The following is a 57,671-nucleotide window of genomic DNA, read 5'->3' as shown; positions in this document are numbered from 1 at the left end:
TGAGCTGCCACCCGATCATCAAGCTAAGCGCGGCACACCGCTGATGGCTGGCCTTATCCTTTTTATCGGTGTAATCACCTCCATCTCCTATCATCCATCGCCAATGACCATTTTTCTGGCTTCGACGTTTCTGCTATTCGGTTCCGTTGGTTTAATGGATGATTTGAAGAAGGCTGTTTTTCAGGATCCATCTGGGATATCCGGCAAGGCGAAGCTTGTATTCCAATTCTGTTTTACCGGCTTGCTGCTGTACGTGCTCATTCAGCACTTTAACGTCAGTACAACCGTTGCGCTTGGGGGCGGTCTAGCGCTTGATCTTCCTCTTCTTGTGTATGTGCCAATTATGGTGCTGTTCGTGGTAGGTTCGGCAAATGCAATTAACTTTACGGACGGTCTGGACGGATTGCTTATAAATGTGTCGATCCCGACTTATTTCTTCTTCTTCCTCATATCCGATCATATGGAAGTGAAGATGTTCTCGCTCATCATGATTGCCTGCCTGCTTGGATTGTTCATTTATAATATTTATCCAGCCCGAGCATTTATGGGGGATACGGGTTCACTTGCAATTGGGGGCTCGCTTTCCTTCCTCGCGGTTTTAGAAAAGGTGGAAATTTTGATTCCCGTGCTGTTCGTCGTTTACTTTGCCGAACAGCTGTCGGTGATCCTACAGGTATGGTACTATCGCAAAACAAAGCTGAGAATGTTCCGCATGGCTCCAATCCATTATCATTATTCATTGAAGTATGGCTGGAGCGAGAATAAAATCGTAGTCATCTTTGGATTCATCTCGTGGCTCGGTGTCGGGATATGCTGGATCGCCTGGAAGTTCCTTTTATCTTAAACAACCAATGCACACGCAAGCCCTGCCGCCTTGAAAGGAGCAGGGCTTCTATTCATTTGCAAGACTTTCCATTCTTTATGCGAGTCTTTTTATTCATTTCGTTAGGACTTCATAAACTTATCTGTGAACTCCCATACTTTATTCCAATACACCGCTCCAGCAAGGTGAGCGCCTCCGTGTCCTGCATCCTTGATGACCAACAGATCTTTCTCGACCTTTGCCGCATCATACAACTCTTGAACCATTTCATAAGGGACAAACGTGTCGGAATCACCGTGAATGAATAGAATAGGAGTCTTGCTCTTAGCTACCTGCTTCAAAGCAGAGGCGTCCTTTAAGTCATAGCCGGCTCTTATATTAGACACCACATTGGAAGCCGTCATGATTGGGAAGGCAGGCAAATGAAACAGCCGCTTTAATTGGTAAGTGAACTCATCATAGGCTGACGTATATCCACAGTCCTCTACAATCACCTTGACATTCGCAGGAAGTTCTTCTCCCGAGGTCATCATAACCGTCGCTCCTCCCATAGATACCCCATACAGAGCAACTTGAGACTCGGGATCAGCTTCAACGATTTGGCGAATCCAACCCATCATGTCTAATCGATCATGCCAGCCCATCCCAATATAGGAGCCTTCACTCTTTCCATGTCCTCGCAAGTCGACGAGCAGTACATGATAGCCTTTATCATAAAATCTCTTAACCGCATACGACATCTGCTTGCCGGAGCTCGTATAGCCATGAACGACAATGGCCCACTTATTCGTGGGGTGCTCTTGCCGATACTCATAGCCCTGCAGCTTCAAACCATCAAAAGAAGCTAACGTGACCTCGTCGTGATGCTTCGTTTCGATCCATTCTTTTGCCATCTCATTTTCTTGCGTCTCCTGTTCATCTACTTGCATCGTCGGAACCGCCCGATTAAGATCCGGATTGTTGTCAAGGAACGGACGCTCCGTCTCCGGATTAAGCGCGATGTTGTAGAAGTGATTCCCTATGAATCCTAATGCAACGATAATTATAATGAATATGGTTGCGATCGTAATAAGTAAAATCTTCATCTTACCCATTCTCATCCTCCCTTTCTCTTTATTTTAAAGGGGACTGTAACGCATGTCTAAGCCCTGCCTTTTTGCTGCTTCATTACAAAAACAAGCGCACTTCCTCTGCTGCATGCAGATTCCGTGCGCTTGGACGATGCTGCTTTGTTACAGACTACATTACTTCACGAACCCGAGCAGCATCTCACGAATGATCTTGCTCGCCGTAATCGGCGTCTGCTCGGTTGGATCGTAAATTGGCGCCACTTCCACCAAGTCACATCCGATAACATTGGCATCCGAACGAGCAATCGAATGAACCGCTTCAAGCAATTCCTTCGACGTAATGCCGCCCGCTTCTGCCGTTCCTGTTCCCGGTGCGCAGCTTGGATCAAGCACGTCAATATCAATCGTGACATAGACCGGACGACCAGCCAGCTCAGGCAGAACCTTCTTCAGAGGCTCCGCTACATCGAACGGGAAGAAATTGATGTTCTCGCGAGCGTACGTCCACTCTTCACGCGAACCAGAGCGGATACCGAACTGGTACACTTTCTTGCCGCCGATCATTTCAGCAGCCTTGCGGATTGGTGTGGAATGAGACAAAGGCTCACCCTCATACTGCTCCCGCAAGTCAGCGTGCGCATCAATATGAATTATCGCGAGATCAGGGTATTTCTTGTACACCTCTTGCAGGACTGGCCATGTCACTAGGTGCTCCCCGCCAAGGCCGATTGGGAACTTCCCATCGCTTAGCAGCTTGCCTACGAATTCCCCGATGATGTCCAGGCTCTTCGCCGCATTGCCAAATGGCAGCAGCAGGTCGCCTGCATCGAAGTAATTCAATTCCTCAATGCTTCTATCAAGATATGGGCTGTATTCTTCCAAGCCTACCGATGCTTCACGGATACGGCCTGGGCCGAAGCGTGAACCTGGGCGGAAGGATACCGTGTAATCCATTGGCATGCCATAAATGACGGCCTTTGCTCCTTCGTAATCATCAGAGCTGCAAATGAATACATTGCCCGAATATTTTTGATCCAATTTCATCGTCTAAGCTCCTCCTTCTTCGTGCACTGTCTTATTTGCACAAATCCTCTACAAATTTAGGCAGACAGAAGGCTGCTTTGTGCAGACGAGGAGAGTAATACTTCGTCTCCATTTCCGGAATCCGCGCTTCGTCCACTTGCAGCGGATCGTGCTGCTTGCTGCCCATTGTGAACGTCCAGAGACCGCTTGGATAGGTCGGAATGTTCGCGCCGTATACGCGTACAATCGGGAAAATTTCCTTCACGTCACGGTTTACTTGCTGGATTAAGTCAGCCTTGAACCAAGGGTTGTCCGTCTGTGCAACGAACAAGCCATCTTCCTTCAATGCATCATAGATGCCTTGATAGAAGCCGCGCTCGAACAACGGCGCCGCAGGGCCTACCGGCTCTGTGGAGTCAACCATAATGACGTCATATTCATTCTTGCTGTTCAAAATATGCATGTATCCATCATTCACGATAACTTCTACACGCGGGTTGTCCAGCTCGCCTGCAATTTCAGGCAAATACTGCTTGGAGTATTCGATGACTTTGCCGTCGATTTCAACGAGAACTGCCTTCTCTACTCCAGGGTGCTTCATGATTTCGCGGATAACTCCGCCGTCGCCGCCGCCGACGACAAGTACTTTTTTCGGATTCGGATGAGTTACAAGGGCCGGGTGTGCCACCATCTCATGGTATACGAACTCGTCTTTGATCGTCGTCATAACCATGCCATCCAGTACGAGCATCCGTCCAAATTCTTCGGTATCCAGCATCGCTAAATGCTGAAACGGCGTTTGCTCCTCCACGAATGTCTCGCGGATTTTTGCCGTAATGCCAAAGGTAGGCGTTTGCTTCTCTGTAAACCACAATTCCATAACATCAACCTTCTTTCATAATCATGGTATCGTTGGCTTAGTTCCCGAAATGCTCGTAATGGTTCCTATGTGTAACATTCGTAACACTTCATCTCCATTTTGCACCAAACACAAAGTATTATATCGGTTCCCCCCCAAAATGCAATCATTTTCCGAAGTCAAGTTGAATATTTGCACAATTTTCAGAACTATCAAAGCTCTGAAAGCCGCTTCACCACTGGATTTTTGAAATTGTGACAAATGCTCTTGAATATTCTGCTTTTCATAGTTTCCAACCCTTTTTCAGTGCACAAAATGTGAAAAATTACTAATCAAAAGGAATAACCTTCCTCCGCTTTTTCCATACTGAATGGTAACCACTAAATAGCCCGTTGACGGTCGAACAGGAGGCGCTGCCATGCAGCGGTTAAGCGGTAAGAAGACAGAGGACAAACGGAGGCTCAGGATTTGCCGTTGGCTCAAAATAACAGGTTGTTCGGTTGCGCTCCTTTTAGGTGCTTGCGGCATCCTGCTTGGATATCTGTATGTAACGGATCTGCCAGCGTCCGATATGCAACAGCCCTCTATCATCTACGACGGTCATGGAGCGGAACTAACGTCATTGGCAAGCGGTCAGAAGCAGCAGCACTCGGTCAGACTGTCCGATATCGCTCCAGACGTCATTCATGCAACCATTGCAACAGAAGATCGGCAATTCTACCATCATGTCGGCATCGACTTCAAAGGAATCGCACGCGCAATGCTCGTCAATATTGAATCGATGTCTAAAAAACAGGGAGCCAGCACCTTGACGCAGCAGCTTGCCCGCAATCTGTATCTCAACCACGAGCGGACATGGGCTCGCAAGGTGAAGGAAGCGCAATATGCGCTTCAACTGGAGATGAAATACAGCAAAGACGATATTTTAGAGCAATATCTGAATCAAGTATATTACGGACACGGCGCATACGGTATCGAGGCCGCAGCACAGCTTTACTTTGGCAAGAAGGCCCGTGACCTAACGCTGGCAGAGAGTGCAATTTTAGCTGGCATTCCACGCGGACCAAGCTATTATTCACCCTATTTCAATATGAAAAATGCTAAGGACAGACAAAAAGTTGTACTCCAGGGTATGGTGGAGACCGGATATATTACACAGAAGCAGGCGCAGAACGCCTACAATGAAACGGTAGCCATTCGGCCTAAGGAGGAGCGAAGCGAACTGCTTGTAGCTCCTTATTTCCGTGATTATGTCCGACAGGAGCTCGATTTGCTCGGCATTCCCGACCAGCAAGTAGAGGCCGGAGGCTTGCGCGTATACACGACGCTTGATAAGCGGACACAGGCAGCAGCCGAACAAGCGATATCGAAATTTATTCCCGTGGAAGGAGATTTACAAGCAGCTCTTGTCTCTATTGATCCCCGTAACGGCTATATGAAGGCGATGGTCGGCGGAAAAAATTATCGCATGAATCAATATAATCGCGTGTTCGCAAATACTCGCCAGCCCGGCTCGTCCTTCAAGCCATTTGTCTACTTGGCAGCGCTCGAGAAGCGAGCCATCACAGCAGTGACTCACTTCGTCAGCCAGCCGTCTACATTTACGTATGACAATGGCAGACAACAATATAAGCCAAGCAACTATGGCGGCAAGTATTACGGTAATATTGATTTACGCCATGCTATGGCGGTATCTGACAATATCTATGCGGTAAGCACAATGATGAAGATCGGGCCTGAAGAGGTTATATCCCTTGCGCGTCGTCTCGGCATTGACAGCAGCATGAAGCCTCTCCCTTCTCTAGCGCTAGGCACATTCCCTGTTAGCCCGATCGAGATGGCATCCGCATACGGTGTATTCAGCAATGAGGGCAAACGCGCAATTCCCCGTTCCGTATTGAAGGTTATCGACAGCAGTGGCAATGTCTTATACGAAGCGCCGCCTGTTCAAGCGGAGCAGGTAGTTAAGCCAGCAGATGCTTACGTGCTTACCAGCCTGATGGAAAGTGTATTCGAATCCGGCGGCACCGGCAGCCGCGTAGCTCCTAGCATGAAGCGCCCTGTTGCCGGTAAAACGGGAACGACAGATACGGATGCCTGGATCGTCGGGTACACGCCAGAACTCTCAACAGCAGTCTGGGTCGGATATGACAAGGGCAGAATGATTTCAGTGACAGAGTCCCATAAGGCTGCTCCGATATTCGCTGAATATACGGAACAGGCATTGTCCAATGTACCACCTAAAATATTTACGGTTCCAGACAATGTCGTCAGCGTCTATATTGATACCGATACAGGTAAACTAGCAGGCGATAACTGCCCTAATAAGCGTCTGGAGACCTTCGTCAGCGGAACAGAGCCCACTGAATGGTGTGAACTCCATGTTCAATCACCGGCAGAGCCGCGAAAAAACGAAGAGAAGCGGCCGACAAAAGAATTGGAAAAACGCTCGTGGTGGCAGCACTTGAAGCGCTGGTGGAGTGAGTAATGCCATCCATCTATAACACAGCCCCTAGCTGCATTGCAGTCTAGGGGCTGTGTATTCGCTATTGTTGTTTTGGCCTTACTGCTCCTCTACGGCCATCCAGCCACGATACAGCTCATCTAATTGCTCGCGCAGCACATGCTGTCTTCCAAGCAGTTGTGTCCAATCAACATCCTTATCTCCTTCTGTAGACAATGCAGCCATCTCCTCTTCCAGTTGACAAAGCTGTTCTTCTACAGTTTCTATTTCCTGCTCCCATTGTCGTACGGGCTGATCTTTCCGTTTTCCTTGTGCCTGATTGCGGTATCCTCCTGCATTCATCTTGTCGCCGCCAGACTTTGATTGACGCGCTTGCGGACTCTGCTCCGACACATTCGTAGCTGCATGCGGAGCCACTGGCATCGATTCTAGATGTCTGGCTCGACTCACCCAGGACTGCAGCTTCTCCTTGCACTCATCGTAGTTACCGATATGAACAGAGAGCTGTGTCTGTTCCAGCACCCACAGCTTACGCGCAACTCGATTAATGAAATACCGATCATGCGAAATAACCAGCAGCGTTCCAGGGAAAGACTCCAGTGCCTCCTCCAACGCTTCTCTTGAGTCGATATCCAGATGATTGGTCGGTTCATCAAGCAACAGCAAATTCGGCTTCTGATACATAAGCAAGGCAAGCCGGAGCCTGCTCCACTCTCCGCCCGACAGATTCGCAATTCGCTTGAATACATCAGCACCGTAGAATAGGAATCTGGCAAGCTCCCCTCTGGCCGCTCCTTCTTCCATCGCGACTGTCTCGCAAAAATATCGGAGCACCGTTTTATCCTCAGCAGGCGGTGCTTCTTCCTGTGCCAGATAGCCTACATCCACACGCGAACCGACGCGAATATCCCCCTCATCTGGAGCAATGTGGCCAAGCAGCATTTTCATTAATGTACTTTTCCCTGCCCCATTGCCACCAAGCAAGGCAGTACGTTCACCGTATAACAACAGCCCGTTCACTTGGTTCAACAACTTTCGCCCGCCGTACACCTTAGTGATTCCATCAAGCGTGAGCACCTGCTTGCCAGAGCGATCCTCCTGCTTCAGCTTTAATTCCATGGTTCGCCGTTCCAGCACAGGACGCTTCAGCTTCTCCATCCGGTCGAGCGCCTTCTGCATGGAAGCGGCACGGCGATGGAAGCCCGGATTCGGCGGGTTCGAGCGATTTCCCCATTCGATCAGTTGCTTAATCGTCTCCTGCATCTTCTTAATCTTCTTCTGCTGTTCCTGATAGCTGGCAAATTGCTGCAGCAGCCTTTCTTCCTTCTCCTTCTGATAACCGGAATAGTTCGTATGATAGATGAATGCCTCTCCGTCCTCAATCTCCACCATTTTACCGGCCACACGATCAAGAAAATACCGATCATGCGAGACGATCATCACGGCTCCTGAATAAGCAAGCAGGAAAGATTCCAGCCATTCGATGGCTGCCATATCCAGATGATTGGTAGGTTCATCAAGCAGCAAAATGTCCGGTTGCTTCAACAGCAGTGCAGCGAGCCCTACCTTCGTCTTCTCTCCCCCGGAAAGTGAGGAGAAAGGACGATTGTATTGCTCTTCTGTGATTCCAAGTCCGGCACTGACCCGCCGAATGGAAGCCTCCATTTCATAGCCGCCTGCCCGCTCGAATCGCTCCATCAGTTGGCCATATTGCTGCAGCAATTGAGACATCTGCCCCTCGTCTTCGGCTGTTGAAGGATCTGACATTGCCGCTTCCATTCGCTTCATCTCCTGCTCCCACTTGCGCACTTCTGCATATCCTTCTGCCAGTACATCATATACCGCAGCAGACTCCGGCGCAGAAGGAACCTGATCAAGCAGCCCTACAGCCGCGCCTTTGCGTATAAAAATATCCCCTTGATCCGGCATGGAAGCGCCGTTCAACATTTGTAAAATTGTTGTTTTCCCAGAGCCATTGCGGCCAATCAGGCCAACCTTTTCTCCTTCTTTTACTTCAAATGAAACATCCGAGAGCACCAAATTGGCTCCATAATATTTTTTCACATGCCAAAGGCTTAGTATCACGTTCATTATCCTCCTCGGGGCGTGTGCACGACACTTGCCTCCCGATCCAGAACATAAAAAAGGCTGCAGGGAAAATCCCTACAGCCTTTGCATAAACCTAATCCGATCAGGTTAAGGCAGGAGAGTCTTCACGCCGTATTATCGTATTCGTATAGGTAAAAATGGACATACGTATCCCGTTGAGGGCTGCATCATGGATAATGCCAAATATAGCCACTGGCAATTGGCCAATACGAATACTCGACGTACTAAAGTTCATCTCCTACCTCACCTCCTGTTCCTGTTCTTCTTCAAAGAACACTATATTGGTATATTATACCTCAATTCATGAGCTCCGTAAAGGGACCTCTGAATCCCCTTTCATCGTTCCTTCGTATGTCATTATAGTCATCTCTGTATACAGCAATTATTCATAAATTCATTTAATTGTAATCTTTATCCATCGAAGAACCTTCTCGTTTCTTGTAGAATAGGACTCGCATTGGATTATCATATCGGAGGGAACCAAGCATCATGAATTTGCGGGAACTGGAATATTTCAAGGCGGTTAGTGAGCAGCACAGCTTTACCAAAGCGGCTGAACAGCTCTATGTGTCCCAGCCTTGCGTAACAGCGGCCGTTAATCGGCTGGAAGAGTTCTTGGGCGTACAATTGCTCGAACGCAACAAGAAGGAGAAGGCCGTGCGCGTCACAGCGGAAGGAGCTTTATTTCTAGCCCGGGTAGATAACATTTTGTCTGAAATTGATGAGGCTATCATGGAAGTTCGCAATTATAACAGCTCCAGTATTCATTTCGGTCTGCCGCCGATTATTGGGGCCTATTTATTCCCGTCCATGTTCGCTTACATAAGAAAGCGATATCCGCACGTGCAATTCAAAGTAACGGAATACGGCTCCCGTGTAACAACAGAACTGCTTCGAGAGGGCAAGCTGGATCTCGGCATCATCGGGCAACAGAATAAAGAACCAATTGCTGGTCTTCACTCCGTGCTGCTCTATGAGGATCATTTGACTGTATGTGTACCGGATGATCACCCTTTAGCGAAGCGTAAATCGATATCCATTGCAGAGCTTAAGGAAGAGCACTTTATCGTGCTGACAAATGCTTATGTACACCATGAACAGCTCATGAAGGCCTGCACCCATTATGGATTCAAGCCGCAAATTGTATTTGAGTCGGATGAAATCCAAACCGTGAAGTCGATGGTAGCCTCCGGTGCCGGCATTTCCTTGATCGTCTCGATGGCGGTGCAGAATATGCCTGGCCTTGTAACCGTCCCATTGGAAGAGCCAATGCCCTTTTATATTCAACTGTGCTGGAAAGAAGACCACCATCTGTCGAAGGACTGCCTCAGTATGATTGAATGTATGCGTGAGATGCCACTTCAGGGCGTGTAGAGATGCATAATAGATCCAGAGAACGATTATAAAATCACAAAAAAGTTATTCACCAAATTGATCATAAATAAAATTTATTAGCTTATATGCGGAACGTATTTCCCTTTTCTCTGTTAACGTAGCACAATGTAGCATGAGGCTTATCTGCAATTCCATTGGCGGAAGGGTAAGCCTCCTCGGAGAGAATAACAGGGAGCTGATTGTAGTATGCCAGTAGCACTGGACATCAAAGAGGAATCGTTACAACTTCATAAGAAGCTGCAAGGCAAAATTGAAGTAACAAGCAAAATTGAGGTCAATTCCCCAGAGGATTTGAGCCTTGTATATACACCAGGCGTAGCTGAATCATGCCGACTTATTGCAAATGATAAGAATGCGGCCAATGAATATACGTTACGCGGCAACATGATCGCCGTCGTTACAGACGGTTCCGCCGTTCTTGGACTAGGCGATATCGGCCCATATGCGGCTATGCCGGTCATGGAAGGCAAATGCATGCTGTTCAAGCAGTTCGGCAATGTCGATGCGTTCCCGATTTGTCTCTCCACGCAAAATGTAGACGAAATTGTCAATATCGTCAAAAACATGGAGCCGACTTTCTCCGGTATTAACCTGGAGGATATTTCTGCACCACGCTGCTTCGAAATTGAGCGGCGCCTGAAGGAAGAGACGAATATCCCGATCTTCCACGATGATCAGCACGGCACTGCCATTGTACTGCTTGCTGCTTTGATGAATGCGCTGAAAGTCGTACACAAACAAATGTCGAACATTCGCGCCGTGATTAACGGTGCTGGTTCTGCTGGTATTGCTATCGCGAAGCTGCTGCTGAAGGCAGGTGTTCAGCATGTGTCCCTTGTGGATTTAAAGGGCGTAGTTTGTGAGGGAGAGGAATGGATGAATCCTGCGCAAGCAGACATGGCGATGGTAACGAATCGCGAACATATTCGCGGTACACTGACCGAAGCCGTACGCGGGGCAGACGTATTTATCGGTGTATCCGCACCCAAGGTGCTTACACAGGAACATGTTCGTTCAATGAACGAGAAGCCGATTATTTTTGCCATGGCGAATCCAACTCCGGAAATCTTCCCGGACGAAGCGCTCGCGGCTGGAGCAGCGGTAGTTTGTACGGGTCGTTCCGACTTCCCGAACCAAGTGAACAACCTGCTTGCATTCCCTGGCATCTTCCGTGGTGCGCTCGACGTTCGCGCTACCGACATTACAGATGACATGAAGCTGGCGGCAGCCCGCGGCATTGCAGCAATTGTAACGGATGCCGAGCTCAGCCCAACCTACATCATTCCGAATCCGCTCGATAAGCGAGTTGTACCTAGCGTTGCTTCTGCGATTGCACAGGTTGCTATCGAGACAGGAGCCGCGCGGGTGGACAAGATGCCAATATACCGTGTCTAAGCGTATTAATACCTTTCCTTAGTTGGAGCAACGGGTATCACCTTAGATGATTAAGTAAAGCTAAATAGAGCATGTAGCCCTATCTTTATCGATAGATAACTCACTATATACAGTTATATAAAAGAAGGCCGCTGTACTGATCCTGAGATCGGCATAGCGGCCTTCTTTTATAAGCCATTATTACTAAGATAACTGTTCCTTCACTTCTTCTGGCGTACGTTCCCACCATTCTGCATTGTGTGTCATAAGCAACTCACGCAGCGCAGCCTTATCCTCTGCATTCAGCTCATCGACGAGCACACGGCGCTTCATCGCGTAATCCATGCGATTAACATGATCAGCGAGCATCTTCCAGCCGCGCTTAGCCTCCGCATCAATCAGCATTTCACAAGCCGCCAAGCCGCCATAGAACGCACCTTCTGGTGAACGGTCAACAGCAACCCATACGATCCAGCATTGCCGTCCGTTCGGAACATCTTCCTTATTAGTAGAGAACTTAATGCCACGCTCCACCTTACTCTTCGCATGCATCGCTCCCAAATCAATGTACGCCTTCCCTTCATCGATGATGACAGGCGAGACATTGTTCAGATCGATACTGCCCGAACCAAATCCTTTATGCTTACCACTGCTCATGACATTCAAAGCCAGCGGCTTCTTAACTTTCTTATCTGAAGATTCCATTCCACTGTACACTCCTTCCTTGCCCACGAACTCAAAATCATTTTCATTTTAGCTAATAATCTGCAAAAAGCCAACATATACATGCTGTAGATGCTTGTCAACGGGAGGTTAAAAACGTATGACCCGAAGCAATGTATATCGCCGGCTCTTATTCACTGCCTTGCTCTTAGCCGCCTGCAGCTTCCTCCTCGTTTGGTTCTGGCCGTCTGGATCCGTCCCATCACTTGGACCCGAGGTGAATAAACAGGCGGTTCAGGAACCAATCACGCAGCAAGCTGTGGAGACTCCCAGTGTGGAGGTGCTAAGTGAACGTATTGCCGAATATCATATTGAAGTTAAGCTGGACGAGTCCACTCACACGCTGATCGGCAAGCAAACAGTCACTTGGACCAATCCCGGGAAAGCAACTGTAAATGAATTATACTTCCATTTTTATCCGAACGCATTCCGTTCGCCGGACACGACCTTCATGAAGGAGTCTGGAGGAAGATTGCGTGAAGACAGGTTGCCAGCCGACGGATATGGCGGTATGACGTTAAAATCGTTATCCACGGTTGACGGCATGTCCTTAATGAACCGCACACAATTCGTACAACCGGATGACGGCAATTCGAAGGACGAAACACTCATGAAGCTGCGACTTACGAAGCCCGTACGCAGTCAGGAAAAAGTTACGCTTCGCATGGAGTTCGAAGTCAAGCTTCCAAAAGTATTTGCACGTATGGGTCATGCCGATGATTTTGTGATGGCCGGCCAATGGTTCCCGAAGATTGCTGCATTTGAAAAAGCAGGTGTTCGCGGGCGATCCTCCGATGGATGGAATCTTCACCAATATCATGGCAATTCAGAATTCTACTCGAATTACGGCATTTACAGTGTGCGTATTCAAGTGCCTGACAATTACATCGTTGCTGCAACTGGATTTCCAACAAAGACGCCCGTTATTGCGGACGGGAAAAAATCGTATCAATTCTATGCAGATGACGTCCATGACTTTGCGTGGTCAGCCTCTCCGAAATTTGTTTATTTTGAAGAACCATTCTCCTCCAGCCAAGTTCCAGGAGTTCGAATCAAGCTGTATTTGGATCCGAAGCATAAGGATTTGAAGGAACGATATTTCTACGCTGCCAAGACCGCATTATCGAAGTTCAGCGAATGGTACGGCAAATATCCTTATTCCACCTTGTCCATTGTCGTTCCACCTAAGGCAGGTAATGGAGCCGGCGGTATGGAGTATCCAACCTTGATAACAGCGTTTGGGGCAGAAGATGAGAGTCCAGGCTATGACTTGGAGCGAACCGTCATTCATGAAATTGGGCATCAATATTTCTATGGAATTCTTGCGTCTAATGAATTTGAAGAAGCTTGGCTTGATGAAGGTTTTACTTCCTATGCGGAAGATAAGCTGATGGAACAGGAATTCGGCGTACATCCTAATAATGCGGTACAAGCGAGCTATATTACAGATCCGGCTCCACTCAAGCTGGAAGCTTGGCGATACAACAACCAAGATCATTACGCGGAAAATGTGTACATGCGTGCCAAGCTGGTTCTTCTCGCTATTGAGAAGCAGGTTGGAGAAAAGATGATGAACCGCATCATGAAAACCTATACGCAGAAATATCGTTTCAAGCATCCAACAACAGCCGATTTCCAGCGCGTCGTTGAACAGGTAACGAATCGCAAGTGGATTGATTTCTTCCAACAATATGTGTACAACGGTCAAATGGCAGACTTCGCTGTAGAAAATATTGAATCTCGTACGATTGAAGCAAATGGCTCTATCAAATATGAAGCGACTGTTCACATTCGCAAGCTGGGAGCCAATTATCCTTCTATTCCAATCGTGTTTGGATTTACCGATGGAACTACAACACGCAAGTCATGGAATGGAGAAGGAGATCGAATTCAGTATACGATAACCCATAAAACACCGCTTAGCTGGGTAATGGTCGATCCACTGTACACTATTGTCGTCGAAAACAAGCATATCAACAATTACATGCGTGCTCATGTCGACGAACCTATTCGTACGCGGGTTAACTTGTCCGTTATCAAGGTAATCGAAGCAATTACGAACATTCTGGGGTGGTGATCGCGTGAAAACCTATGTTCGATCAGGCTGGAATTGGTGCAAAGATCATATTTACATTTGGATTATTCTATTTTTGTACCAACTGTTATGGGGGTTCTTCCTCTACCGTTTCGTCGATGGAATCGTGACGCCTATCCTGCGCCGCTACCCAGATCCTGCACCTACTGAAATGAGCAAGCAGCTCTTTCTAACAGAAAGCCAATTCCATCTAATGAAGACAAATGACTATATGCCATACTTTTGGGCCCTTATCGGCTTCATCGCCATCCATTTGCTGCTTACGCCCTTTATTCATGCGGGCGTATTCCATGCTATGTCACGTCCCAAGCAGCAGGGGCTGGCCTTCTTTCAAGGTATCAAGCTTGTATGGAAGCCCATGCTTGTCCTATATTTGTTAGAAGTTCTCCTCATCACGATCCCTGCCATATGGTTCGTTCCCTATACTGCGAATGCACTGTCAACATCGAATTCTCTTACTTCCTTGCTTATGGCCATAGCCCCCTTTGCAATCGCTTGGCTTATTGGCGGCTGGCTCGTTCACCAACTTTTCCTGTTCCTGAACTTTGGTGCCGCATCAGATACACCATTAATTCGCTCTGTGACGGCTGGTACGCGGCGCCTGCTGCCCATCCTCGGGCTATCTCTAATATTTATCGGAACTACAATTGGAATAGGCATTATGTCTACATCCGCTGCCGCAATGTTCACAGGCATTACCGCACTCATTATTCAACAGGCGCTGCCTGCAATTATGACTATGCTGAAAATGTGGGGATTATCTGCTCGTCATGCGGTATGGCAGGAAGCTGAACAGCAAATGAAATAAACAAAATAAATGAAGCAATAGATCAAGAAGTAATGAATAGATAGGAATGAAAATAAGGACATCATGAAGTGATAACATTACAAAAGTTACAAGGCGTTACGATGAAATGATGCACAGCAGCATAAGAAAAATAAAAAACTTGTCTATCAGCGAAAAATAACGCTGATTTGACAAGTTTTTTTCGTGTCAAGGACAAAAAATATTTGTCAAAGGAAAAATCGTCTGTTACAATAAATCTAGATTTATTACAACTTTGTCATGAAAGCGGCACTAACTCTTGCAAAATTGTTACTATCGCACGCAGCAATACATATCCCAAAACCAGATTGCCGAATTTCCGGATAGTCCGGAAAGCGGGGGAACCAGTTTTTACGGGTGAATTGATCTTGAAACACAGGGATCATAGGGGTCCTTCAACCGAACCCTCCAGCTAACCTCGCAGGCACGGAAGGAGCTTTCCCTTTGAAGAAGAAGCTAGTTACAGCGGTACTCGGGCTGAGCGTTTTGTTTACATCGCTCGGAGCGGGAAGCACATTCGCAGCATCCAAAATGGACAACACGATTGACGGTTTGCTAGGCATTTCGTACAAGTATGGTGGAACATCAACGAGTGGCTTTGATTGCTCTGGATTTACCAAGTACGTGTTCAAAAAGTTCGAAATTGATCTCCCTCGCACATCTTCGTCGCAATTCGACTCTGGCGACAAAGTAAGCAAAGACGAGCTTCGTCCAGGAGACCTAGTTTTCTTTGACACAAGCGGCGGCAACGGTGTATCTCATGTCGGTATTTACGTAGGCGATAACAAATTCGCACACGCTTCGACTAGCAAGGGTACGCGCATCGACAGCCTAAGCATGGACTACTACGAGAAGCGCTATGTAGGTGCTCGTCGAGTTTTGAGCGAGAATGACTTTTCGTCTATTGCTACAGACGATAAATAGCTTACTAGTTTCCTGCACTCTTAATATTATTGAACGACTGCATAACCCGATGAGAAGCGCTACGCGCCTTTTCGTCGGGTTGTTTCATTTAATCCCCTCGCATCCGTAACATTTCGGCTCCTTTATCCTATGCAGCTCTGCATGCCAATGATTCATGCTTCTATATATATTTACGAAATCATTACCTTTTGGTTTCTGCACAATTTCCTAGCCTATATAACACAGGGACATACGCTGCCGCGCATGTCCCAATATTTAAAATCTGGATATTCAGCATACTTGTATCGGCGCTGCACACTTATTTGGCTGACCCGTTTAATTCTTGGAATTTCGCCTTTATCTCTTCTGGTGTGAGCCCATCTGCGTCTGCTGCTGCCTTATGCTTTTCTTCCTCATGCTGAAGCTGCGTTTGACGATCCTCGACAGGCTTCCCGTTATCGTGATGTTTCTCGTGGAACAGTCGTCCTTTTATGCCCAATTTCTCACGCAGTTCCTGACGAATTTGCTTGCTGCTTTTCCCTTCTGTCGAAATGCCATGCTTCTTGGCGAGCAATTGAACCTTTTTCTCATGAAGCTGTTTCATTTCTGTACGGAGCTCTTTCATCTGAGCTTGTATCTGCTCTAACTGCTTGTCTGTCTCCGAATCCTGCTGCTTCGCATTGGACTGTCCTACCTTCGTTGCGGCTACACTTACGGCAGTCTGGCCTTTGGCCTTATCTGACACAGCATTTTCCCCATTGCTGCTTTGCGCTGCTGCAGGCGATGCCATCAACAGAAGCATCAGACATGTCCATGCTGCTACGGTTGAATTGCGTTTCATTGGTTCCACCTCCTTATGTAAGGGATGGCTATAGTATGTTCGTTAATCCTGAAATGAAACTGAAAATGAGCTAAATATTCGTTTATGGTGGGTCACACCTGAATAAGACAAGACTTGCAGGAAACGTCTCACGTCCACGCCGCCCTGTATCTTGTACATCCAGTTGTTTATTTAGTCCAGCCAGCCTTTTTCCCGCGCAATTCGAATGGCCTCAATTCGCGTGCCCGCTCCGACTTTACTGAGCGCATCTGACATATAATTGCGTACCGTTCCGTAGGACAAGAACAACTTTGCACTAATATCCTGCATGGACTGCCCTTCTTCTGCAAGTTTCAGCACTTCCTTCTCCCTTGGAGACAAAGGGCAAGGATCCTCCCAAGCCGCTAGTGTCAATTCGGGACTCATCACCCGCTTGCCCGCGTATACTTTGCGAATGGCATCCGACAATTCATCACTTGGGCTGTCCTTAAGTAAATACCCCCCTACACTGGATGCCATTGCACGCTGGAGATAGCCCGAGCGAGCAAATGTTGTCAGCATAATGATTCGGCATGCCCATCCTTTTTTCTTGACCGCATCCGCAACATCCAGCCCCGTCATGAGCGGCATTTCAATATCCAATACAGCAATATCGGGATGCAGCTCCTCTATTAATTCCAGCGCAACTTTTCCATTCTCCGCTTGACCAACCACTTCGATATCACCTTCAAGGGACAATAAGGTGGCTAATGCACTGCGCAGCATCTGCTGATCTTCTCCAAGTATTACTCGGATCATTGCCCTTCTCTCTCCTTCCCATCACGAATAACGCGAGGTATAACTAACGATAATGCCGTCCCTTTGTGAGGGGCGGAATCTACCACAAGTGTTCCATCTACAAGCTGCAGACGCTGCCTGAGACCTGCCATGCCCGTCCCACTTGATTGCTTAAGCTGATGCTCATTAATACCTACACCGTTATCTGCAATATTCAATCGTACTAAGGACTCCTCAACTTCAAGCAATACAGTACAGCACTTGGCTTGGCTGTGCCTCACAACATTCGTTAACGTTTCCCGAAAGCACATGGCTAGAATCGTTTCCTGCAGAGCCGACAGCGGCAATCGGGATACCATAGTTGAGACTGTAGCAGGTTGGGCGATACCCTCTCCACGTTCCTGAAAGCTCAGTTCTATTCCTGCAGCTGCGCAAAGTTGTCTGCCATGTTCGTATTCCTCTGCAAGCTTAACGATCTTCATCTCAGTTACGAGCTGACGCATCTGCTTCAACGCCGCACGCGAGGTTTCCCGAATTTCCCTCGCTTCTGCAATTGCCCGCTCCGGATTACGTGTAATCAGCTTTTCTGTCACTTCACTCTTCAGCGTAATTAAAGACAACGTATGTCCAAGTGTATCATGCAATTCCCGCGCAATGCGCTGTCTCTCTTCCTGCTGTGCCATTCGCTCAAGCTGTGACGTAGCAGCCTGCAATCGTTCCGCCATCTGCTTGTACTGCCCTGCTGCCTGCATGATGAACGGCATGAATAGGATACCGAACAAAGGCGGCAACAACAGCGTATGCAGGGAAGACCATACGGTTATGGTATCCAAGCGTTGAAATAACCCTATTATAATGCCTACTGTCATGACAGCAGCTATACCCAAAATAACTGTTGTTTTTTGCTTGCTTATCATCTGCGCGATCATGAACACCATATAAGCATACATAGGGTGATAGAATAGGATAAACATGAGAATAATCACAACCTGAACAGTCAACCATAGCAATACCTGCTTCTCATAATGGTACTGCAGCCAAAATGCGATCACGAGAAACAGAAGCAGCGTGAACCCCAGCCAAAACTTGGCAGAGGTTTCACGCAGCAGGAAAAAAATAGGCACACATAAGTTGGCAAGGGAGATATAAGGCTCTACCCCCTCTTTTTCGGGAAATAATCTCTTCTTACCTACGTTCACTTACATCGCTTCCCGTCTGTTGAAGATATAACTCGATATTACCATGAAGATAATGCCGCAGCCCAGTAGAATAGCCCAATCCAGCAGTGCAGGACTACTGCCAGCAAGCATATTCCATGCACCATGTGCATAACGGTAGGATGGCAGCCATTCCCCAATTGCCTGCATCCAGCCCGGCAATGTCTTCAGCGGCATCCACAAGCCCCCCATGATGGCAAAACCCATGAGCAAAATATTAGCAACCGCAATGGATGCGTCAGCGCTCTTCATCGTTCCAAGAAGCGAGCCGATCGCGAGGAATGGAATGCTTCCAAGCCACAGCCACAATCCGCATGTCATCCATTGTACAGCAGTAAGCTCAATATGATAGGCAAAGTAGGCAGCAGGGAAAATAATCAGAATGACCAGCATATGCACCAGCATATGCGATACGATCTTAGCTCCGATCCATACCGATGGAGAGAGCGGTGTTAGGCGAAGCAAACGCGTCCATCCGTCACGACGCTCGTATGCTAAGCGAATGCCGAACTGGCTCATTGCCGTGCCGATCAGGCTGAATGCAGTCATCGACATTAACGAAAAGGCCCCATATGTCGTTGATTCAATAGACTTCGATGCACCATTTAAACTAGCAAACAAGAAATAAAAAGCGATTGGCATGCCAAGCGAGAATAGTAAGAAGAATGGACTGCGCATAATTCGCAGACTCTCTGCTTTGATTTGAGCTTGCAACATTAATAATTCCTCCTGATAAATGATTCGATTTTTCGATATGTGAGGGGAAACTCTCTTCCCTAATCCGTTTATTTGTAGACCGTAGGCAGTTATATAATTTCACGTGCAGCTTCATGCGATTTTGTAATTGTACGGAAGGCATCTTCAAGCTTAGCCGATTGGATATCAATATCACGTACGCCCCAGCCGGATTGCATCAACGCGGATAATACCTCATCTGTATTCCGAACGTGGATACGAATCTTACCCGATGCACGTTCTACCTTCACGACACCCGGAAGCTGCATGAGCGCCTCGTCCTGCTGTTCGACTTGTAAGCTGAAGGACACTGTCCGCAGTGTCGTTTGCGCCTTGAGCTGTTGTGAGGTTCCGCTGGCCGCTACCGCCCCTCCTGCAATGATGGCGATATGGTCAGATACTGCATCAGCTTCTTCCAAGTCATGTGTCGTAAGCACAACGGTACGTCCGTCGTTCGACAGAGCGCGAACCGTATCCCAGAAGCGATCGCGTGCTTCTACGTCCATGCCGACCGTCGGTTCGTCGAGCAGGACAAGCTCGGGATTGCCGGCCAGGCTTTGTGCGAAGGCCAATCTTCGACGCTGTCCGCCGGATAGCGAGGATGCGCGCCGCTTGGCTTCTGCATGCAGACCCGATAGGTCGAGCAGTCTGGATAGCGGAAGCGGGTTGCGATAGTAACTCCGGAACAAATTTAATACCTCCGCAACATTCAAGCCGTCCGCCGCCTTTACATCCTGCATGAGGGCACCTACCCGCTGCCGAAGTTCTTTCGTCCCCGCAGGTTGGCCAAGCACCTTGATCTCCCCTGATGTCGGCTTTTGCAATCCAAGGATCATGGAAATCGTCGTTGTCTTGCCCGCACCGTTCGGGCCAAGCAGTGCACTAATCTGTCCACGCTCAAAGCGGAGATCGATATTGTTTACAGCGCGAAAGCCGCCAAATTGCTTTACAAGGTTGGTACATTCGATTGCGTATGTCATCTATGATCATCCTTTACTTTTCTTTTTTGCTGTATTGTAAGCGCTGATTGTTCACCTGCCGTATTGCTTATGTAAGTATTGTACGGCAGTCGTAGTTGAACCAATTAGTGTACGATGTCATCAACTGCATATGACAAATGTCAGAAATTAAGTGGCAGTATTCGGAATGCTGACCGCTTCTTTATATAAAGGGCACTTTTTAAAATCAACGACTTTCCCAAGCCTTAATTTTGGCAGCCCCGTCACAAAACAGCATGTCTGTCCGTTGTATAAGCAGAAAAGGAGAGATAGCATGAAAAAGAAGTGGAAGCGTGGAATTGCACTGATCATTGTCATGTCTTTACTAAGCGGTTGTTACGGAGAACAAAAACAAAATGAGATATTGGAAAGTGGAAAAATCAAAGTCATGTACTATGATGAACCGTCGTTCTATAACGATTACGGGAATCTCTTCAAGATGAAGTATCCAAAAATCGAATTTGATGTCATCAACATGAATAACGTGCACGTAAATCGCGAGCAAAACGGCGCTTGGGACTACCATGTAGAATTAAAGAAATTAATTGAGGCACATAAGCCTGATGTGCTGCTGCTAAACGAGAATTTGTTCGAAGATTATGCGCGTCAGGGGCTGCTGTACGACATCGAAACTATGATTGCAAAGGACAAGTTCGATATCGACGCAATTTCTCCCGGACTTATCGAGATGATTAGGGGGAAAGGAGACGGCAAGCTATACGGATTAGCCCCGTATTTTTACGCAGATGTCCTGTATTTTAACCGAGATTTGTTCAAGCAGCATCAGATTGATGTGCCGACGAACAAGATGACCTGGAAGCAATTGTTTGAGTTATCGAGAAGATTCACCAATACGAGCACTGGCGAAAAGACAGTAGTTGGATTATATCAGGACTACGGTGTGGAGCACATGTTACAGCAGGTCGTGTCTTCCTCCGAGTTACGATTACTCGATGCAAAGACAGACAAGCTGCTTATCAACTCGGACGGTTGGAGAGAAGCAATAAAACTTGTAACAGACGCCATACGCGATAAATATATCTATCTGCAGGCTTCAAATCGAACTAGCGAAGAGATGATCGAAGGCTTTTTTAGAGGTCAAGCTGCGATGACACTCAATGGACCTTGGCTTGCGAAAGAATTGAAAGCACGCGCTCTCTTCGACAAAGCATCGAAATCGTTCGAATGGGATATCGTTACTATGCCTGTTGCTTCTTCCTCCCCAGATGAATCGGCAAATGTGCATGTCCCGGAAATTTTTGCGATAGCCGGAGACTCGTCAAATAAGCAGGCGGCATGGGAGTTCGTCAAGTTCGTAAATAGCGCGGACATGGCTATGTCCGCATCGCGGACGGTAAACGGAAAATTGCCGGCACGCCCTGGCTTGCTCCAAGATATTGAAGGCAAAAGCCCGGAACCTTTTTATTTGCTTACGCCCAAAAAAGCACCTTCTTTCGAGGAATCTCTAGGCAGTACAGCTGCGTATAAAGAGTTCAATCAATTATTCCAACCTGTCTTGTCAGAGGAATTGCAAGCGATTATCGATGATAGGCAGACCGTTGAGGAAGCGATGGCCGTGTTGGAAGTGAAGGGACAAGAAGCACTGCAAAAAACAAAAAACAAAATATCTGAAAAATAATGCACTGAAACAGTGCTCTTATTACCCAAAAGTGAAGCTATACAATAACAAGGCATTGTTAATCCGGGCTGTATGAAAGGAGGATCCATACGGCTATGCCATCCAGCTTAGATTATCAAACTGTTGAGACTTTAGAACATGCCATTGCTCAAGTCAAGCGCGGAGATAAAGAAGCATACACCCATATCATCCATCGATTTCAGAAACAAATTTATCTATACTGCTACTATTTGTTGGGCAGCAAGGAAGAAGCCGAGGACGCTGTTCAGGACATATTTATTAAAGGCTTTCAACGTATCCACCTTTTCGAGCCTCAGGTATCTTTTTCAGCCTGGATCTATAAGATTGCCTACAATCATTGCTTGGATATTTTGAACCGCAGAAGTAGACGCCGAAAAATACTCTCCCTGTTGAAACACGATCAAATCAATGATCAAGAGATTAAGTATGAAGATCTAGTTTATCAATTGCTGGACAAGCTTTCTACAGAAGAGCGGCATATTTTGTTATTAAGGGCCGTAGAAGAATATAGCTTCGATGAAATTAGCGAGATTATGGATTTAAAGCCATCGACGATTCGAAAGAAATATGAACGTTTGCGGAAAAAACTGCTTCGATATCAAGCCAGTCCATCCACAGAGGAAGGAGGACTTCATAAGCATGTCATCAAGCCATCGTAACGGTGTAGATAGTGAACAGTTAGAGGCATGGATTCGCCAAACGCCGACAAATCCCGATTTTACGGGCCAAATTATGAATCGATTGGATACCGAGCCACTATTTGTTGAAGCTTCACGTAAAACACGTCGCAGTCCAGCAGTCCGTTCCATTGTCACATCGATTGCTGCAGCAGTCGCTGCATTCGTCTTATTAATAGGGGTCTCCTTCCTGTCTCCCACGGTAGCCGAGTCCATGAGACATGTGCCGGGCGTGAGCAGTCTTTTTCGCCTTGCGGGAGATCTAGGTCTGCAGGCAGCTGACGAAAAAGGACTTGTCACCTCATCTGGGCAGAGTGTGACCCATCATGGTCTGACACTTTCGATTCCGGTAGCAACCTATGACGGAGTACGAGTGGCAGTTGGCATTGAACGATCGGGCTTATTAGGGTTGCAGGAGAGCAGTAGCCGCAAACCCTTAACGGAATCTTTAAGTAATATTCAACTCCTTATTAATGGAAAAAGGATTGACGAATATACATACAACCAGCACTCGGTTGGCATCATTACTTCCCCAGGGGAAAATGAAAATTCGGCGATCCTTATGTTCTCCGATATGCGAAATCAAGAAGGAAAATCCTTGCCCGACAAGTTCGATTTAACGGTAAAGCTTACCGTGTCAGGCATAAAAGAGCCTTATCAAATGACGATTCCCGTTTCCATGCAAACAAAGGATTCAGTCGTCATGAAGCCGTACATTTCGAAAGCTGGCAGTCCATTCACCATCACATACAATAAAGTGGAATTAACGCCGATTACGACGAGTCTCGCCGCAAGGCTAGAAATATCGAATGGCAATTCGATTACGGTTAATGATTTGCCGATTGGATTTGAAATCTACGATGATAAAGGGCGCACAGTCAATTTGCTAAACGGTTCAGGATTACATGAGGACAACGGGAAAACGATCTTGTTCAATTTACTTTACCAGCCATACGACCCTATTCCGACGTCCATTACGATCAAGCCTTATCTAAATCTCATCAATGAGCAGGATAAATCCCAATTCAATTTTGGAGCAGATGGAAAGCCACTCATCAAATATATCCCCGAGCTCGAAGTTACATTTCCCGTTACACCTTCGAAATAGAAAAGAAGAGAGCCCCACGGCTCTCTTCTTCCATCCCTATTCCACCCATTTATTCGGATTTTACGCTCTCATTCCAATAGTGGCTGTCTGGATAGATGCGCTTGCCGAAAATGGCAGAGCCCACACGCACCAGCGTTGATCCTTCCTCAATTGCCGTTTCGAAATCTCCAGACATCCCCATCGACATAACTTCCATGCTGACGTTTGGCAGTGCAAGTTCTTGCGCTTCACGACGAATATTCTGGAGCAACTTGAAGCATTTGCGTACTTTTTCTTGATCGTCGGTGAACAGCCCGATTGTCATTAGCCCCTTAATGCGGAGCGTGTCCAGCTTGGCTACCTCCTGAATTAAAGCAAGTGCATCCTCTGGGGCAGCGCCGAATTTGCTTTCCTCATACGATGTATTCACCTGGATAAGGACATCCATCGTACGGCCTTCCTTTTGCAGCCGCTCATGGAGTGCCGTAGCCAGCTTCATGCGGTCGACGGATTGAATGCATGTTGCAAATTTAAGTACATCCTTCACCTTGTTTGTTTGCAAATGGCCGATAAAGTGGAAGTCTAGCGACGGATTAGCCGAAGTAAGCGGCTCCCGCTTCTGCAGTCCTTCCTGAACTTTATTTTCCCCAATTAAGTTCTCCCCTGCGTCCAATGCCATCTGAATTCGTTCAACCGGAACTGTCTTCGTAACGAGCATCAGCTTTACTTCCTCAGGGTTGCGCCCACTGCGCTTACAAGCCTGCTCGATACGTTCGCGGATCACTCGTATGTTATGTTCAATATCGCTTAGTTGCATCGTTATCACCACATTATTTTAGGATTTATGTCCATTCTAGCACACATAATCGGGTAAGGCTGTCCCCTTCTGCACAATATAAGGCTGAATCCAGCGCCTCCGATTCCAGTTATTAGTTTCATCCTCTTATGTTGATTTTATTTTCATTATATATTAATATCGTAATATAACGATATAACGATTTATTTACTGCAACACCTTCTTGCAGATAATGAGCCATTCTATCTATTCACTTTCCTAGAAACGCTAAAGGAGACATGATATGAATAATGACTATGAACGTTTTAATGATACTGCCGAGCTGCTAAAGGCTCTGGCACATCCTGTTCGCCTCTGTATCGTGAAGGGGCTACTGGATAAAGGGAGCTGCAATGTATCCTTCATGCAGGACTGCCTTGGCTTGCCGCAATCCACGGTATCCCAACACCTGCAGAAGCTGCGCAGCATGGGGATTGTAACCGCACATCGCAACGGCCTAGAAGTGAACTATCAGGTAGAGAACGAGAAGGTAAAACAGCTCGTTAAAGCATTTTTCGGGGAGGAGACATCATGAGCAAAAAGGTACTGATCGTTGGAGGAGTAGCTGGAGGGGCTTCTGCCGCAGCACGTCTGCGCAGACTGGATGAGGATGCCCACATCGTCATGTTTGAAAGGGATGCTTATGTATCGTTCGCTAACTGCGGGCTTCCCTACTATATCGGAGATACCATTCAAGATCGCAACAAGCTGTTCGTGCAGACACCAGAAGCTATGTACCGCCGATTCAATATCGATGTGCGCGTGCACAGCGAAGTCATCGGCATTGATACGCAAGCGAAAAAGGTACGGGTACGCAGCAAAGAGAAAGGGGAATACGAGGAATCGTATGATTCCCTGATTCTGTCCCCCGGTGCGAAGCCGGTACGTCCACCGCTTCCAGGTATTGAGAGTAAACGAATTTATACGCTTCGTAATATTCCTGATACGGATCGCGTGAAGACGCGCGTGATGGAAGATGGCACCCGCTCTGCTGTCGTCATTGGCGGTGGATTCATCGGGGTGGAGATGGCCGAGAATTTGCGCGAAATTGGGCTGGATGTCACGTTAGTGGAGGCTGGACCAGCCATTCTTGCTCCATTTGACGCAGAAATGGCAGGAATTCTATCTAAGGAGATGGAGCAGCACGGTACATCTCTCATTGTAAATGACCGTGTGCAATCGTTCCGTGATACGAACGGCGGAATAGAAACACAGCTGGCCAGCGGCAAAGTGCTCGCAAGCGATATGGTCATTCTCGCAATCGGGGTAGCACCGGACACGGGCTTTATTCGAGATAGCGGCATTGAGCTGGGGCCACGTGGTCACATTATCGTAAATGATCACTTGCAAACCAATGTAGAAGATGTTTATGCCGTAGGAGACGCAGTTGAGGTTGTCGATTTCGTAAATGGGACAAAAACAGCGATCCCGCTTGCAGGGCCAGCCAACAAGCAAGGGCGCATCGCAGCAGACAATGTAAGCGGACTTGGCACTTCCTATAAAGGTTCGCAAGGCACATCCATCCTGAAGGTATTCGGATTAACCGGTGCTGCAACAGGGAATAACGAAAAAACATTGCAACGATTAGAGTTGCCATACAAGGTTACTTATGTACATCCGAATTCCCATGCCGGGTACTATCCGGGTGCCAAGCCAATGACAATCAAGCTTATTTTTAATGAGGAAGGCATCGTGCTCGGAAGCCAAATTGTCGGCTATGACGGCGTAGACAAACGGATGGACGTCATTGCTACGGTTATACGCTTAGGCGGTACCGTTACTGATCTTACGGAGCTCGAATTGTCCTATGCACCACCGTATTCTTCCGCTAAAGATCCCGTGAACATGGCCGGGTACACAGCTGAGAATATACGGACAGGCGCTGTAGACGTGTTTACGCCTGCCGATCTGGAACAGCGCAATCCACATACTACAATGCTTGTTGACGTACGTACGGATATGGAGCATCAGAATGGTCATATTCCTGACTCGCTGTCTATTCCCGTGGATGAGCTGAGAAGCCGTCTGCACGAGCTCGATCGGGAGAAAGAAATCTGGGTCTACTGCCAAGTTGGTCTGCGCGGTTATACAGCGTCACGTATCCTAAGTCAGCATGGCTTCAAAGTGAAGAACTTAACGGGTGGATATAAGACATATCAGCATACACAATATACCCCCGGTCAGATTACGCCGCCTGCCAGGCCTGACCAAGACACGGCGGTGAGTCCAGTAAAAGAAAGCAATGAACAGAAAGATGCACAGTACTCCTTCGATCGCACCCTGGACGCATGTGGTTTATGCTGCCCAGGTCCACTCATGCAAGTGAAGCAGCAGATGGATGTGATGCAGGAAGGTCAAGTGTTGAAAGTAAATGCATCCGATCCCGGCTTCTATGAGGATATCCAAGCTTGGGCAGGTATGAGCAAGCAGGAGCTGCTGCATGTTCAGAAACACACGGATGGGACGATTGAAGCCCATATTCGCAAGCTGCCGCCTACATCCTCTGCAAAGGAGCCGCAACTGGCAGACACACGCAGTGTGTCCTCAGATCGCAGTACCATGATCGTGTTCAGCGGCGATCTCGATAAGGCCATCGCCTCCTTCATTATTGCGAACGGGGCAGCCGCTTCAGGAAAGAAAGTGACATTGTTCTTCACGTTTTGGGGTCTGAATATTTTGCGCAAGCCGGACAAGATTCCCGTTAACAAAAGCTTTATCGGTAGAATGTTCGGTGCTATGATGCCGCGAGGGAGCCAGAAGCTGGGCTTGTCGAAGATGAACATGATGGGCATCGGACCGAAAATGATTCGCTCGGTGATGAACAATAACAATGTATCCTCGCTAGAAGAGTTGATTGAATCTGCAATCCAGCAGGGTGTCGAAATCGTTGCCTGTCAGATGTCGATGGATGTCATGGGCATCGCCCATGAGGAGCTAATCGATGGCGTTATCATCGGCGGTGTAGGCTACTATCTAGGCAAGGCTGATCAATCGGGCATTAATTTATTTATTTAATATATCATTCCTTTCTTGTTCTATAGAGCAATCAAAGGACAATTCGAACTACAAGGCTGCAGATCAATGATCTGCAGCCTATTTACTTATTTTACAGTCATCTCATTTCTCCATTTTTACCTGCCACCTTATACCTATCGCAGCTTACTCATCTTTAACTACCAACCTCTTGCCACAACAAATACCTTGAATATTTTTCCTGTTTGCACCATAATAAGCCGTGACATCTATGAATACCACCTTCGTGCAACCTTATCCTACAAGTTAAAGGAGTGATGATGTTTGATTACGAACAAACTAATCAAAGCGCATGTGAGAGGTATGGATTTCTAGTATCGATTCTATGAATCCTCTCATATGTGTATGGGAGGCCAACCAATATGGTATATTCACAGCAAATGGCTCATGGCAGAGAGCTTGCTAACGAGGAGTTCCGCCAAGCGGCGGAACTTATTCACTCATTCCCGCAGCATTTATCGGTGAAAGGCGTACTTTCAGGCGTTGTAGCTGGCCGTGTATTCCTTGCCCATGACGGTAAACTGGCGTTATTAACGAGTCCGCAGGGGATGATTTTTCTGGGAGGAAATCCTACAGCCTCGTGCGAGGGAGCTCATCCGTTTTTGTGGGAAATCAATCAATTGCTTGCTAAAGAACTGCTGCCAAGCCTTGCTTCTGACGGAGAGCTTGACTATGTATTGTTTTATCCTAGCGATGACGATGTATGGCAAGCAGCACTGGAGTTGGTTATGAAGGATATCCTGCCTATGCGAAGCGGCCGCATGACATTCACGTGTGATCCACGCAGCTTGGATCACATTATGGATGATCGCGTAATGCCGCTTACCCTCAGTCTACTCAAGCAGGAGAATCTGACAGGGGCCGAAGAGCTCATCGATGAAATCTTAGAGGTCTGGCCCTCACTGGAAGCTTTCGAGGGAAACGGCTTTGGATGCGTGGCTGTCCAGCACACGGGCGACGGGCCGGCCATAATAAGCTGGTGCCTGACCGATTGGGTCGTCGGGAACGAATGCGAGTTGGGTATCGAAACAGATGAAGGATACCGCAATCAAGGCTGGGCGCGCAAGACGGTATCCGGAGCGCTCTTGCTGGCCAAGCAGCGCGGCATTACCCGCGTCGGATGGCAATGCTGGTCGAGCAATATCGGGTCGCAGCGCACAGCTTTATCCGTCGGATTTAAGCAGCTTGCGGATTTCCCGGTTCTGTTCGGTTGGAACCTCCCGCTGAACAATCTCCTCGTTAACGGCAACCATTACATGCACGGCGATGAACGATATGGCGTAGGCAAGGATTATGCCCGTTCTGCATGGAGCTATTCGCAAGCGTTGGATCAAGGCTGGGACTGGGGCGGCGATGCGGCATTGTATTGGAATGCAGCCTGCATGTTCTATCTGACCGGTGAACAGGAACGAGCAGTCCATTTTTACAAACTAGCCATTGAAAAAGGATGGGCTGATATCCCTCAGCCTCATGATCACGTGTATGTATATAGAGAGGCAGACAGCGAAGTAATTGCCCGTACTCTTGCGGAAGCTTGCCGATAGGCTGCCCCTAGATATACGCAATTGCTTTCCAAACACAAAAAGCCATGGAGCTCTGCCTTTAACAGGCGGACACTCTATGGCTTCCCTATTTATAAGGAATCGTTCATACAAATTGATCAACTCACTTTTGCAGGGCATCGTATTCACTACGAACTAAGCCAAAAATGAGCTCATCGTAGTATTGCCCCTTCGTAAAGACCATATCTCTCAGTCTTCCTTCCTGCCGGAACCCTAGACGCTCATGCATTGAAATTGATGCTTCATTATATGCATATACATGCGCAGTCACCTTGTGATAACGCAGTTCTTCGAAATAGTAGCGCAGCAATACCTGAATCGCATCCGAAGCATAACCCTTGCGCCAATGCTCTCGGAATATCGACACGCCATATTTGAATGTGCCATTTCGCTTATCCACGCCATGCGCGTTCATTCCGCCCACCATTTCACCCGCAAGCGTTTCAATGGCAAACCGAAACTGATCGCCTTCCGGCGCTGCAGCCGCCCGCTGTTCCGTCCATAATCGAGCACCTTCTTCGGATCTGGGAAAATGAACCTCATCGCATAATCGAGCAATATCCGTATCATAATCATTGGCGTGGAAATTCTCCCAATCGCTGGCGACAATGGATCGCAATCTGACCCTTTTCCCTTCCCAAATATGATATACCATACTCGCTCCTCCTCATTAGATGGTGTCCACTCATTTCCTCATACGAGGGCGGAGATCTTGAGCATAAATCAACCCTATTACTGTTAGCGATTACATGGTTCTCATTCCCTTCCTAGTCATGGATTATATCATGAACCTTATATTTGGTAAATTAATGAAATGTAGTGTCTTTAATGCGTGCTGATTCAATCAGTCTTATCCCTTCTCCAATGAAAACTCCGGATTGTCTCCGATACTCTGTTCCAACTTCTCAAATGGTCGTCCCTTTAAGTAATGGTTAAAAAAATCGAGCGAATACTCGTTAATGAGACGATGTGCAGGACGCAGATTAACCCCTACTGTATTTTCGAGTAAAGGCGATATCAAATACATGTCACAGAAGGCTAAATGATCCATGTTTTTTATTTTCATCCAGTAGTTTCCTCCCTCTGCAACATGCTTATAACGTTCAAATATGTCACCAAAGTACTTGTTTAAAGCTTTTCTCGTTGTACCTTCAGCAGCGGCTATTTGGTTTGCACCGGCAAGCGTTCTATCCGCACTCATCATCAACAACGGCTTCTTCACCCCGCCTTCCGGAATCCGAAGCTGACCAAATAAGCCCCCGTCCAAATTAATTGCTGCCTTAATTCTAGCGTCAGACATCAGCATTTGAACACTGGTTGCTCCACCATAGGAATGACCGAACATACCGACATTTTTCATATCCATTCTTCCTGTAAAGCGATGGTCTGGATCACCATTCGCCAGCTTCTCCACTTGATTGAGCACAAATTTGGCGTCATCCACCCATACCTTATTCAATTCATCCAAGTGCTCAACTGACGGATCCTGGGGAATAAAATTCGCAACGCGGCCGTCATCGAACACCGATGCAATGCTATTATACGTGTGATCGATGCCCACAACGATATATCCATAACTGACCAATTGTTCAATCTGAAAAGTATTATGGCTTTTATGCCCACCCATGCCGTGAGAAAACAGAAGTACTGGATATGTCGCTTCTTTATCGGATATTTCCGCATTTTCGATCGCGTGCGTTTTAACGTATTTCATACTTGTGAATAACATTTGATGCATATCAAAGTTTTGACTGTACGCATTTTCGAAAACATCCGAAGCGGGTACATAGGGAGCCGTTTTCCCCTTTGCAGTCGAACTAGCCGGATACCAAATTTGTACCATCAGTTCGCGCTTATCGCCTGATTTGGGTTTAATCGTTTCCTCTCGCTGGTCATCCTTCCAATCATATGTCACTGTCCCAATCTTGTACGGGCCTGTAGGCTTCTCAAAGGTAAACACCGGGTACCAAAGGGGAAGAGACACTGCGAAATAAGAATATAGCACTGCCAGTGTTATCATAACAATTTGCCTAATTACGGACCTCTTTCCTACAACCCCCTTAGACTTGAGCAGATACCTTGCTGCAAGGATACAGATCGGAAGAAACGTTATCACGTAGACCGGAATCATCTGCCACCGCATTCCTTCGACGAACCCATGTATGAGCACCAATAACGCAGATATGTCGAAACCAATGAACAGCATCCGATTCGTTTTGTTCCTTGCAAATATCAGCCAGCCAAGCAATAGAATATTCATCACGACTGACAACAATTCAAGCGATCTCATAAGAATTGAACCTCCTCATTTATAATTTACAGCGGGTTAATTTTCACATTACAGTCCACTGTATAGGGACATTCAAAACTTACTAATTTATTCGTTATCCGCAACAATATGAACCATACTCAGCCACTTATCGAGACATTAATTTAAAATAATGGTAAATCTTATTCATTTTTCTACCATGCTTGCCTTTCGAACTTTCCATACTTCCAAATTCAAAAAACTTCACATCTTTAATGCCTACATACTGAAACAAAGCCCTTTTCATCAACACTTTATGTACATTGCGATACCAGAAAAACGGATACAGGGCCGGGCCTTTCATGGTGGATATACAGACAACAGATTTCCCTTTCAGCAGACCTTCCGGCAGCAATCCACCATGATCTCGGTATGCAAAATCGGAAGCAAATAATTGATCAAAGTATCCGAGCAGCATTGCGGGGGGACGCAGCCACCAAATCGGATACACGAATACCAATTTATCGGCTTTGCGAATTTGCTCCCGATACTTCTCTAGGCTTGGATCGAGATGCATATCTCTCCTCCGCTTTGTTTTGTGAAACACCAGTACCGGATCGAAGCTCTCCTCATATAAATCGAGAACTTGAATCTCCTCAATGTTCTCGTTCTCCTTGCATCCTTGTATGACCTGTTGTAAAAAGGCGTAGTTCAGACTGTTATGATTCGGATGTGTGTATACGATTAATACATTCATCTTCCCACCACCAATTTAGTTTAATTATCATTTGATAACAAAACAGTAACACTCGCCAATTTAGTTGTCAAATGATAATTGTGTATTGACAATTAATTTGCTATTGTGTTCAGGTAAGAGGTGAATGTTGTGGACAAGAAAGAACTTTTTCATCAGTTCGTGAGCTTTACAACCTCCGTGCACGAAGTGACGCATGAATTAACGAGGGACATTAAGCCAGACGATATTACGCCCGTTCAATATCGTATTTTAGAGTATATTGCGGTTAGCCAACCCCTTACCCTGAGCCAAATTAGTGACTGCATGCATATGTCTATGCCGAACACAAGTCGTGAGCTCAAGAAATTAACGGAGAAGCATCTATGTGAAAAATTCGAAGCTGCAGATGACAGACGCAAGCAGTTGATTCGGCTTTCGGAGACTGGACAAAAGATGATGGACGAGGCCTTTTGGCGGATTGGCGAGCGTTTTTTTAAGCGAATTGATGATTTTTCTGAAGAAGACATGAAAGACATACAACGGGCATTAGATATTCTTCAGTCTAAAGTGTTTTATAGAGAGCAGGAATAAGTGCAGCCCACTTCATGGATTGCAAAAAGACGAGAGAACACGCTAAACAAAGCGTAAACCCTCGTCTTTTCACATATCAATCACGTAGAACCTCGTCCTTATACATATTTACCTGTTCGATCATATGCCCAATATTGCCCTCTCCTGCATACAAGGCCATATCGAAGAAATTATGGGTTAATTCCGACCAATACAGCTCATTCTCATCGCCATGAATCATTACGTCATGCTTCAACTTGCCTACATAGACTTCCACATAACAATTTTGATAATGATACGTAAAGTCCATCAAATGATGCAGAGTGATATCCTTCTGAGAAATACTTGTTTCTTCTGCCAGCTCCCGATAAGCACTTTCCATTCCCGTTTCGCCAGCCTCTATTTTTCCACCTACTAGGTTGCTTAATCCTTTATACGGCTCTTTTGCTCGTTTGCACATTAGCAACTTGTCGAGTTCTTTATTGTAAACCATGATGACATTATAGCCCTGCATCTCTTCATCTCCTGACTCACAATTAACAAAAAATGGGTCTCGAAAAGTATCGAGACCCTATTCAACATCATATCAACCCGGCCATTATAAGTCTATATTTTTTTGGGTTTTCGTGTAAAATTCTCCTGTGTAAGGTTGTACCCCATCATTCAGGAGGAAGCATATGATTTCAGAACGCGTATCTGCCTATTGCACCAAAATACCTTTATTAGCTGAAGTAACCGAATGGGCTCTTTTACGAGAGTGGGCGCTCTCGGAGGTATACCGTATTACTTTACGTTCAGGGGAAACTCGCATATTGAAATGGGGCGGCAAGGAAATGGCTCAAGAAGCAGCCAATTACCGTCGTCTCGTCAATCCTTTGCATATAGTAGCCCCGCGCATTTTTGATTTTTATGAGTCAGAACGCAGTGCAGTTATGATTATGGAAGACGCGGGGAAGTACAATTTGGAGCAGCAGCCCTGCCCTGAGCTATTTTTGGAAGCCGCAAGACAACTAGCAAGAATTCGAGATACAGCCACGATGAATATAGAAAAAAATATGCCAATTAGCCACATTCATCAATACACAGAAACGGCTGTCGATTTCCTTACGCATGCGAAAGATCTTCTTCGCTCACCTCGTCTAGCTGACCACTCTGCCCTTAGCAAGCTGCATGACATATTCCCACAACAGTTGGAGAGACTGTATCACACCCAGCCTCTTACACTCGTTCACCATGATTATCATGCGAAAAACCTGCTCATTCAGGGAACACAGATTATGCCGATTGACTGGTCGATTTCGTATCTTAGCCCCCATCTAGGCGACTTGCATTGCCTCATTGATGAAGCACGCGAATATAGTCATGTACCTAGAGAAGAGATGCTGTCCGCCTTTCATAGCGCGATGGAGCAGGATTGCTCTATGGAGCAGCTTAAATGGCAAGTGAACATCGGCGGGTTATGCTGGCTTGTTAAAACGCTGAAATGGCTCGTATATGGCGGAACGGATACGATTCCCGGTTCAGACGAGTGGGTGCCAGATTTGATGGATGAGGTAGAACTCCTCGTGAACAAAATTGTGTAGCTTCATGCGCGCTTAGACTAAAATATAGCCTGAAACCTATATCTCAGGCTATGTTGTATTTTATAATATGGAATCACAAGTTATGAAAGGGAAGGGGGATTTATCATGAAAATCGGCATGATCGGTATTGGCGATATAGCACGTAAAGCATATTTGCCTATACTAGGCACCCGATCGGATATTGAACTATCTATTGCCAGCCGCAATCAAGAAGTGGTGGATGAGGTCGGGCGACAATACCGGATCCGCAACCAGTTCTCTACCGTACAGGAATTAATTTCATCTAACATCGATGCTGCTTTCGTGCATACTTCCACAGATTCGCATGCCGATATTTTACGTCAACTTATCGCTGCAGGAATTCATGTATTTGTAGATAAGCCCATCGCCTATTCGTTACATGAATCAGAGGAAATGGTTTCTTTGGCTCAACAGCACAAAGTGAAGCTTATGGTCGGATTTAACCGCCGGTTTATGCCGATGTACAAAAATGCAAAAGAAACAATTCCGACAATCGAAACAGCCTTCATGCAAAAAAATCGGATTGGCCCCGTTTCACCAGTACGACAGACGGTTTTTGATGATTTCATTCACGTCGTAGACACGCTGCTGTACTATGTAGGCAAACCAGAGACGATCATGGTTAACGGCAAGGTCGAGGATGGGTTATTGCATTACTTAGTACTTAATTTGATGAGCCAAAAGACGACCGGACTCGGAATGATGAACCGACAGACGGGAATCACGGAAGAACGACTGGAAATCATGGGATGTCAGCAGAAGATCGTCGTCCAGAATTGCGTTCACACCACAACATATGTAAATCATTCAGAACAGCACTCCACTTTTGGCGATTGGATCTCGACTCTCTATCGCCGCGGTTTTGTTGACATGATAGACCATTTCATCGAATGTATTCAGAGCGGAAACGATTTCCTATCCAGCGGAGAGAAGTCACTGCAAACTCATCGCATCTGTGAAGACATAACTCAGCAATTGGAGCGATTATGAATCGGATACTGCCGCTACGCTATCCAACAAGGCCTAATCGTTCCGGCAATCCTATTTACCGAACATCTGTCCAATATAATAATTTGGCCGTTTCCCCCACACCTGAATAAGGTTCGAGACGGTCTTATACATAAGACCTGATTGTCATGTCTATCGTAGCGAGCTGCCTTCGGCAGCGCGGCACAATACGTTTAGCGGTGGAGCTGTCTGCTCTGCTCCACCACTGCTTCGTATGCCGGTTACTCCTATTCTTCCTGTGATTGACTCACTTCGCCGTCGCCATATGCCCAAGAGATAAAGAAATAGCGCAATGATGCTTACTCTTCCCCCGTCGTAATCGGATTATCATCATAGGAACTCCAATCGCTCCAACTGCCGGCATACAGCTTCGCACCCTTTACTCCCGTCTGCCACAAAGATAATAAGTTCGGGCAGGCTGTCACACCCGATCCACAATAGACGATTACTTCCTCCGCTCCCTGCACGACCGGCCTCCACTGCTCGCGTTGTGTCTTTACAGGCAGCCAGTGTCCCGCTTCGTCAAGACGATTCCGCCAGAATTGGTTCACTGCGCCCGGGATATGACCTGCTTTTGCATCAATAGGCTCAAGGCGTCCAGCATATCGGTCGGGCTCGCGAGAATCAATCATGACCACACTTGGCCGTCCCAGTCGCTCTCGAATATCGTCCACATGCAGCACCATCTCCGGACGAACCTGCGGTTTATAGCTGAGCGGTGCTGACTCCGGAACTTCTGTCGACACAGGATGTCCCGCTTCCACCCACGCACTGTAACCACCATCCATCACATAGACATAGCCTTCATGGCCGATATATTGCAGCAGCCACCACAGGCGGCTAGCCATGGCTCCACCTTGGTCATCATAGACAATCACGGTCGTGGAACGATCAATGCCGCTCGCTCCAAGCTTCTGCGCCAATTCCCCAATTTCCGGTAATGGGTGACGCCCGCCATGTACCTCACGCGGTGATGACAAGTCCCGATCCAAATCAAAATAAAACGCCCCCGGTAGATGCCCTTCCTCATACGCTGTCTGTCCGCGTTCCGGCTCAGTTAACCAAAAACGGCAGTCCGCTACTGCCGCCTGCCCTTCTTCAAGCAGCTTCACAGCTTCCTCCACTGTTATAATCACCGTATACTCCTGCATGTTCCTACCTCCCGAATCAAAATATCTTTTGCCTATGCAACAAAAACCATTGTCACTCAGATAATAAGACAACCATTTGCCAAACTCCTCTCCCCATGTCACAATGGGAGAAAATCCACGCGATAAGTCTTGTATCGCCCGAAGGAGGAGAACAGACTAATGAGTTCGCCTCATGATCCATCAGCATCTGCTAACCATAATCATTCGATGTCTGGCCATCACCATCCTGCACATCCAGAACCATTATTTCGTATTCACCCGATGACTGAGGAGGATGCACAGGATATTTGCACATGGAAATACGAGCCGCCTTATCAATTGTATGGATTCCTCCCGTGGAAACAGATGAAGGCGCTTGGCGTTGAAATGGGCGACCCCGATATTCGCCGCAAGCAATATGTATCCGTTAAGGATCGGAACGAAGAGCTCATCGGCTTTGCGCAATATTTTCCGCTTGTTGGAGTTACTCGCATAGGATTAGGCATGCGGCCCGATCTGCTTGGAAAGGGAATGGGTGCTGCGTTCGTGCAAGCTATTGTGGGCGATGCATCGCAACGTCATCCAGAGGATGAAATCGACCTCGAGGTGCTCACCTGGAACAACCGTGCAATTCGTGCCTATCAAAAGGCCGGATTTTTCATTACAGATACTTACGAACGTCCTACACCAGAAGGAATGGGAGAATTCCACTGCATGGTGTATCAGCCCGAAGCTGCTCCGGTATAGTAAACCACCAATATGATGCTGGTTTGCAAAACAAATTCTTTCATTCAGGAACAACAAGAGCTGCCCGGTACGGGCAGCTCTTCGGTATTTTGTAAAGTTTTAGATGAGGGAAATCGTAGCTACTGTATCGCTCTCTACCACAATCTCGATGGTGTGGAACTGCGGATCATACTGTACGCTGCCGCTTCCGATAAACAGCAGCCGATCCTCCCCTAGACCGTAGAACACATCATCTGCGAGTGCCTCCAGCACTTCCTTGCGTTCAGCTTGTCCGAGCTCAGCCCAGTCTTCCTCAGTCATTTCGAAAAAGGTATACCCGTCCGGAATCAGTCCTATTGCGTTCGTCAATTCTTCCAAAATATCTTGATATGGTCTCCCGAATGAAACGCCCATCTACGCTGCTCCTCTCGAATCAACTATGTCTTCCGTATTGTAGCATAGAATGCCTTCTCACTCGAACAGCTATTGCATTAAGAGCGCCTATCTTTACTATCTGCCGCGCTTTTGTTTCTTGTCAGTCAGTTCACTTTTCAGCTTTCACATTTCCTTCGTAAAAACTGATTCATGCTAATTCTCCTGTTCCTCCTACAACAACAATCACAACACAACAGAACAAAGAGCAGACTCATCGTTCTGCTCCTGGCAACATGCTATAGATTTTTATATGAAGAACCACCCCTCTAATATAAGAGCAATCTTAAAGTAAGTATCTTCAACCCTGCTAAGAGAGATTTCTGCTTTTCCAATCTTGAACGGAAGCTCTTGCAAGCTGAGTTAGTGCGATATCCTCCATCGGAGGATTATGCAGCCCGAATCGCACATCACGATACATTCGCTGCAGCGGATGATCCATACGAAGACTGTACGCGCCAACAATACGCATCGCCTTATCGACAATTGACTGCGCCGCCTGCACGACGAATACCTTCGCCGCTGCAAGATCAACAGCCCGCAGTGCTTCTCTCTCAGCGCCTCCCACTTCCCAGGACTTTGCCACACCATAGAGGAATCTTCGTGCCGCTGTCCATTCCAGTTCAATCTCACCTAGGTGCCGCTCCACGTTCGGCGTACTTGCTATGGGCTCCGACAACGATGGGGGCGTATATGCGGTAGCAAAGGAAATCGCTTCATCGCGGGCCGCTGTGGCGATGCCTAAATAACACGCTGGGATATGAAGAAGATACGGATTTGGCAGTGAGCGATCACGTTGATTATGCCTATATAGGAGTGCGTCCTCTGTCACTTTCACCTGCTCTAGCACCAGGTCATGACTTGCTGTTCCGCGCATCCCAGCCATATTCCAAGTCCATTCAATCGACACCCCGGCAGCATCATGCGGTATCAACAGCTCAATCACGTCCTCACTATCCTCAAGCGCAGCTGTTACAATGAACCACTCCAACAGCGGAGCAAAAGTTGTGAACGTCTTGCGGCCACTTACCACATATCCCCCGCTTTCGATAGGTTTGGCTGTAGTTCGTGTCTTGCCGCCACGAGAAGGACTTCCGCCCCCGACCTCCATAACTGCGCGATTTAACAGTCCGCCTTCATGCACGATGCGGCGACATACCTCGGCAAAGCTTCCTTCTGGCCAAGTACGGCGCTCCGCCAACTCGTGGATGATGCTCATATGCCACCCCATCCCAAGTGCCACAGACGGATTGGCTTGAGCCAGCAGTTCTTGCGCCTTCAACCATGCAGTAAGCGGCATTGCCAGGCCTCCGTATTCCTCTGGAACGTTCCATGACGGATAGCCAATTTTCTTCAACTTCTCTACATGATGCGAAGGCAGACCATGCTTCCTATCCAGATCTGCTGCATCCTCCCGCATCTGCCTAGCAATTTGCTCTACCTGCGCTAAGCCCCGCTTTACTTTACATTCTGGAGCTGCCGTCTGCGTATGTGATTTCTTCCTTTCTGCCGGCAGTTCATCAATATGCCCAGTGTCCAGCCTCTCCAGTGAATGCTCAACCCCTTGTATCACGTCCATCCCCCCTCTTTATCCTATTTCATATCCGGCACATGTTATTTCAGTAATTATGCAAATTAAAGACTCCGATCTCTCATTAAACTGCATCATCTGCAAATATATGCTCCAGCACCCGCCGCTCCATTGCTCCAAACTCTTGATCGGTTACCTGACGCGGTCTGGAACATGGATTGGCAACATCCAGTGCAATTCGACCCTGATCAATGAGCACGATGCGATCCGCTAATCGCACAGCCTCATTCACATCATGCGTGACGAGCAGTATTGTAAACCGCTGATCTCCCCATAAGGACGCAATCAATTGCTGCATCTCCAGCTTCGTCAGTGCATCCAGCGCACTAAGCGGCTCATCCAGCAGCAACAGCTTTGGCTTGCGTACCAACGCTCTTGCCAGCGCAACTCGCTGCTTCTGCCCGCCCGAAAGGGTATTCGGCCAATCATGCTGGCGGCTATCGAGTCCAACCTGATGAAGCGCTTGTTCTGCTCTTGGCCTCCAATCTCCCTGCAAACCAATTCCTACATTATCAACGACCGTTTTCCATGGAATCAGTCTACTGTCCTGGAACATGACCGTGGTTCCTCCCCGAATTCCGTCAACTGGTACACCTCCTACAAGCAGCTTGCCCTCCGTTGCTTGCTCCAACCCCGCCAAGAGACGAAGCAGCGTACTTTTACCGCAGCCGCTACGTCCCACGACGGCGACGAACTGCCCCTCTGGTATCGTCAGATCAATGTGATCCAAGACTTGATGCTCACCAAAATATTTACTTACGCCACTGATCTTCACTTCCGCTCCTTCGATATTGGCTTGATCAGCCGCCTCCTTTGATTGAAGCGGCCATCGTGTCTGCGTTAGTGGACGCATGGCCTGATATCCTCCCATAGTTCGACTGCCTCCTTCTCTCCTTCAAGGGTGAAATGGATGTTGCTATCCACACAATCTGCAACAATAAAAGCTGAACCTGCCTATCGTCTAAGCCTACAGCAAGCCGAATATTTGGTAGTCCTCTTCTTAATGTCCTACCCGATGCTCAGTACTCCAGCGCAGTGCCTTGCGCTCCAGCAGCTTCGCGAACACATCGGCTCCTTTACCGAACGCCGCATATAACAAAATGCTTAATATAATAATGTCAGTCTGCATAAACTCACGTGCATTGAGCGCCAAATAACCGACTCCAGCATCAGTGGCAATTGTCTCCGCAACGATTAGAGTCAGCCACATGACACCGAGCGCATATCGCAAGCCAACAAATATGGAGGGCAGTGCCCCCGGCAATATAATGTGCCGAAATAATGACCCGGATCGCAGACCATACACCTTTGCCATCTCCACAACACCTGGATCAACGCTGCGGATGCCATGATACGTATTTACATAAATCGGGAACATGACGCCAAGGGAGACAAGGAAAATTTTGGCCCCTTCATCAATGCCCAGCCAAATGATGACGAGTGGGACAAGAGCTAAATGAGGAATATTGCGCAGCATTTGAATCGATGTATCGAACAGCCGATAAAACCCCAAGTATCGGCCGCTAAGCACGCCCAATAAGAAACCAATCCCGCCACCAATAACGAAGCCGATGAGGGCGCGCTGAAGACTGACACCAATATGATAGCCGAGCGTTCCGTTTATGGTCAGTTCCCACAATGTGTGCAGTACCTTGGTCGGTGTTGGCAACAGTTGTGCAGACACTACTTCAGACGAGGAAGCCCACTGCCAAATCGCTAAAAAAACAATCGGCAGCAGCCAAGGCGCACTAACTGCTGCAATCCTGTTCCCCCAGCCATCCTTACGTCGCGAATCAGCAGCATAAGCATGAACCGTATTTTTATGTTTTGCATTTGCCGAATCCCTTTTCCCCGGTGATCCCAGCGATTTAGGACCTATAAGAGATGAAGATGGTGCCGCGCCTGACTTCTCCACTGATCCGCTGCCTGCATAGATGGATCGCGAGTCTTCTTCTTGTCGATTCGCCAACTTCGTGGACGATACAGCATCTGTCGTACGCATTGCGATTCCCCCTTTATCACTTGCTCCTCACAGGCCCTTGTACGGCCCAAGGCGCATCCAACGGCATCCGATCAGCTACCTTGATAGGGTTCGGTATTAAACCAATCCGATAATACGTATCCGCTAGCTGCTGCTGCGCGTTGATAATTTCCGAATTGAACAATTCGACCCCATAGGTGCGACGCTTCACTGCAAGCTCGATAGCTGCCTTTTCGATTCCCTGTGTTTCGGACAGCAGCTTAATCACATCATCCTTATGGGTGTTGGCCCATTCATCCGACACTTGAATTTCCTCTAAAATAGTCCGTATCTGCTCTGGGTGTTCCTTGGCAAACTGCTCATTGGCATAATAGAACGTACGATTCGGCGAGTATCCTTGACCATCCGTTAACGTCATTGGCTTCAAATCTGTCTGTACAGCTGCAAAGAACGGATCCCAGGAGCCTAGCGCATCCACCTGTCTCGTTTCAAACACCGCTCGCCCTTCCGACGCATCCTTGACGTAAACGAACTGAACATCTTCAAGCTTCAGACCTGCTTTCTCTATCGCCAGCACTGCCAGGTAATGATGATTACCGCCTTTGCCTACCGCGAGCTTCTTCCCCTTCAAGTCGGCAATTGATTGCACTCCTGATTCCAGATAAGTGACGATTCCCATTCCCTCCGGATTCGGATGATCATTGCCCACATATACAAATGGCTTATTGCCTGCTTGTGCGAATACACCTGATCCATCCGCTGCATGCCCGAAGTCGATGCTGCCACTGCTCAGTGCTTCAAGCAAGAAGTTCCCCCCGGCAAATACCTTCCACTCCACCTCATATCCCGCTTCCTTCAGGCGTTTATCCAAATTGCCATTCACCTTCAGAATGTTCAAAGTGTTGCCCTTTTGATAGCCGATGCGAATCACTTTGCGAGACCCGTTCTTGCCTGCACCGGAGGTGTCGGCTACCGCCCCATTTTGGGCGCCCGTTCCGGCTCCAACCGATGCGCAACCCGCCAATAACGCCATCAAGCAGAACCATGAGATGAGAATTATTACAACACGCACACGCAGTTGTCTGTTCGTAAGATGTTCAGATGGCGCCTTAACAGTAACCAAATTATCCAATGCATATAGTTGGTCTTTAGACATTGAAAGCCCCCATTTCACAATGAAATTCTTTCACCCCGTTGTCATTTCTCCTTGAACAACATCTCCCGCCTAAAACTTTGTGCAAAAATCTCGTTATCATTTGAGCCCAGCCTTTTTCCTTCAGAGCTGTTCATCGCAATGAAACCACACTCCCCACTTAATCACCATATATTCCGATTAACTTACTAAGTATTTAGATGACATTTTATTCTCCTTGCCTCTTTCTTGTCAATCCTATTTTTTCCTCTAACTTTTGAGCCAGGGAACAAAATGTTCATTAAATAAATAGAGCTGTTTTGCCGATAAAAAGAATATTGCATCTTTTTTTTACGTATTTCGGCTAACGCTGTCGAATACGCTCGCAGGAAGCACCATTATACTCATGGATGAGGTGTGTATGGAATTATGGAAAAATCTACGATCATTGGTCTCGTGCTCGGCCTTGCTGCCGTCACGCTAGGGATGTACTTTAAGGGGGCGCCTATCTCGAACCTCGCCAACCCAGCAGCCATTATGATTATCTTTGTTGGTACTGCGGGTTCCCTGTTCATTGCCTTCCCGATGAAGGAACTGAAAAAATTTCCTAAGCTTATCGGGCTGCTCTTCAAAAAGCAAGATTTGGTTGACCGTGTTCAATTGATCCAACTCTTCATGGAATGGGCGTCAATTACGCGCCGTGAAGGCTTGCTTGCTTTGGAAACACGTATAGACGAAATTGAAGACGAATTCCTCCGCAACGGAATGCGGATGATTATTGACGGCAATGATCAAGACTTCGTGCGTGACGTGCTCATGGAAGACATTCATGCAACCGAAGAAAGACACCATTCTGGAGCGCTCATTTTCTCGCAAGCGGGCATGTACGCCCCTACGCTTGGGGTATTGGGTGCCGTAATCGGTCTGATTGCCGCCCTATCGCAAATGTCGGAAATGGAGCACCTGGCTAAAGCGATTGCCGCAGCGTTCGTTGCTACATTGATGGGGATATTCTCCGGTTATGTGCTATGGCATCCGATCGCCAATAAGCTGAAGCGCCTGTCGCACAGCGAAATTGAAATTCGACTCATGATGGTCGAGGGACTGTTGTCCATTCAATCCGGCGTATCTACCATTGCAATTAACCAAAAGCTCTCTGTCTTCTTGACTCCACAAGAGCGTGCTCTTATGAGTGTTAAGGAGGGGGCAAGCGTTGAGTAAGAAATTACGAACACCCCCGAAGGAAGAACATACAGATGAGACATGGCTCATTCCGTATGCCGATATTTTGACACTGCTGCTCGCTCTTTTCATCGTGCTCTATGCCATGTCGGCGGTTGATGCGAAAAAATTCGAGCAAATGAGCCAAGCCTTCAGTTCAGCGTTGGATTCCGGCGGTGGAGGGGCTGGTATTTTAAATGAATCAGCTATTATTCGCTCAGACGGATCGAAATCCAGCATGGTTGAAGCGAATCCTAAAAACTTCACCAAATCGCGCAATCACGAGCGAGAACAATATATGTTGCATGCCAAGCAAGAACAGCAGCAGCTTGAGCAGCTTCAGAATAAGATGAATCAGTATATCTCCAACAATGGGTTAACTGATCAGTTGAATACGAAACTTAATCACTCTGAGTTGAAAATTACAATTAAAGATAGCGCGCTCTTCGATTCCGGTAAGGCCAACTTGAAGGGTGATTCGAAGCAGCTTGCAGCTACAATCGGCGACATGTTGAAGCAGTATCAAGGCTTCTCTGTCGTCATTAGCGGGCACACAGACAATCGCCCTATCCGCAACAGCAGATTTGAGTCGAACTGGGATCTGAGCTCTGCACGGGCGCTTAGCTTCATGAAGGTCGTCTTGGAACGCTCCGGACTTGATCCGAAGCTATTCCAAGCGGTTGGGATGGGCGAGTATCATCCTGTAGCTGACAACAGCAGCACTGAAGGTCAAGCGAAGAATCGCCGAGTAGAGGTATCCGTTCTTCGCAAATACACGGATAAGAATAAAGCGGCGAATGAATTAACTGAGCAAAACTGAGTCGTTACCGTACAGATAATACAACGAACAAATAGGGGTGCCCTGATAGAGTCGTAATATCGTCTCTATCAAGGCACCCCTTCGTTTTAAACTATCCTTATGACGAGATTGCGGTTAACGTAGGCTGCGGCACGGTAAGATCACCACTGCCCTCCTCTTCTGCGCCAATTGCAGGCAACGAAATCGTTACCTCAGTTCCAATGTTCTGCTCACTAGTGATTTCAATCAATCCTCGATGGTTATGAATAATTCGCTGACTTACCATGAGGCCAAGACCTGTTCCGTATTCCTTGCTTGTGAAGAATGGATCTCCAAGTTGGGACAAATGCTCTTCCGGTATACCGATACCATGATCTAGAATTTTCACCACAACTAGACCCTTATGTCGTGATTGTACAGCAATTTCGACCATGCCACCTTCCGGCATTGCCTCCATCGCATTTTTCATCACATTGATAAATACCTGCTTCAGTTGGTTCTCTTCACAATTCACTAACGGTACAAATTCATCGAACTGGGTGGCGAAGTGCACGTTATTCAAGTTTGCCTGACTGTCCAGTAAAGCGACAACATCTGTTACAATGCGGCGTACATCTTTCGGCTGGAATTGAATAGCCTGAGGCTTGGCCAGTACAAGGAATTCACTAACAATCAAGTTGATGCGCTCCAGCTCCGCCAGCATCATGTCCATATGATTATCATTCAATGATCTCGTACGCTGCTGCAGCTGCAGGAAGCCTTTCAGCGTCGTTAAAGGATTTCGAATCTCATGCGCAACACCTGCTGCCAACTGTCCAACCGTCGTGAGCTTCTCGGAACGGCGCAATAATTCCTCCATTCGCTTACGGCTGGTTATATCCCGAGTAATGCTGGCCCAAGCGATACAGTCTCCACCCTCATTGTACATTGGCGAAGTGGTGACACTAACATCCAGAACACGCCCGTCCTTCGTCAGACGCGTCGTCTCCCAGTTGCTTACATATTCGCCATGACGCTTAGCCTCATGAATTTTCCGTTCTTCTTCCAGCTTATCCTCCGGAATATTGCACAAGGGCTTGCCCAACACCTCTTCCGAGGTCCAGCCGAACATATCGACGAACGCTTGATTTACACGCTCAATTCGTCCCTTCAAATCCGTCACATGAATGGCATCATTCGATTGGTTAATGAACGATTCCAAATGCTCTTTCATGGCACGGTTCTCCAAATAGGACATCCGCAGTCGTTCTGTAGAAGCATCCAAATTGCGTGCCATCGTATTGATTCGCTGCGCCAGTATGCCAAGCTCATCATTGCGATCAATATTCAATTGCGTATTGAAATGACCTACCGAAATCATATTGATCTTGTTCAATATCGATTGCAGAGGGCGTATGAGGATGCCAGACAGCATATAACTGCCAATAAGAACAATCTCCAATAACACAATGCCTACGGCGACATTGCGCATTAACTGGTCATGCAGCGCTTCTACGAGCGTTCTAGCATCCATTGAAATATTCAATACATAGGCTGTTGTACCGATGATCGGTATGAATCCCTTAATAATCGTTCTGCTGCCGAATTCACTTTCGTAAAATAGTGGTTTTTTTCGCTCCAAGGCATTCCGAATGTATTCTTCATCACGTGCATGTTTCAATGTATATTCGCCATACAGGACACGGCTTTTTGTGTCATCTACAATTTGCACGCCATCGCTGCGAACTTTGGATACAGGCTCATTATTAAAGTGGTCGGCATTCAGAGCTGCGATCTCCACAATATTGGACTGAGCATTTAACGTCTGCTCGATTAAGATATTGGGCTTCGTTAGTTCAAAGAAGGTCTCCACTTTATCATCACGAATAAACGGATTAATAATATAATCCCGCTTACCGTCGTAATAATACCCCCACTTATCGATATGCTCCGGATTGGAAGAAGACACATCGAAGGGGCCTGCCCAAAAATCTTTACGCTTCTGCCCTTGGGTAATCCATACTTGCTGATCCTCGAGCAATTGAGTAAAAGCGGTATACCAGTATCCCCACTGTCTAGTCGACATTCCGATTTCCTTCGGATCAGAGGATCGAGCAATTGTAATATCATCACCGTTCGCCGTCTGATGCAAAAGGGAAATGTGGGATATTCCGATATCTTTGCTTATTTGCTGCAGCTGCTCGTTCGTAATACTATCAATTCGGGATGGGAGCTTATCCGCAGCATACATAGATGCAATATGCAGCTTCTCCGCCAATTGCTCCTCAAATGAAGCAGCTGCCATGCGGGATTGCTGAACGGATACGTTGATCTGCTGAGCAATTGCATTCATTCGCTGCTGAATTTCCTCAACAAGCTTATCCTTGGTAATGTTGTAGGTGAGGATCATATGAAGCAAAAGGACGACAAACACGATACAAGCTATGGAAATTGATAATTTCGCTTTGATGGAAAGTCTCATGCTTCACCTCTATCAGGCCTATCCATCAGAATCTAGGTCAATGGAGATAATGTCGGATATCCTGACAAATGTTGGATTTCGTTGGAGTATCTCTTCGAATCATATCGTAATATAGGGCGATTTGTCCATGGTTTTGGCGATTATTGTAGGAAGAAGGTATAATAATATCGACAAGTTCCGACCCTGCCGATATGAATAACACATAGTTATCAACAACTTATACACATAATGTGAACAGTTATGGATAAGATGTGTATAATCCTGTGCACAATTATTAGTTATCCACAGGATTATGCACACACTGTTAACAACGAATATTTGTTCGATGAATAACGGCTATACTTTTACACATCTTTGCGTCTAATGCAATTATACTTGGCAGCAATAGAGGCAGGGATAAGAGAAAGGAAGTTAAAGTTGGAAATACAATCGATTGAACCTGAACAAGAAACTCAGCACGAATACTGGATGCGCATGGCTATTGAAGAAGCCCACAAGGCCGAAGCGATTGGAGAGGTGCCTATTGGCGCCGTTGTCGTACATCAGAACGAAATTATTGGTCGCGGCTACAATTTACGAGAGACTTCGCTGGATTCAACGGCCCATGCCGAGATGATTGCCATTAGGGAAGCGAGTGAGCACCTGCAGGCATGGCGATTACTTGATTGCACTTTATACGTTACCTTGGAGCCTTGCCCAATGTGTGCCGGGGCTATCGTTCAATCACGCGTACCTACCGTTGTATATGGGACGACGGATCCCAAGGCAGGTTGTGCGGGCACGCTTATGAACCTTCTTCAGGAGCCCCGCTTCAACCATCGTGCAGAAGTTATTGAAGGCGTACTGCGGGAAGAATGCGCGGCAATGCTAACGCAATTTTTTCGTCGTTTGCGCGGCAAAGCTTAATCTATATGCAACAAGAAAGAAGCCGCAGGCTCAACCTAGTTGAACCATGCGGCTTCTTCCTTTGTTAATATACCGCCGCTCTCTAAGAGAACGACGACCTTCCTTTGACTTTATCTTAATAGCCACCGAACATTTGCTGCAATTGTTCCATCGTCAGAACATCGGATGGTACTGGTTTAAATTCAACCTTCTCGTTGATCTTGCTCAATTCACTTGTCAAACGAGCGGCAATCTTCGATTTCACACCATCGTCGCCAGTTACATCCAAGTTTGCTACAACAACTTGGTATGCAGGGTATTGATCCTTGTTAACTGCTGTAGTCACGCTCAGCTCGTTAATCTTCAACGACTTCTTCATTTCTTCGATGCCCTTTTTCAGTTCACTGTCATCTGTTTTCATTTCTTGCTTCATTTTCTCAACTTGGTCTTTTTCCACTTTAAGCAGCTTGCTGTACTCTTCCTTGCCTAATACATCAGCGATTGCAGGCAACGCATCCTTAACGAATGTTGTAACGAATTGCTCCAAGTTCTCATTTGTAACATTGAACTTCACAATTTGCTTCGCATCTACACTTTCAGGAAGACCAGCGTCTTTTTTCTCAACTATGGAGAAATATGTTTTCTCATCGAACTTGCCAAGAAGTGCTTTGAACAAATCGTTGCTCAGGTTTTGCATTGCCTTCAAATCCTTTGCGGATGGCATTTCTTGACCTGAATCTTCAGCAAGTTTCTTCAAGTCCAGTTCAACTGTCTTCCCAACCAATTCATCAGGAATTTGACCAGCCAACATCGGAATATTCGGAATCTTTACCCACATTTTATTTTCATCCATGGAGAATGGAAGAGAGAACTTCATTTCCATGTCGCCTTTAAGGCTAATTTCAACATTCGCTTCCATCTTGATTGGCTCTTGTTGTACAACGCCATTTACGCTAAGCTCAGCATTTTTCAGCATATTGAGAACCATTTTTGCATTTGGATCAAGTGCTGCCGAACCATTATCCACTTGAAGATCTTCTAACTTAATCGATGTATTAAATGCATAAGATTTCATATCGAGGGACTTACCTAAAGAACCCTCGATTAATTCCTTCGGACTAGACTTCGCTCCACACCCCGTAATAATTAAAGCTAGAGCAAATATTAGTGCTAATGCGCTCTTCAAACCTCTTTTCAACTTGTTCAACCCCTATTCCTCATAATAAGTATGTCTAAAAATACCCAGTATATATTAACCTATACGTATGGCATTGAAAATAGTTCCTTTGAAATATATTTCATGACTCTATTTTTAAACATGTGAACTTCGTCCTATCGTATCTTTCTTAATGGATGTCTTTCTTCTTGAATCTTCCACCCTTGACGTCATGAATGTTGCCGATTGCAAGAAACGCTTGCTCGTCAAGCTCTTCTACGATCCCTTTGAGCTTCGCTTCCTCCAATCGAGTAATGACGGTGAAAATCACTTTTTTCTCATCCCCGGAGAACCCACCTTCACCCTTCATATAGGTTACTCCTCGGCCAAGACGGCTAAGCAGCGCATCTCCAATTTCCTTGTGATTGTCACTTATAATCCATACTGCCTTCGAATCGTTCAATCCCTCAACCGTAATATCAATCATTTTGAACGCAATGTAATACGCGATAAGGGAATACATTGCACGATCCCAGCCAAATACGAAGCCAGCACTCGTGAGTATGAACAGGTTGAAAAACATAATAATTTCGCCTACGGAGAAAGGGGATCGCTTATTGAGTAAAATCGCTACTATTTCTGTGCCATCCAACGATCCGCCGTATCGAATGACTAGCCCAACGCCGATCCCAAGAATAATCCCGCCAAATACAGCAGCTAGGAACGTATTTTCCGTAAAGGCGCTCACATCATGCAGCAGCATCGTACTGAGCGACATGACAAGGACGCCGAGCAATGTGGAAAGGGCAAATGTTTTGCCAATTTGCTTGTAGCCGACAATTAGGAAGGGCAAGTTAAGAAGAAATAGAAAAACGCCTAGTGGTATCGAGGTTACATAAGACAAAATAATCGAAATACCGGTTACACCGCCGTCCGTTATTTGATTCGGGACGAGGAATAATTCAAGTCCGACCCCCATCAGGACAGATCCAACGACAATAAAGATAATTCGCTTGAGAAGCTTAATCAGGCCAATCTTCGTGTGCTGATACTGTCGTACATTAGCAACCGCTGCACCGTCCATGGCATTCAGTTGGGCGAATGCTTCAAAATGATCCGGTTCTTGCGAAGCCGATGCTTGATTCTCCTTAGAACTACTGTTGTCAGTATTGGTGTTCGTCGTCAGATGCTCCATCGCTTTCACCTCTCTATACAAGCCTAAAATACACTACACTCTTTATTATATCGGAATTCCTTTCTATGTTGGACCCTACTGGGAAATATTAATAAGGAAAGCACTAGTGAATGACAACAATAACTCTTTATAATGGCACAAAAAAACACAGATCTCCCTTGCGCATAACAAGGAAAATCCGTGTTGATTGTTTCCACTTTGACTTATCCCTCAGGATTGTTGTGACTCACATGATTCGCATTCTTCGTCTTCTTAGACCCTGACAATGGCTCTTGCATCGCATTCCGTTCATTGCTTGCTTGATGCCGGCTGGATTGTTCCTTGTCAGGTACAGGCACTGCTCTTGGCTTGCTCATTGCGTACGCTCCTCTGTCATTATAAATGTTCCAAATCCGTTGGCTTATCATGATTCAATGCATCCTGATGACGCCGATCGTTATGATCCTGCTGCAATTGCTGGGCATGATGACTAGTAACAGGTGCCTGCTCCAAGTCCTTGATGACATTGCTCAAATTTTTGTCCAGACCATCCTTCGCTTTCGTCATCTTCATTCCTCCTAGTGTACTTGGCCGTGATTGGTTACATCATGCAGTGCTTGCGCACACTCATGTATGTGACGCATATAATTTTGTACGAGCTCCTGCACAACCTCTGTCCGCTCATCGATATGAACCCCGCTCTTCTCAACATCAATTAGATTGAGCTTGACCTCGCGCGTGTCCACATAAGCGCAATGGAAATCGAATGAGTACATTTGACGGCCGGCTGTATCGATATGAATAACGAGTGCCTGTGGATTCGCACCGTCAGGCAATACTTTGGCTTGATCGCCAGGGTTCAGCCTTGTAGGCAGCGTCTGCTGCCAAGCACTCACAAGTGTCGACTGATCAACTTGCAGCTTTTCTTCCTGATTCATAAGAGCAACACCTCCACTGTTCAATTACAGTTTGCGGTCAGCGGAGCCATTTTATACAGCAAAAAACCCACATCTCTAAGGATGTGGGTTCTACATTTGAATGTTATGGCGGAGAGGGTGGGATTCGAACCCACGTGAGCTTGCACCCTAACGGTTTTCAAGACCGCCCCGTTATGACCACTTCGGTACCTCTCCATATTTGACTGCCCGAATCGAGTCGGACAGTCTTTATTTTATCATATGCATTGTTACATTGCAATAGTGTTCTTTCAATTATTTGCGAATGGCTTCCATTCCACCCATATATGGACGGAGTACTTCTGGAATGACAATCGAACCGTCTTCCTGCTGGTAATTTTCCATAATCGCAGCGACTGTACGGCCAATTGCAAGGCCGGAACCATTTAATGTATGAACGAACTCAGGCTTAGACTTCGTATCGCGACGGAAGCGAATATTCGCACGGCGCGCCTGGAAATCTTCAAAGTTCGAGCAAGAAGATATTTCACGGTACGAAACACTGCTTGGCAACCATACTTCCAAGTCATACGTCTTCGCAGAGCTGAACCCCAGATCTCCCGTGCACAACGCCATAACGCGATATGGCAGGCCGAGGAGCTGCAAAATCTTCTCTGCATTGTTCGTAAGGGACTCCAGTTCTGTATAAGAATCCTCAGGCTTGACCAGCTTCACAAGTTCAACCTTATTGAATTGATGCTGACGAATCAAACCACGTGTATCGCGTCCAGCTGCACCTGCCTCAGAGCGGAAGCAAGAGCTGTACGCCGTATAGTAACGAGGCACTTGATCATCTGTTAAGATTTCGTCCCGGTGGAGGTTCGTTACAGGAACCTCTGCTGTCGGGATCAGATAATACTCTGTCCCTTCAATCTTGAATAAATCCTCTTCGAACTTCGGCAGCTGACCTGTACCGATCAGGCTGTCGCGGTTTACGATGAGCGGAGGGAGCACTTCTTCATATCCATGCTGTGTCGTGTGCACGTCGAGCATGAAGCTGATGAGTGCACGCTCTAAGCGTGCTCCAGCACCTTTGTAGAACACGAAGCGAGAGCCTGTGACCTTAGCGGCCGATTCGAAGTCCAGAATGCCAAGATCCTGAGCCAAATCCCAATGAGCTTTCGTTTCAAAGGAAAATGAAGTAGGCTCGCTCCAACGGCGAACTTCAACATTGTCATCTTCCGATTTCCCTACTGGCGTACTTTCATGCGGTACATTTGGAATGGACAGCGTGATCTGTTCCATTTGCATTTCAATTTGACGAATCTCTTCATCGAGCTCTTTAATCCGATCGCCTACTTCACGCATTTGCGCAATCAGTTCGTCGGCTGACTCGCCTGCCTTTTTCTTTTTCGCTACTTCTTGAGACACAACATTACGTTGATTTTTCAACTGTTCAGTCTCTTGCAGCATTTCGCGGCGACGTGCGTCAAGCTCCGGGAAGTCCGCGATCATATCCTCCGTTTTACCTCGATGTTGGAGCGCAGTAGCTACGCGTCCATACTCATTTCTTAACAATTTGATATCTAGCACCGATTGACCCTCCTGCCAGAAACGGATACACGACTCAACTCTATTGCCATAGCCAAGGATTACACCGTTTCTATCCGTATCATTCTATATCACTATTATACCGTATATCTGATAAAAACACCTTAACTCTCCTTATCTCGAGGAAGAGTCAAAGTGTTCGCTTTCCTTTAGCCTGCTACATTTTCAGCTTGTTTAACCATATCGACGAAATATCGATGCAGACTTACGTCGGATGTCAGCTCTGGATGGAACGAGCAAGCTAACAGCGAATCTTGTCTCGCTGTCACAATCTCACCATTGACTTCGCACAGCACATCCACGCGTTCACCAACTGATTGAATAAGCGGGGCACGAATAAACACAGCTCGTACAGGTTGCTCAATGCCCTTCACATTCAAATCTGCTTCAAAACTCTCACGTTGCCGTCCAAATGCGTTGCGCAATACCGTCATATCCATAAGCCGCAGATGCGGTTCCTCTAGTCCTTGCTGACCTTCTACTCGCTCTGCCAGACAAATAAGTCCCGCACATGTACCGAATATCGGCTTTCCCGCAGCCGCAAATGCACGAAGCGCTTCGATAAAACCGTACTTACGCATGAGCTTGCCAATGGTAGTACTCTCTCCACCAGGAATGATAAGCCCTTGCAGCTCATCCAGCTGTTCTGGCCGCTTCACGGCTACCGCATGAGCTCCCGCTGCCTCCAAGCTGCGCATATGTTCCGCTACCGCGCCTTGCAGCGCCAATACTCCGATGTTCATCCGTGAAGTCCCTTCTTTCCCCTGAGGTTTGTACTTTTTACACCATTTGGTGATTGGGTTCTAACGCAGACTAGGAAGCACCATATTGATGCTTCCTACAGCCTGCCATGTTATTGATCTTACCAGCCGCGATCCTGCATACGCTCAGACGGCGCGAGCTTGGAAATCTCAATACCCTTCATTGGTGTACCAAGGTTCTTGGACACATTTGCAATCAACGCATAATCTTCATAATGAGTTGTCGCCTCTACGATTGCACGAGCGAACTTCTCAGGACTGTCAGATTTGAAAATACCAGAGCCTACAAATACGCCGTCTGCACCCAAATGCATCATCAACGCTGCATCTGCAGGGGTTGCAACACCGCCTGCTGCGAAGTTGACAACTGGGAGCTTGCCTCTCTCATGTACTTCAAGAAGCAAGTCATACGCTACGCCCAAGTTTTTCGCTTCTGCATACAGCTCATCTTTGGACAAGCTTTGTACTTTGCGCACTTGGCTAGTAATTAGACGCATGTGGCGAACAGCCTCAACAATATTGCCTGTTCCCGGCTCACCCTTCGTACGGATCATAGCCGCACCTTCGCTAATGCGACGGAGCGCTTCGCCCAAGTCCTTAGCGCCGCATACGAATGGCACAGTGAATGTATTTTTATCAATATGGAATACTTCATCTGCTGGAGTCAGCACTTCAGATTCATCAATGTAATCAACGCCAAGGGATTCCAATACTTTGGCTTCTACATAATGACCAATACGTGCCTTTGCCATAACTGGAATCGATACAACCTTCATAACCTCTTCTACGATTGTCGGATCTGCCATACGAGCTACGCCACCAGCTGCACGAATGTCAGATGGGACACGTTCAAGCGCCATAACCGCTGTAGCGCCTGCTGCTTCAGCAATTTTCGCTTGCTCCGCATTCATGACGTCCATGATGACGCCGCCCTTTTGCATTTCTGCCATACCACGTTTTACTCGAGCTGTACCTGTTTCCATTTTGTTTGCCCCCCGCCACTAATCAGTCATTTCCTATTGCTACAGTTTCATTCCTCTATTTTACATGATGGTCAATCGAATAGACAATTGATTTTGTCATAGACGTAGACCATTTCATAGATCAATACTTCGAAACTAGAACAAATTTTTGATAGATTTGAACAAATCAGCAAAGAACTCTCCAATTGCACGGAAGAATAGACGCCACCAACTGCCCTTTTCCACATCTTCTGTGGCAATCATATTCACCGTTTTCTTCTGCTCGGCTCCATTGTCCTTGTAGGTAAACGTAACGGTTCCCACTTGCTGACCCTTCTTAATTGGCGCAATAAGCTCGCTTGCCGGCTTCAAATTTACTTCTGTTGTTACTTTACCTTCGGTACTTGCACCCTTCGGAATCACAAATGACGCACCAGACTCAGCAACAATCGGCACTTCTGTCTCGACACCTTTTTTGATCGGAGCTGTCTCTACTCCTACTACTGTCTTTTTCGGTGCAATTTCGTTCTTTACTTCAAAATGCTCAAAGCCATGGTTTAGCAATTTAGCTGTTTCTTCGAAACGAGCCCCTTTATTTGCTGCCCCCATAACAACCGAGATCAGACGCATATTATCACGTACAGCCGTACCTGCAAAACAATATTGCGCTATATCAGTAAATCCGGTTTTCATTCCATCCAAACCTTGATATGCATAACGCTTGAAGTTCACAACATCCTTATTCGCTTCAAGCATCCAGTTTAAGTTGGAAATTGGCGTTTTATCACGTTCTCTAAATTTATAGGATTGAATTTTTGTAAACTCGCTGAATTCTGGATGATCGTTAACGATTGCACGAACTAGCTTTGCAACATCCATAGCAGACATCATAGTCTCTGCTTTTTCAGCGGGACGGAAGTCTTTTGGCATACTAGCCCAATCTAATCCAGTAGAGTTGATGTAATGTGTCTTCGTCATCCCAAGACGTTTTGCCGTCTCGTTCATAATTTTTACGAATTCTGCTTCACTGCCAGCAATATGTTCAGCTAGAGCAACTGTCGCATCATTGGCGGATCCGATTGCCATCGCAATATACAAATCCCGAACTTTATGCTTGTCCCCTTCTGCTAAGAAGATGCGCGACCCTTCCGTTACTGAAGCATTTTTCTTTGTAACAACCTCATCATCAAAGCTCAACTCTTTGTTCTTTACTTTTTCCATGACAATATATTCTGTCATCATCTTCGTCATACTGGCTGGAGGATACGCAATTTCCGAGTCAACATCGACTAATACTTTTCCGGTAGAGGCCTCCATGAGTACCGCTGAGCGAAGCTGCAAGTCAAGCTTCTTCTTATCTGTAATGACTTGACCCGCATTTCCATTTGTTGTAGCTACTTGCTTTGTTTGCGTTTGTGCAGCCGCCTCAGCAGCCACCATTCCTGCAGATGGCAATAAGGCAAAGCTCAATATTTGACATGCGGTAACCAAAGCGACCGCTCGTTTCCATTTGTTTTGTTTTACTGTTGTATGTTGCTTAGACACTACGTACAACTCCTCTCCCTGTTGAGTCCCATTGCTATTCTAACATAGCCGGACACGCAAAAAAAAGACAGGGTTGTAATACCCTGTCTTTCCTTGTCGACATTTTCCGTGTTTGCAACACAATTACATGGAATAGTTCGGAGCTTCTTTTGTAATTTGCACATCATGCGGATGACTTTCACGCAATCCTGCGCCAGAAATTTTCACGAAATGAGTATCGTTCTGAAGCTCTTTCAGGTTATGTGTACCACAGTACCCCATACCTGCTCTCAATCCACCAAGCAGTTGGTGAATGGTGTCAGCAAGAGGCCCTTTGTAAGCTACGCGGCCTTCGATGCCTTCTGGTACGAGCTTCTTCTCGTTGCTGCTATCTTGGAAATAACGATCTTTACTACCCTGCTTCATGGCGCCAAGGGAGCCCATGCCGCGGTACACTTTAAAACGACGTCCTTGGTAAATCTCAGATTCACCAGGGCTCTCTTCCGTACCTGCGAACAAGCTGCCCAGCATAACTGCACTCGCGCCAGCAGCGATGGCCTTTGTAATATCACCAGAATATTTAATACCACCATCCGCAATTACAGGGATACCATACTCACGTGCTACGCTCGCACAGTCATAAACTGCTGTAATTTGCGGTACGCCGATACCAGCGATAACGCGAGTTGTACAGATAGAACCTGGTCCGATTCCAACCTTTACCACTGAAGCGCCTGCTTCGATCAAGTCACGAGTTGCCTCACCTGTAGCTACGTTCCCTGCGATGATTGTCAAATCTGGGTATAGGCCGCGCAACTTGCGTACTGCTTCAATGATGTTGATATGGTGACCATGAGCCGAGTCTACTACAATTAGGTCAACACCAGCTTGTACAAGCAGTTCAGCACGTTCAAACGAATCTTGAGAGATACCGATTGCCGCACCGCACAGGAGACGTCCTTGAGCGTCCTTTGCAGCCTTCGGATATTGAATTGCCTTCTCAATATCCTTGATTGTGATAAGCCCCTTCAGGACGTTGGATTCATCAACCAGAGGTAGCTTCTCGATCTTGTGCTGCTGCAAAATAACTTCTGCTTCTTGAAGCGTAGTTCCTACTGGAGCAGTCACCAAGTTCTCATGAGTCATAACTTCCTTAATTCGAATGCTATAGTCATGAACGAAACGAAGGTCGCGGTTTGTCAAAATACCTACAAGCTTATGTTCTCCGTCTACAATTGGAACACCGGAAATACGATATTTTGCCATTACACGATCCGCATCTTCAACAGTATGTTCCGGGGAAAGAGAGAATGGGTTTGTGATAACGCCGCTCTCTGAGCGCTTAACCCGATCCACTTCTTCAGCTTGTTGTTCAGCAGACATATTTTTATGAATAATACCGATACCGCCTTCACGGGCAATTGCAATTGCCAATGGAGCTTCTGTAACTGTATCCATCCCGGCACTAATCATTGGAATATTCAACTTCACCTTATCACTCAAGACAGTCGATACGTCTGTTTCCCGTGGCAGTACACTCGATTTACGAGGTACTAACAGCACATCGTCAAAAGTCAAACCTTCCTTAACAAATTTAGATTCCCACACCAGAAAGTTCCTCCCTGTGATTGTATTGGCGCATTCATTATCCAAACCCTTATTACAAAAGGCTTGTCCTATGATTCACGTCATCTCTAAAAATATATTATTGCAATCTTAGCAAAGCAGTATGTGGCTGTCAAGGATATGCGACTTGTTTTGGAATCCGTTTTTTCAGGAGCTTTCATTTCATTTCGAAACGAATGAATGTCCACTGCACGTGCACATTTTACATGGATATTTATCGTTAGTATGAGATGGTTAGCTGATCTCCATTCATTATCTAAACGGTTATGACATGCATATACGAAAAACCACCGTTGAGTAATCTCAACAGTGGTTTTTGTGTGCTTGGCGACGTCCTACTCTCCCGGGACCCTGCGGTCCAAGTACCATCGG

Annotated in this window: 53 protein-coding genes, 1 tRNA gene and 1 riboswitch (1 of these 55 running past the window's edge); of the genes, 20 read left to right on the top strand and 34 right to left on the bottom strand. The window is 46.8% G+C overall.

All coding sequences use genetic code 11. The annotated features are described in order from the left end of the window. On the top strand, nt 1-844 hold the 3' portion of the coding sequence (gene mraY, locus NO352_RS22495; protein ID WP_268600389.1) for a phospho-N-acetylmuramoyl-pentapeptide-transferase. 113 nt of this gene lie to the left of the window's left edge; 844 of the gene's 957 nt are visible here — the last part of the coding sequence; its start codon lies off the left edge, out of view; it ends in the stop codon at nt 842-844. A 101-nt stretch (nt 845-945) separates the two neighbouring features. Here mraY and NO352_RS22490 read toward each other — a convergent pair whose 3' ends face one another. From NO352_RS22490 to speE, 3 genes are all read right to left on the bottom strand, one after another. Then, on the bottom strand, nt 946-1,908 hold the full coding sequence (locus NO352_RS22490) for an alpha/beta hydrolase (protein ID WP_483311858.1): 963 nt from the start codon (nt 1,906-1,908) through the stop codon (nt 946-948). A gap of 159 nt (nt 1,909-2,067) precedes the next feature. Next, the gene (gene speB / locus NO352_RS22485) at nt 2,068-2,937 is read right to left on the bottom strand and encodes an agmatinase (protein ID WP_289356806.1); all 870 of its coding nucleotides are present in this window, start codon (nt 2,935-2,937) and stop codon (nt 2,068-2,070) included. 31 nt (nt 2,938-2,968) lie between these two features. Continuing rightward, nucleotides 2,969-3,796, bottom strand: coding sequence for a polyamine aminopropyltransferase (gene speE / locus NO352_RS22480; RefSeq protein ID WP_005545692.1), 828 nt, complete (start codon nt 3,794-3,796; stop codon nt 2,969-2,971). Nucleotides 3,797-4,193: 397 nt separating this feature from the next. Between speE and NO352_RS22475 the strand changes: the two genes are divergently transcribed. Continuing rightward, entirely contained in the window at nt 4,194-6,263 is a 2,070-nt protein-coding gene (locus NO352_RS22475) for a transglycosylase domain-containing protein (protein WP_289356805.1), read from the top strand. A 75-nt stretch (nt 6,264-6,338) separates the two neighbouring features. On the opposite strand, the gene abc-f is transcribed toward NO352_RS22475, so the two are convergent. Together abc-f and NO352_RS22465 are read right to left on the bottom strand one after the other, a co-directional pair. Then, nucleotides 6,339-8,324, bottom strand: a complete 1,986-nt coding sequence (gene abc-f, locus NO352_RS22470; protein WP_289356804.1) for a ribosomal protection-like ABC-F family protein — start codon at nt 8,322-8,324, stop codon at nt 6,339-6,341. Nucleotides 8,325-8,430: 106 nt separating this feature from the next. Then, a complete protein-coding gene (locus NO352_RS22465) occupies nt 8,431-8,583 on the bottom strand; it encodes an RAxF-45 family protein (RefSeq protein WP_005545686.1) in 153 nt (50 codons plus the stop codon). A 254-nt stretch (nt 8,584-8,837) separates the two neighbouring features. Here NO352_RS22465 and NO352_RS22460 point away from each other — a divergent pair, with 254 nt between their 5' ends. Both NO352_RS22460 and NO352_RS22455 read left to right on the top strand, forming a co-directional pair. Further along, complete coding sequence (locus NO352_RS22460) at nt 8,838-9,722, top strand: LysR family transcriptional regulator (RefSeq protein ID WP_163978596.1); 885 nt, start codon at nt 8,838-8,840, stop codon at nt 9,720-9,722. Nucleotides 9,723-9,929: 207 nt separating this feature from the next. Continuing rightward, nucleotides 9,930-11,138 carry an NAD(P)-dependent malic enzyme gene (locus tag NO352_RS22455; RefSeq protein ID WP_289356803.1) on the top strand — a complete coding sequence of 403 codons (1,209 nt, stop codon included), beginning with the start codon at nt 9,930-9,932 and terminating at the stop codon, nt 11,136-11,138. Nucleotides 11,139-11,321: 183 nt separating this feature from the next. Here the strand turns inward: NO352_RS22455 and NO352_RS22450 are convergent, their stop codons facing one another. Then, complete coding sequence (locus tag NO352_RS22450) at nt 11,322-11,822, bottom strand: YwhD family protein (RefSeq protein ID WP_005545683.1); 501 nt, start codon at nt 11,820-11,822, stop codon at nt 11,322-11,324. A 118-nt stretch (nt 11,823-11,940) separates the two neighbouring features. On the opposite strand from NO352_RS22450, the gene NO352_RS22445 reads away from it, so the two are divergent. From NO352_RS22445 to NO352_RS22435, 3 genes are all read left to right on the top strand, one after another. After that, nucleotides 11,941-13,917 (top strand): M1 family metallopeptidase, encoded by a 1,977-nt coding sequence (locus NO352_RS22445; RefSeq protein WP_005545682.1) that lies wholly within the window; start codon nt 11,941-11,943, stop codon nt 13,915-13,917. 4 nt (nt 13,918-13,921) lie between these two features. Further along, complete coding sequence (locus NO352_RS22440) at nt 13,922-14,743, top strand: carbamoyl transferase (RefSeq protein WP_289356802.1); 822 nt, start codon at nt 13,922-13,924, stop codon at nt 14,741-14,743. 317 nt (nt 14,744-15,060) lie between these two features. Continuing rightward, nucleotides 15,061-15,202: riboswitch (cyclic di-AMP (ydaO/yuaA leader) on the top strand. 3 nt (nt 15,203-15,205) lie between these two features. Next, on the top strand, nt 15,206-15,685 hold the full coding sequence (locus NO352_RS22435; protein ID WP_005545679.1) for a C40 family peptidase: 480 nt from the start codon (nt 15,206-15,208) through the stop codon (nt 15,683-15,685). A gap of 298 nt (nt 15,686-15,983) precedes the next feature. Here NO352_RS22435 and NO352_RS22430 read toward each other — a convergent pair whose 3' ends face one another. From NO352_RS22430 to NO352_RS22410, 5 genes are all read right to left on the bottom strand, one after another. After that, complete coding sequence (locus NO352_RS22430) at nt 15,984-16,505, bottom strand: hypothetical protein (RefSeq protein ID WP_005545678.1); 522 nt, start codon at nt 16,503-16,505, stop codon at nt 15,984-15,986. A 171-nt stretch (nt 16,506-16,676) separates the two neighbouring features. Further along, complete coding sequence (locus NO352_RS22425) at nt 16,677-17,282, bottom strand: response regulator transcription factor (protein ID WP_005545676.1); 606 nt, start codon at nt 17,280-17,282, stop codon at nt 16,677-16,679. Then, entirely contained in the window at nt 17,279-18,460 is a 1,182-nt protein-coding gene (locus NO352_RS22420) for a sensor histidine kinase (RefSeq protein ID WP_005545674.1), read from the bottom strand. Before NO352_RS22420 ends, NO352_RS22425 begins: the two co-directional genes overlap by 4 nt. Continuing rightward, nucleotides 18,461-19,195, bottom strand: coding sequence for an ABC transporter permease (locus NO352_RS22415; protein ID WP_005545671.1), 735 nt, complete (start codon nt 19,193-19,195; stop codon nt 18,461-18,463). Between the two features lie 89 nt (nt 19,196-19,284). Continuing rightward, nucleotides 19,285-20,193 carry an ABC transporter ATP-binding protein gene (locus NO352_RS22410; RefSeq protein ID WP_005545670.1) on the bottom strand — a complete coding sequence of 303 codons (909 nt, stop codon included), beginning with the start codon at nt 20,191-20,193 and terminating at the stop codon, nt 19,285-19,287. A 292-nt stretch (nt 20,194-20,485) separates the two neighbouring features. On the opposite strand from NO352_RS22410, the gene NO352_RS22405 reads away from it, so the two are divergent. The 3 genes from NO352_RS22405 to NO352_RS22395 all read left to right on the top strand — a co-directional run bounded on the left by NO352_RS22405 (nt 20,486) and on the right by NO352_RS22395 (nt 23,656). Continuing rightward, complete coding sequence (locus NO352_RS22405) at nt 20,486-21,850, top strand: ABC transporter substrate-binding protein (RefSeq protein ID WP_289356801.1); 1,365 nt, start codon at nt 20,486-20,488, stop codon at nt 21,848-21,850. 95 nt (nt 21,851-21,945) lie between these two features. Then, a complete protein-coding gene (locus NO352_RS22400; RefSeq protein WP_268622655.1) occupies nt 21,946-22,530 on the top strand; it encodes an RNA polymerase sigma factor in 585 nt (194 codons plus the stop codon). Next, nucleotides 22,511-23,656 (top strand): DUF4179 domain-containing protein, encoded by a 1,146-nt coding sequence (locus NO352_RS22395; protein ID WP_289356800.1) that lies wholly within the window; start codon nt 22,511-22,513, stop codon nt 23,654-23,656. Before NO352_RS22400 ends, NO352_RS22395 begins: the two co-directional genes overlap by 20 nt. 49 nt (nt 23,657-23,705) lie before the next feature. On the opposite strand, the gene NO352_RS22390 is transcribed toward NO352_RS22395, so the two are convergent. After that, the gene (locus tag NO352_RS22390; protein WP_268622658.1) at nt 23,706-24,452 is read right to left on the bottom strand and encodes a YggS family pyridoxal phosphate-dependent enzyme; all 747 of its coding nucleotides are present in this window, start codon (nt 24,450-24,452) and stop codon (nt 23,706-23,708) included. 262 nt (nt 24,453-24,714) lie between these two features. Here NO352_RS22390 and NO352_RS22385 point away from each other — a divergent pair, with 262 nt between their 5' ends. The 3 genes from NO352_RS22385 (at nt 24,715) to NO352_RS22375 (ending at nt 29,047) form a co-directional block, all read left to right on the top strand. Further along, nucleotides 24,715-25,005 (top strand): ArsR/SmtB family transcription factor, encoded by a 291-nt coding sequence (locus NO352_RS22385; protein WP_005545657.1) that lies wholly within the window; start codon nt 24,715-24,717, stop codon nt 25,003-25,005. Continuing rightward, on the top strand, nt 25,002-27,485 hold the full coding sequence (locus NO352_RS22380) for a DsrE/DsrF/DrsH-like family protein (protein ID WP_289356799.1): 2,484 nt from the start codon (nt 25,002-25,004) through the stop codon (nt 27,483-27,485). Before NO352_RS22385 ends, NO352_RS22380 begins: the two co-directional genes overlap by 4 nt. Nucleotides 27,486-27,865: 380 nt before the next feature. Continuing rightward, nucleotides 27,866-29,047 (top strand): GNAT family N-acetyltransferase, encoded by a 1,182-nt coding sequence (locus NO352_RS22375; protein WP_289356798.1) that lies wholly within the window; start codon nt 27,866-27,868, stop codon nt 29,045-29,047. Between the two features lie 121 nt (nt 29,048-29,168). Here NO352_RS22375 and NO352_RS22370 read toward each other — a convergent pair whose 3' ends face one another. The 3 genes from NO352_RS22370 to NO352_RS22360 all read right to left on the bottom strand — a co-directional run bounded on the left by NO352_RS22370 (nt 29,169) and on the right by NO352_RS22360 (nt 32,070). Then, the gene (locus tag NO352_RS22370; RefSeq protein WP_289356797.1) at nt 29,169-29,720 is read right to left on the bottom strand and encodes a GNAT family N-acetyltransferase; all 552 of its coding nucleotides are present in this window, start codon (nt 29,718-29,720) and stop codon (nt 29,169-29,171) included. 195 nt (nt 29,721-29,915) lie between these two features. Then, nucleotides 29,916-31,355: an alpha/beta hydrolase family protein gene (locus tag NO352_RS22365; protein ID WP_289356796.1), complete on the bottom strand. Its 1,440-nt coding sequence runs from the start codon at nt 31,353-31,355 to the stop codon at nt 29,916-29,918. 127 nt (nt 31,356-31,482) lie between these two features. Beyond that, entirely contained in the window at nt 31,483-32,070 is a 588-nt protein-coding gene (locus tag NO352_RS22360) for an NAD(P)H-dependent oxidoreductase (protein WP_289356795.1), read from the bottom strand. Nucleotides 32,071-32,199: 129 nt separating this feature from the next. Here NO352_RS22360 and NO352_RS22355 point away from each other — a divergent pair, with 129 nt between their 5' ends. Next, the gene (locus tag NO352_RS22355) at nt 32,200-32,640 is read left to right on the top strand and encodes a MarR family winged helix-turn-helix transcriptional regulator (protein WP_005545645.1); all 441 of its coding nucleotides are present in this window, start codon (nt 32,200-32,202) and stop codon (nt 32,638-32,640) included. Between the two features lie 76 nt (nt 32,641-32,716). Here the strand turns inward: NO352_RS22355 and NO352_RS22350 are convergent, their stop codons facing one another. Beyond that, nucleotides 32,717-33,133, bottom strand: a complete 417-nt coding sequence (locus NO352_RS22350; protein ID WP_005545644.1) for an NUDIX hydrolase — start codon at nt 33,131-33,133, stop codon at nt 32,717-32,719. A gap of 163 nt (nt 33,134-33,296) precedes the next feature. Here NO352_RS22350 and NO352_RS22345 point away from each other — a divergent pair, with 163 nt between their 5' ends. Next, on the top strand, nt 33,297-34,202 hold the full coding sequence (locus NO352_RS22345) for a phosphotransferase (RefSeq protein ID WP_289356794.1): 906 nt from the start codon (nt 33,297-33,299) through the stop codon (nt 34,200-34,202). A 105-nt stretch (nt 34,203-34,307) separates the two neighbouring features. Then, the gene (locus NO352_RS22340) at nt 34,308-35,213 is read left to right on the top strand and encodes a Gfo/Idh/MocA family protein (RefSeq protein ID WP_289356793.1); all 906 of its coding nucleotides are present in this window, start codon (nt 34,308-34,310) and stop codon (nt 35,211-35,213) included. Nucleotides 35,214-35,530: 317 nt separating this feature from the next. On the opposite strand, the gene NO352_RS22335 is transcribed toward NO352_RS22340, so the two are convergent. Continuing rightward, nucleotides 35,531-36,382, bottom strand: coding sequence for a sulfurtransferase (locus NO352_RS22335; RefSeq protein ID WP_289356792.1), 852 nt, complete (start codon nt 36,380-36,382; stop codon nt 35,531-35,533). Between the two features lie 207 nt (nt 36,383-36,589). On the opposite strand from NO352_RS22335, the gene NO352_RS22330 reads away from it, so the two are divergent. After that, nucleotides 36,590-37,108: a GNAT family N-acetyltransferase gene (locus NO352_RS22330; protein WP_051135105.1), complete on the top strand. Its 519-nt coding sequence runs from the start codon at nt 36,590-36,592 to the stop codon at nt 37,106-37,108. Between the two features lie 99 nt (nt 37,109-37,207). Here the strand turns inward: NO352_RS22330 and NO352_RS22325 are convergent, their stop codons facing one another. The 5 genes from NO352_RS22325 to NO352_RS22305 all read right to left on the bottom strand — a co-directional run bounded on the left by NO352_RS22325 (nt 37,208) and on the right by NO352_RS22305 (nt 42,247). Continuing rightward, on the bottom strand, nt 37,208-37,501 hold the full coding sequence (locus NO352_RS22325) for a hypothetical protein (protein ID WP_005545627.1): 294 nt from the start codon (nt 37,499-37,501) through the stop codon (nt 37,208-37,210). Nucleotides 37,502-37,829: 328 nt separating this feature from the next. Next, complete coding sequence (locus tag NO352_RS22320; RefSeq protein WP_372515374.1) at nt 37,830-39,098, bottom strand: acyl-CoA dehydrogenase family protein; 1,269 nt, start codon at nt 39,096-39,098, stop codon at nt 37,830-37,832. A 76-nt stretch (nt 39,099-39,174) separates the two neighbouring features. Next, complete coding sequence (locus NO352_RS22315) at nt 39,175-39,981, bottom strand: ATP-binding cassette domain-containing protein (RefSeq protein WP_289356791.1); 807 nt, start codon at nt 39,979-39,981, stop codon at nt 39,175-39,177. Nucleotides 39,982-40,110: 129 nt separating this feature from the next. After that, nucleotides 40,111-40,872: an ABC transporter permease subunit gene (locus tag NO352_RS22310; protein ID WP_040735758.1), complete on the bottom strand. Its 762-nt coding sequence runs from the start codon at nt 40,870-40,872 to the stop codon at nt 40,111-40,113. A gap of 256 nt (nt 40,873-41,128) precedes the next feature. Beyond that, on the bottom strand, nt 41,129-42,247 hold the full coding sequence (locus NO352_RS22305) for a sulfonate ABC transporter substrate-binding protein (RefSeq protein ID WP_289356790.1): 1,119 nt from the start codon (nt 42,245-42,247) through the stop codon (nt 41,129-41,131). 405 nt (nt 42,248-42,652) lie between these two features. On the opposite strand from NO352_RS22305, the gene motA reads away from it, so the two are divergent. Together motA and NO352_RS22295 are read left to right on the top strand one after the other, a co-directional pair. After that, complete coding sequence (gene motA / locus NO352_RS22300) at nt 42,653-43,444, top strand: flagellar motor stator protein MotA (RefSeq protein WP_005545622.1); 792 nt, start codon at nt 42,653-42,655, stop codon at nt 43,442-43,444. Next, nucleotides 43,437-44,264, top strand: a complete 828-nt coding sequence (locus NO352_RS22295) for a flagellar motor protein MotB (protein ID WP_289356789.1) — start codon at nt 43,437-43,439, stop codon at nt 44,262-44,264. The genes motA and NO352_RS22295 overlap by 8 nt, the downstream gene beginning before the upstream one ends. Nucleotides 44,265-44,361: 97 nt before the next feature. Here the strand turns inward: NO352_RS22295 and NO352_RS22290 are convergent, their stop codons facing one another. After that, the gene (locus NO352_RS22290) at nt 44,362-46,704 is read right to left on the bottom strand and encodes a PAS domain S-box protein (RefSeq protein ID WP_268600382.1); all 2,343 of its coding nucleotides are present in this window, start codon (nt 46,702-46,704) and stop codon (nt 44,362-44,364) included. A gap of 417 nt (nt 46,705-47,121) precedes the next feature. Here NO352_RS22290 and tadA point away from each other — a divergent pair, with 417 nt between their 5' ends. Beyond that, a complete protein-coding gene (gene tadA, locus NO352_RS22285) occupies nt 47,122-47,610 on the top strand; it encodes a tRNA adenosine(34) deaminase TadA (protein WP_005545619.1) in 489 nt (162 codons plus the stop codon). Nucleotides 47,611-47,725: 115 nt separating this feature from the next. On the opposite strand, the gene NO352_RS22280 is transcribed toward tadA, so the two are convergent. The 11 genes from NO352_RS22280 to guaB all read right to left on the bottom strand — a co-directional run bounded on the left by NO352_RS22280 (nt 47,726) and on the right by guaB (nt 57,281). Next, nucleotides 47,726-48,787 (bottom strand): DUF6612 family protein, encoded by a 1,062-nt coding sequence (locus tag NO352_RS22280; protein ID WP_268598198.1) that lies wholly within the window; start codon nt 48,785-48,787, stop codon nt 47,726-47,728. A gap of 148 nt (nt 48,788-48,935) precedes the next feature. Then, nucleotides 48,936-49,829, bottom strand: a complete 894-nt coding sequence (locus tag NO352_RS22275) for a YitT family protein (protein ID WP_163978638.1) — start codon at nt 49,827-49,829, stop codon at nt 48,936-48,938. A 314-nt stretch (nt 49,830-50,143) separates the two neighbouring features. Beyond that, nucleotides 50,144-50,296, bottom strand: coding sequence for a small acid-soluble spore protein P (locus NO352_RS22270; protein WP_289356788.1), 153 nt, complete (start codon nt 50,294-50,296; stop codon nt 50,144-50,146). Between the two features lie 19 nt (nt 50,297-50,315). Beyond that, nucleotides 50,316-50,486 carry a hypothetical protein gene (locus NO352_RS22265; RefSeq protein WP_005545612.1) on the bottom strand — a complete coding sequence of 57 codons (171 nt, stop codon included), beginning with the start codon at nt 50,484-50,486 and terminating at the stop codon, nt 50,316-50,318. 11 nt (nt 50,487-50,497) lie between these two features. Beyond that, entirely contained in the window at nt 50,498-50,857 is a 360-nt protein-coding gene (locus NO352_RS22260; RefSeq protein WP_005545610.1) for a hypothetical protein, read from the bottom strand. A gap of 106 nt (nt 50,858-50,963) precedes the next feature. Further along, nucleotides 50,964-51,052 (bottom strand) — tRNA-Ser (locus NO352_RS22255). Between the two features lie 78 nt (nt 51,053-51,130). After that, nucleotides 51,131-52,408, bottom strand: a complete 1,278-nt coding sequence (gene serS, locus NO352_RS22250; RefSeq protein ID WP_289356787.1) for a serine--tRNA ligase — start codon at nt 52,406-52,408, stop codon at nt 51,131-51,133. Nucleotides 52,409-52,575: 167 nt separating this feature from the next. Continuing rightward, nucleotides 52,576-53,169 carry a pyridoxal 5'-phosphate synthase glutaminase subunit PdxT gene (pdxT, locus tag NO352_RS22245; protein ID WP_005545607.1) on the bottom strand — a complete coding sequence of 198 codons (594 nt, stop codon included), beginning with the start codon at nt 53,167-53,169 and terminating at the stop codon, nt 52,576-52,578. Nucleotides 53,170-53,288: 119 nt separating this feature from the next. Further along, nucleotides 53,289-54,170, bottom strand: a complete 882-nt coding sequence (gene pdxS / locus NO352_RS22240; RefSeq protein ID WP_005545606.1) for a pyridoxal 5'-phosphate synthase lyase subunit PdxS — start codon at nt 54,168-54,170, stop codon at nt 53,289-53,291. Between the two features lie 135 nt (nt 54,171-54,305). Then, nucleotides 54,306-55,694 carry a D-alanyl-D-alanine carboxypeptidase family protein gene (locus NO352_RS22235; protein WP_005545605.1) on the bottom strand — a complete coding sequence of 463 codons (1,389 nt, stop codon included), beginning with the start codon at nt 55,692-55,694 and terminating at the stop codon, nt 54,306-54,308. 123 nt (nt 55,695-55,817) lie between these two features. Continuing rightward, nucleotides 55,818-57,281, bottom strand: coding sequence for an IMP dehydrogenase (gene guaB / locus NO352_RS22230; protein ID WP_005545604.1), 1,464 nt, complete (start codon nt 57,279-57,281; stop codon nt 55,818-55,820). Nucleotides 57,282-57,671: the final 390 nt, after the last annotated feature.

It is taken from the genome of Paenibacillus sp. S-12 (genome assembly GCF_030363895.1).
Classification (GTDB): domain Bacteria; phylum Bacillota; class Bacilli; order Paenibacillales; family Paenibacillaceae; genus Paenibacillus_B; species Paenibacillus_B alvei.
Note: the sequence above shows the minus strand (reverse complement) of the source record. Positions and strands in the feature narration are given on the sequence as shown.

Excerpts from the sequence above, each read along its gene's own strand:
- NO352_RS22275 (WP_163978638.1), bottom strand. The coding sequence starts at position 49,829 with ATGGACGGTGCAGCGGTTGCTAATGTACGACAGTATCAGCACACGAAG.
- NO352_RS22265 (WP_005545612.1), bottom strand. The coding sequence starts at position 50,486 with ATGACGAAAGCGAAGGATGGTCTGGACAAAAATTTGAGCAATGTCATC.
- speB (WP_289356806.1), bottom strand. The coding sequence starts at position 2,937 with ATGAAATTGGATCAAAAATATTCGGGCAATGTATTCATTTGCAGCTCT.
- NO352_RS22270 (WP_289356788.1), bottom strand. The coding sequence starts at position 50,296 with ATGAGCAAGCCAAGAGCAGTGCCTGTACCTGACAAGGAACAATCCAGC.
- NO352_RS22455 (WP_289356803.1), top strand. The coding sequence starts at position 9,930 with ATGCCAGTAGCACTGGACATCAAAGAGGAATCGTTACAACTTCATAAG.
- NO352_RS22350 (WP_005545644.1), bottom strand. The coding sequence starts at position 33,133 with ATGCAGGGCTATAATGTCATCATGGTTTACAATAAAGAACTCGACAAG.
- motA (WP_005545622.1), top strand. The coding sequence starts at position 42,653 with ATGGAAAAATCTACGATCATTGGTCTCGTGCTCGGCCTTGCTGCCGTC.
- NO352_RS22290 (WP_268600382.1), bottom strand. The coding sequence starts at position 46,704 with ATGAGACTTTCCATCAAAGCGAAATTATCAATTTCCATAGCTTGTATC.
- speE (WP_005545692.1), bottom strand. The coding sequence starts at position 3,796 with ATGGAATTGTGGTTTACAGAGAAGCAAACGCCTACCTTTGGCATTACG.
- NO352_RS22330 (WP_051135105.1), top strand. The coding sequence starts at position 36,590 with ATGTCTGGCCATCACCATCCTGCACATCCAGAACCATTATTTCGTATT.
- NO352_RS22325 (WP_005545627.1), bottom strand. The coding sequence starts at position 37,501 with ATGGGCGTTTCATTCGGGAGACCATATCAAGATATTTTGGAAGAATTG.
- NO352_RS22345 (WP_289356794.1), top strand. The coding sequence starts at position 33,297 with ATGATTTCAGAACGCGTATCTGCCTATTGCACCAAAATACCTTTATTA.
- NO352_RS22360 (WP_289356795.1), bottom strand. The coding sequence starts at position 32,070 with ATGAATGTATTAATCGTATACACACATCCGAATCATAACAGTCTGAAC.
- NO352_RS22315 (WP_289356791.1), bottom strand. The coding sequence starts at position 39,981 with ATGGGAGGATATCAGGCCATGCGTCCACTAACGCAGACACGATGGCCG.
- NO352_RS22465 (WP_005545686.1), bottom strand. The coding sequence starts at position 8,583 with ATGAACTTTAGTACGTCGAGTATTCGTATTGGCCAATTGCCAGTGGCT.
- NO352_RS22395 (WP_289356800.1), top strand. The coding sequence starts at position 22,511 with ATGTCATCAAGCCATCGTAACGGTGTAGATAGTGAACAGTTAGAGGCA.
- NO352_RS22405 (WP_289356801.1), top strand. The coding sequence starts at position 20,486 with ATGAAAAAGAAGTGGAAGCGTGGAATTGCACTGATCATTGTCATGTCT.
- NO352_RS22475 (WP_289356805.1), top strand. The coding sequence starts at position 4,194 with ATGCAGCGGTTAAGCGGTAAGAAGACAGAGGACAAACGGAGGCTCAGG.
- NO352_RS22390 (WP_268622658.1), bottom strand. The coding sequence starts at position 24,452 with ATGCAACTAAGCGATATTGAACATAACATACGAGTGATCCGCGAACGT.
- NO352_RS22375 (WP_289356798.1), top strand. The coding sequence starts at position 27,866 with ATGGTATATTCACAGCAAATGGCTCATGGCAGAGAGCTTGCTAACGAG.
- NO352_RS22460 (WP_163978596.1), top strand. The coding sequence starts at position 8,838 with ATGAATTTGCGGGAACTGGAATATTTCAAGGCGGTTAGTGAGCAGCAC.
- pdxS (WP_005545606.1), bottom strand. The coding sequence starts at position 54,170 with ATGGAAACAGGTACAGCTCGAGTAAAACGTGGTATGGCAGAAATGCAA.
- NO352_RS22380 (WP_289356799.1), top strand. The coding sequence starts at position 25,002 with ATGAGCAAAAAGGTACTGATCGTTGGAGGAGTAGCTGGAGGGGCTTCT.
- pdxT (WP_005545607.1), bottom strand. The coding sequence starts at position 53,169 with ATGAACATCGGAGTATTGGCGCTGCAAGGCGCGGTAGCGGAACATATG.
- NO352_RS22340 (WP_289356793.1), top strand. The coding sequence starts at position 34,308 with ATGAAAATCGGCATGATCGGTATTGGCGATATAGCACGTAAAGCATAT.
- NO352_RS22305 (WP_289356790.1), bottom strand. The coding sequence starts at position 42,247 with ATGTCTAAAGACCAACTATATGCATTGGATAATTTGGTTACTGTTAAG.
- NO352_RS22385 (WP_005545657.1), top strand. The coding sequence starts at position 24,715 with ATGAATAATGACTATGAACGTTTTAATGATACTGCCGAGCTGCTAAAG.
- NO352_RS22400 (WP_268622655.1), top strand. The coding sequence starts at position 21,946 with ATGCCATCCAGCTTAGATTATCAAACTGTTGAGACTTTAGAACATGCC.
- NO352_RS22450 (WP_005545683.1), bottom strand. The coding sequence starts at position 11,822 with ATGGAATCTTCAGATAAGAAAGTTAAGAAGCCGCTGGCTTTGAATGTC.
- NO352_RS22490 (WP_483311858.1), bottom strand. The coding sequence starts at position 1,908 with ATGAAGATTTTACTTATTACGATCGCAACCATATTCATTATAATTATC.
- NO352_RS22320 (WP_372515374.1), bottom strand. The coding sequence starts at position 39,098 with ATGGACGTGATACAAGGGGTTGAGCATTCACTGGAGAGGCTGGACACT.
- NO352_RS22260 (WP_005545610.1), bottom strand. The coding sequence starts at position 50,857 with ATGAATCAGGAAGAAAAGCTGCAAGTTGATCAGTCGACACTTGTGAGT.
- NO352_RS22445 (WP_005545682.1), top strand. The coding sequence starts at position 11,941 with ATGACCCGAAGCAATGTATATCGCCGGCTCTTATTCACTGCCTTGCTC.
- NO352_RS22425 (WP_005545676.1), bottom strand. The coding sequence starts at position 17,282 with ATGATCCGAGTAATACTTGGAGAAGATCAGCAGATGCTGCGCAGTGCA.
- NO352_RS22335 (WP_289356792.1), bottom strand. The coding sequence starts at position 36,382 with ATGCAGGAGTATACGGTGATTATAACAGTGGAGGAAGCTGTGAAGCTG.
- NO352_RS22415 (WP_005545671.1), bottom strand. The coding sequence starts at position 19,195 with ATGTTGCAAGCTCAAATCAAAGCAGAGAGTCTGCGAATTATGCGCAGT.
- NO352_RS22370 (WP_289356797.1), bottom strand. The coding sequence starts at position 29,720 with ATGGTATATCATATTTGGGAAGGGAAAAGGGTCAGATTGCGATCCATT.
- NO352_RS22365 (WP_289356796.1), bottom strand. The coding sequence starts at position 31,355 with ATGAGATCGCTTGAATTGTTGTCAGTCGTGATGAATATTCTATTGCTT.
- NO352_RS22410 (WP_005545670.1), bottom strand. The coding sequence starts at position 20,193 with ATGACATACGCAATCGAATGTACCAACCTTGTAAAGCAATTTGGCGGC.
- NO352_RS22430 (WP_005545678.1), bottom strand. The coding sequence starts at position 16,505 with ATGAAACGCAATTCAACCGTAGCAGCATGGACATGTCTGATGCTTCTG.